The organism is Perspicuibacillus lycopersici (assembly GCF_025660475.1).
In the GTDB taxonomy this organism is placed as follows: Bacteria; Bacillota; Bacilli; order Bacillales; family Caldibacillaceae; genus Perspicuibacillus; species Perspicuibacillus lycopersici.
The window spans coordinates 230687-288357 of record NZ_JAOUSF010000004.1 but is presented as its reverse complement, the minus strand read 5'-3'; the positions used below and the strand labels follow the sequence as shown (position 1 = coordinate 288357).

Genomic DNA, 57671 nt, shown 5'->3' with positions numbered 1-57671 from the left:
CCCCTGCAATTTCATCGACTTTGATAGATGATGCGAGGATTTAGTCAATTGGGCGACGCTCGATTGTTTTAATCCATATTTCCTTTCCAATTCTCTTATTTGGGAGGTGAATTGTTCCAAATAAATATAATCTCGGACAAATTGCTCTTCTCCTTCCATATATTGCGGCATAAAATGATCATCTACTACTCCAGGGTAATCGCGTACATAAATCAAATATTGCTTAAAGGAAATACCCCTATTGCTAGCTTTATTGCCATAGAAAAATTCTCTAATTTTCTCCCATTCTTTTTCCCAATAGGGAATTCCTTTCGTCGAGGAAAGAATTAAAAACTGGCTAACAGCTCTTTTATAAGGATTGCGTACTAGTTTATAGGTGTCCTTTTGCCCCGATAGTAAACGATCGATCAATTCCTTTCGGTAACCAGGTCTGCTTTTATAAACTTCCTCTTCATAATAATGAATCCATGGATTATAGTTAGTAGCCTCATCAAGCAATCCGATTTGAAAAAAGAACCATTTCAATAATGTCGTACAGCCGCTTTTTTGACTCCAAAAGAGAATAATAGGAAAATCCTTATGGTAGTTTGGTACACGAAACCGGATCAGTTCCTGCAATAGCTTCTCTTTATCCAATCCTATCGACTCCATTCGTAATTGTTTTTATACTGGCTTTTCGATTTTACGATAATAATCCAGTATGTCCGCCAGTGATTCATCAAGAGCTATTTGCGGTCTCCAGCCAAGTGCGGATAATTTGTCAGGATTGCCAGTAAAAATATCTCCTGCTGTATTACTTTTAGTTAATACATTAAATTTCGCTTTTGTGTGTCGCTTCAAATAGTGAATGATGTCTCCTAATGATCTACTAGTTCCTGAGACAATTTCATATTCTTCACCACACTTCCCGCGTTCCAATAGCACACCATATCCTCTCACTGCATCACGTACGTCCAAGAAATCCCTTCTGACATGTACATTAGTCACTTCAAGAATCCCTTCTTCTTCACTTTTTTCGATTTCCACGAGTTGTTTTGCAAAAATAGCACATACCCCATTTGATTCTCCTGGACCAATCAAATTTGCTGGTTTTGCGATAATAATATTCAGTTGATAAAGTGCTAGCCATGCTTTAGCGATCATGATTTGAAGTGTTTTACTGAAGCTATAAGGGTGGGGTAATGTTTCAAAATTTTGTGGTTCAAACTGTAAGACGGATCCTGTGATAATCATTTTACAAGCTGGATTTACCTGACGGATTGCATCGACTAAGTATAATGTTGATAAAGCATTCGTTTCCACTGTTTGGACAGGCTGGACCCAAGAGTTTCCTACATGGTTTTGCGCAGCTAAATGCAAAACATAATCCGGACATACCGTTCGGATAACGTCATCGACCTCCTCTTTATTCACTAAATCACACTGGATTTGCTTCGAAGCTTTGAGGTCATTGGCCTTGTTTCTTGTGATGCCAATGACCTCGTAGCCATTTTTTTCGAAGTATTGACAAGCATGCCTTCCAGTAAATCCTGCTGCTCCTGTAATGACGAGCTTAGGACGACCACTCATCATGATCCATCCAATCCTTTAATTCCATAACCATCCTTTCGTAATTAGGCAGCCGGTAAACAAAATCTGTTCGTGTATTTTTAATCGTTCGATCAACAACTATTTGATCATCAGGAATTATTTCAATCTCTTCCTTTTGAAAAATTCTTTTTATTAGCAGTAGGAGGTCCAGCTTTGAAATTTTTTTCTCCATCCCTAAATGATATAGACCTGTCACCTTTTCTTTAATCATGCTATCGACTGCTTTTGCTAATTCCAGTGTCGTAACCCCGTTCCAAAGTGCTTTTTGGTAACCTTTAATTTGACCCTTCTGCTTCATAAACCATAAAAATAATCCAATACCATCTTCTTTTAGTTCCGGACCAATGATTGATGTTCGGATCGTTAAATGCTTATGATCGACTACCTCCCCCATTCGTTTCGTTTTCGCGTAAACAGAAGTGCCATCTGGAGGATCGCTTTCTGTGTAACTTCCTTTACTTCCGGAAAAAACACAATCGGTGCTGATGTGAATTAATTTCCCTTCATTTCTTTCTGCCAATTTTGCTAGCTGATGGGGTAAAACACTATTCATTTGAAAGGCTAATGGAGGATTATTCTCTGCTTTATCATTCAAAATTCCGATACAATTGATAATAATATCAGGCTTAAGTTCATCGACTGTATCCTCGACAATCTGTTGATCAGTCGCATCTAAATAAATTGCTTCTCGATCTTTTTCTTGTCGGTTCCTCGATGTATAGTAGACGATATACTCAGGCTTCCTTTTAAAATAGGAGACTAGCATATGTCCCGCCATCCCTTTGCCGCCTAAAATTAATAGTTTCATTAAATAAACCTACCCTTCTTTAACATCACTCGTATTTCTTCTTTACTCATTAATTCCTTGCTAGAATTATAGTTAAGGAGATTGGCAAGTTTATAGTTTGCGTATTTTTCCTTTAAGCCTTCAATATGAATTGGCGGCAAAATAACAAAGTACTCTTTATCGTAGGCAATCGTATTTTTGCTTTCATATTCGGAAAGTAGTAGCTCATGTATTTTTTCCCCTGGACGAACTCCGAGAATTTCCATCTCTACATCCGTCTTACCTGAATCTTCAATGAGTACCTGCGCTAAATCGATAATTTTACAGGCAGGCATTTTCATAACAAAAATTTCCCCGCCGATACTTTCACGCGTTGCTTTAAATACGAGTTTAATTGCTTCTTCTAACGTTAAAAAGAATCGCGTCATATTCAAATCGGTAATGCCGATTTTCCCCTTTTCCTGGATTTGTCTTTTAAATACGTGAATGACACTTCCATTAGTACCAAGGACATTACCACCGCGAATACATACAAATTTTGTTTTCGAATTTAATGTGTTCGCATGAATGATTAGACGCTCACCCATCGCCTTTGACAAACCATAAAAATTGGATGGGTTCGATGCCTTATCTGTTGAAATATAGACAACTGTACTTACATTGCAGGCAATTGCAGCATCAATTACATTTTGCGTTCCGTTAACATTCGTTTTTAACGCTTCGAGCGGTTGATTCTCACAAACGGGAACATGCTTTAATGCTGCTAAATGGAAAACATAATCTACTCCTTCACAGGCATCGATTAATTCCTCCTTTTCTCGAATATCACCAATTATAAAATGCAAAAGTGGATTATTATCAAATTCCTGTTTCATTGTAAATTGATTAGATTCATTACGCGAAAAGATTCTAATTTCTTTTGGATGATAATCTAGCAATTGTTTCACTAATTCATATCCCCAAGAACCTGTTCCACCTGTTACTAGTATCGTTTTATTTTTAAACATTCTTCATTCCTCCGAATAAGACTTTAATGACTCGATCTGAAACATTTTTATATTGATAGCCCTCTGGTATCTCCCAAGTATGTGGCATGTTAAGCATAGCGTTTAAACAATTTGCAATATTTTTCGCATCAATGCCTGATACTACATTGCTCCCGCATTCTACTGTTTCCGGGCGCTCCGTAGTCTTGCGAATCGTAACAGTAGGCACATGAAATAAACAACATTCCTCTTGAACGGTTCCGCTATCGGTTAAGACCGCTAATGCATTTTGCTCTAGCTTTACAAAATCAAAAAATCCAAATGGTTCATAGAATTCAACGTTTGGATGCATGTGAATGGAAGATGATTTATCGATACGCGATCTCGTCCGAGGATGAATACTGCAAATAATGCGTTTTTGATACATCTCCGCAATATTATTTATAGCGGTCAAAATTTCCTTTAATCTTCCTTCATTATCAACATTTTCTGCGCGGTGCGCCGTCAATAAAAAGTAGTCTCTTTTATTTAGGCTCAATTTTTCTAAAATTTGGCTACCTTCTATTTCTTCATTGTAATGCTGCAATACTTCATAAATTGGATTTCCGGAAACGATAATTCGAGTACTTGCGATACCCTCTCTTAGGAGATTTTCCTTGCTTTGTGGTGTATAGGGGAGATTCATGCTAGAAATTGCATCAATAACTTTCCGGTTCTTTTCTTCCGGAACCTCTAAATCAAAGCACCTGTTACCAGCCTCCATATGAACAACAGGAATGCCCATTCGTTCTACTAAAACAGCACTTAGCCCACTGTTTGTGTCTCCGAGTACTAGAACCTTATCGGGTTTTTCCTTCAGAAGAAGTTCCTCTAGTCCTTTATAAATGACTGATAACTGTTCCCCTAAACTATGCTGCTCATTAAGAAGAACTACATCCGGTTTTCTGATTTTCATTTCTTTGAAAAACATTTCACTTAAGCTGTCAGTGAAATTCTGTCCAGTATGAACCAGAATGTGTTTTTCAGCCAATTCATCTAATTTTTTTATAATGATGCTAAGCCTTATAATTTCTGGTCTAGTTCCAAGAATGGTCATTATTTTCATATACAAAGCTCCCAACGTTTATTATCATTCTCATATTTACATTATGCTCGTATCTGCTAAATGTTTTAGGCGTATCTTTTATTTTCGATACATGCTACTGAAAATAAGCACTAGTAAATACTGCAATACAAGGCAATTACAATATGCAAAGTGGAATATCCGGCATATAGTATAGTAATTTGACCGTAAGTAGATTACTTGTGCATCACAATATCCATTCTTCTACTGGTTAATTTTCTCATTCAAATGATAGAGCCTTCCCATAGCAAAAAGAGAGGATGATATATATGGAGAACAATAGGGAGCGTAATATTATTTCCCAGCCGTCGTCCATTTCAAAAGCGGACAGACAAATATTACACCGGCATAAAAGTGTGATGTTATGGTTTACAGGTCTATCAGGATCTGGAAAGTCTACGATTGCAAATAAACTGCAAAACGAATTATATAAAAGAGGAATCAGTGTTTATATTTTAGATGGCGATAATTTACGGCAAGGGATTAATAAAAATTTATCGTTTTCTGTTGAGGATCGAAAAGAAAATATAAGAGTAACAGCTGAAATCGGAAAGCTATTCGTCGATGCCGGAATAGTAGTGATTGCTGCATTAATTTCTCCCTTTAAAGAGGATCGCCAAAATGCTAGAGCAATATTTGATCCGGATGAATTTGTAGAAGTATACGTAAAGTGCACATTGGAGGAATGTGAAAATCGCGATCCAAAAGGGCTGTATAAAAAGGTGAGAAATGGAGAAATCCAAAAGTTTACAGGCTTTGATCAACCATATGAACAACCGAGTAATCCAGAGCTTACAATTGATACGAGTAAGCTATCCGTCGATCAGTCTGTCGAAAAGCTTCTCACTTATTTATTCAATTCGTATGGTTTGAAACAGCTTTAAGCACTCTTACTATTTTTTTACCTAGAGGTGAAATATTAATTAATAGAAGACTTCCCTCATATTTATTGGAAGGAGGTGAAAAAATGGCTTCTTTAATATCTGTAGGCTCCAGTGTGCCATCTAATGGCAATTCACCTTATCGAATTAATGTTAGTGACATTCCTGTTAGACTTGCTGCATTTGGCCTCATCGCACCAAGCGGTTCCAATCGTATTTTTCTTAACGCAACCGTTGGTATTCAGTCCACCTTGGTAAATCCCACTTTAGTCTTCCAAATTTTACGTGACAATTCCGAAGTAATCACAACGATTCGACAGCAAGTACTATTAACTGCAAATCAGTACCAAGTGATTTCATTTAATGCAGTAGATATCGATGTGCCAGCTGGAAACCATGGTTATGCGATTACAGCGACAGTAGAAGGCTTACTTGCAAATGCTGTCATTACAGGGCCAATTATTTTTTCAGGAGAATCTTATTCTTTTTAAAAGTTCAGTGGCTAGCAATGGGATTGATAATCCTTGCTAGCTACTACCATATATCCCCGAAACTTTTTATACTTTTTTCAAATTCCCCCACTTTGTTTAACTTGAAAATCCATGATTGTCAGCAGTCAAGTATCTATACCATTTAGTTGCTAGATTCATAGAATATGATGTACGAGTGGAAAGGAGGAATTTTTTTATGAAAAGTTTAACCGATCCTATTATTTCTAGCTTTCTTAAAAATAATGATCATAATGTTCAATTACCGGTAGTAATTGTTTTACACGATTCGTGCGGAGCAGATCATATTTCACAGTTATGCACAGTACAGGATTCCGATCAGCCGACACATCATTTACGAGAGGTAAAGCAATTTACTGGTAGGTTTTGTGCTGGCACGATACGCCAATTACTGGAGCATCCTGATGTGAAACATATACATCCAGATTATCAAGTAAGAGCAAATCTAAATGTGGCAACAACTACTATTGGCGCTAAGCAGGCAAACCAAAATCTTGGTCTCACTGGAAAAGGAATTACAGTTTCTGTAATTGATACAGGTATATATCCACATTATGATTTAATCTACCCTACTAACCGAATTGTAGGCTTTCGGGATTTTGTTAATGGACAAACCGTTCCATATGATGATAATGGTCATGGCACACATGTAGCAGGAGCTATCGCTGGAAATGGTGCAGCCTCCAGCCAATATTATAGTGGTGTTGCACCTGAAGCAAATATTGTAGGGGTGAAGGTTTTAGATAATCAAGGAAATGGTTTATTATCCAATGTAATCGCCGGTATTAACTGGTCAATTGAAAATCGATTACGATTAGGTATTCGAATTATTAATCTTTCACTTGGAGCCACCCCGACGACTTCTTATACGCAGGATCCCCTTGCCCTTGCTTGTGAGCGGGCATGGCGTGCAGGGATTGTTGTTGTTGCAGCAGCTGGAAATTCTGGACCGAGCGGAACAATCGATACTCCGGGATATGATCCGATTATCTTGACGGTCGGCGCTGCCAATGACCGGAACACCATTGGTTTACAGGATGATGTCCCCGCAGACTATACGAGCACAAAACCGACTGTCGATGGATTCATTAAGCCTGATATTGCCGTACCAGGAACAGACATTACATCATTGCTATCACCAAATTCCTTACTAGCGAATCAGCATCCTGAAAGTAGAGTCGGACCACATTATTTAACATTATCAGGAACATCGATGGCTACTGGTATTGCATCCGGAATAGTGGCCTTAATGCTACAAGCCTCTCCGCCATACACTCCAGATATCGTCAAAGTTCGGTTGATGGAATCTAGTAAATTTCTTACCCCTCCATTTGTCGGATATTCGCTTGTCACGTCTCTGTTTAATATGACGAGGAATTACAACAGTCTAAGCTAATCGAACTGTAGGTACACGTAGTTTCTAAAATGAAACGATGACTGGAAAAACAAAAGGAAAAATTTAATCATTGGCAATACGTAAAATTGCCAATGATTCTGAATCTTTCTAGCAGATTTAAAAAGGAGTGATAGTAATTAACAAACTTATTATATTAGCGATTATCGGGCTTGTAGCACAATTAATTGACGGTTCATTAGGAATGGCATACGGGGTTACTTCCACATCGTTATTGCTTATGTTTGGAATCTCCCCTGCGGTTGCTTCCGCATCCATTCATATGGCCGAGGTTATTACAACTGCTGCATCAGGGATATCACATATTCGCTTTGGAAACGTAGATAAAAAAATCGTCTATCGCTTAATTATCCCAGGATCCATTGGCGCATTTTTAGGTGCATGCTTCTTAAGCGCAATACCTGGGGAAGTAATCAAACCGTTCATTTCGATTTTCTTATTAATTTTAGGGATATTTGTTATTTACCGATTTCTCTTTAAATGGAACAAAAGTTTATCGAAAAAGAAATGGACGAAAAAAAGATTTATCCCTCTCGGCTTTATCGCAGGATTTTTCGATGCTACAGGAGGTGGAGGATGGGGTCCAATAACTACACCCATTCTATTAACAGATAATCAGATGGAACCAAGAAAAGTAATTAGTTCTGTTGACACAAGTGAATTTGCCATTGCCATTTCATCGACAGTAGGCTTCCTTCTTACATTAGGTTGGTCAACAATCCATCTTCCATGGGTTTTAGGGTTAATGATTGGTGGAATTATAGCAGCACCAATTGCAGCTTGGTTAGTTAAAGTAATGCCTACTAATCTATTAGGAACACTTGTCGGTGGTATCATCATTATGACAAATCTCCGTACACTTTTATTAGCAATAAATCTCCCATCCATCGTTAACCTTTATATCTATAGTATTCTTGGAATGTTATGGCTAACTGCCATTTGCTTTGTTTTATGGAAATTGAAAAAGGAGAAGGGGTTATCAGGAAAGTGAGCTTGGTAACACGGGGAAATCCGGTTGATGGAAGGGACCAAAGGGATTTGGCGCTGAAGATTTAGCTGAAATCCGATTGAAGGAGGGTAGCAAACGGAAAGTGCTAAAATTCAGGATGAAATACCCTTGATGGCTGGTAGCAAACGGAAAGTGGGCTAGAATCAGGATGAAATCTCCTTGATAGAGGGTATTAACGGGAAAGTAACTATAAAATCTTGCCAATTTCCGTTTGGCAGTTGTTATCTAACGGAAAGCTACCACAATTTCTTGCCAATTTCTTTTTGACAGTTGCCTTCTAACGGAAAGTTACCATTATTTCTTGCCAATTTCCTTTTGACAGTGGCCTTCTAACGGAAAGCTACCATTATTTCTTGCCAATTTCTTTTTGACAGTGGCCATCTAACGGAAAGCTACCATTATTTCTTGCCAATTTCCTTTTGACAGTGGCCTTCTAACGGAAAGCTACCATTATTTCTTGCTAAATTCCTTTTGACAGTGCCTTTCTAACGGAAAGTTACGATTATTTCTTGCCAATTTCCTTTTGACAGTTGCCTTCTAACGGAAAGTTACCATTATTTCTTGCTAAATTCCTTTTGACAGTTGCCTTCTAACGGAAAGCTACCATTATTTCTTGCCAATTTCCTTTTGACAGTTGCCTTCTAACGGAAAGTTACCATTATTTCTTGCTAAATTCCTTTTGACAGAGGCCTTCTAACGGAAAGCTACCATTATTTCTTGCTAAATTCCTTTTGACAGTTGCCTTCTAACGGAAAGCAAACGTTATTTCTTGCTAAATTCCTTTTGACAGTGCCTTTCTAACGGAAAGCTACCATTATTTCTTGCCAATTTCCTTTTGACAGTGGCCTTCTAACGGAAAGCTACCATTATTTCTTGCCAATTTCCTTTTGACAGTGCCTTTCTAACGGAAAGTTAACAAAAATTCATGACAAAATCCTTTTGACATTTGCCTTCTAACGGAAAGCTACCATTATTTCTTGCTAAATTCCTTTTGACAGTGCCTTTCTAACGGAAAGTTACCATTATTTCTTCCCAATTTCCTTTTGACAGTGCCTTTCTAACGGAAAGCTACCATTATTTCTTCCCAATTTCCTTTTGACAGTTGCCTTCTAACGGAAAGCTACCATTATTTCTTGCCAATTTCCTTTTGACAGTTGCCATCTAACGGAAAGCAAACATAAAATCCATCCCAAATTCCGTTTGATGAAACGGACCAAACAAAATACAAGCAAGAAATAATAAATGGGGCAGTCCAATTGGAACTGCCCCTTCGCATTTATTTTGTAAAATTCACGACTTCCGTTGCATCTGCTAATGTTATTGCTGACCGACTTGGTTTCGTTTCCGCTAATAGTTTCCCGTTACGGAAGGAATAGCGTACGGCTGCTTGTTTACGAATTACTTCATATTCATTTTCTCCATATAGTACGATAAAGTTTGCTGGCTTTCCATGTTCAATACCATATTTGTCTTCCATATGAAGAGTTTTTGCACTGTTAGCAGTAACCAAATCAATCGAATTTACGATTTGATCATAGCCCATTAATTGTGACACATGAATTCCCATATGAAGCACTTGCATCATATTGCCGGTACCTAATGGATACCAAGGATCAAAAATATCATCAGAGCCAAAGCATACATTTAATCCTGCTTCTAATAATTCCTTCACTCGTGTTAGTCCACGACGCTTCGGATACGTATCAAAACGACCTTGGAGATGGATATTTACAAGCGGATTGGAAACAAAGTTTATTCCAGATAGCTTCAACAAACGGAATAATTTGTAGGCATAGGCATCATTGTAGGAGCCCATTGCCGTTGTATGACTTGCCGTCGTCTTCTCTCCCCAGCCACGTTCATATGCCTCTTTCGCAACTACTTCAACGAACCTAGACTGTTCATCATCAATCTCATCACAATGAACATCGACCAGCTTATTATATTTTTCCGCTAAGTCAAATGCAATTTTTAACGATTCGACCCCATACTCACGAGTGAACTCGTAATGTGGAATCGCACCAACAGCATCCGCACCTAGCTTTAACGCTTCCTCTAGCAGTTCGGCACCATTTGGATAGGAAAGAATCCCTTCCTGAGGAAATGCAACAATTTGAATATCAATATAATCTGCCATCTCTTTTTTCAATTCAAGCAATGCCTTTAACGCTGTTAGCTTTGGATCTGTTACATCAACATGTGTACGGACAAAGCCGACGCCTTGAGCTATTTGCCATTTCAGTACTTTTTTCGCACGTGCTTTAACGTCCTCATGTGTTAACGACTCTTTACGCTGTGCCCAACGCTGAATGCCTTCAAACAAAGTACCACTAATGTTCCATTCTGGCTCTCCAGCAGTCAATGTTGTATCAAGATGGATATGTGGTTCAATGTATGGAGGTAACACAAGTGAGCCGTCCACATTTATTACTTGCTCATGAAGTTCAGCTTCCATAGGATTTTGGGTAATCGAAGCAAACACACCATCTGTTACTTTAATATTCCATAGCCCATCTTTTCCACGTAATTTTGCATTTTGTATTATCATTTAGGATCACCCTTACTTATTTTTGTTTTACTGCTACTTTTACAGCTCCAATATTAGGAACGAGCTTCATTAATACAGTGTAGACAATTCCAGTACCGATTAATGCGTTTAATGGTGTAATGCCAGGAGCTAGCTGTGCAACCGCAACACCAATTGCCCATGCAACAAGTGCAATCCAGTTAACTTGTTGGAACACCATGGTTTCATATTTTTCATAGTTTCTACGTTTAACAATAAAGTAGTCTGCTAAAATAATCGCACCGATCGATGGGATTGCTAACCCTAAAACGTTTAAGAAGCTTGTAAAATTGTTATACATCCACATAGCAAACACCGTACCAATTAGACCGTTTATAATAACAAACACTTTTTTCGGGATGTTGGTAATATTGGCAAATCCTAATCCAGAAGCATATAGTGCATTATCATTTGTTGTCCATATATTTAATCCTAACACGATAATTGCTGGAATCATTAATCCTTGTAAAAATAATACATCAGAAATATCGGATAATCCGTAAGACATCGCACCTACTGCTCCGAAAACAAACATTAAGGAGTTCCCGATGAAGAATGCAATAACTGTTGCGATAACTGCTGCGCGAGGCTTTGCAGAAAAACGGGTAAAGTCTGGCGTCAACGTTCCTGCACTTATAAACGAGCCGATACAGATGGCAAGTGCTGCCGCTGTTGTCATCGTTTGTTCAGGCTCATATGCAAACAATCCTTGGAGCCCACCGATAGAATTTGTTGCTTCTGTTACAGAATAGCCTCCTAAAATTGTAATTAATGGTATGGCGACATAGCTTAAAATTACGAGAGCTTTCATTCCAAAGATTGAAGTTATCGTCATTGCGATTCCGAAGATGAAAATTAGTGCATAAACATTCCAATCTAGCATATTAGCAACCGGAATGGCAAACATTGCAACCCCAACTCCAAACCAACCAACTTGCGTAAAGCCAAGTAAAAAGGATGGTAAGTACGATCCTTTTTCACCAAAAGAATATTTTGCTAATAAATGCGTGGATAATCCTGTCTTCGAAGCGATATAAGAAAGTGCGCCGGTATAAACGCCAAGTGCTAAGTTCCCTAATAATACGATCATAATAAACTCACGAAATGATAAGGCAACACCAAGTTGACCACCAGCTAGCATACTAGCAGAGAAAAAGGTTAGCCCTAGCATAACTGCGAGTGTTTTCCAAAAGCTTTGTCTACTACCTGTTGGCACTGCTTGCCAAGAAAATTCTGAATCTGTTTTTTTCATAGGTATCCCTCCAAGATTGTATTGATACCCGGCTTCAAGACAAAAAAAGAGACTAATCACCAGAATCCTGACAATTAGCCTCTTTCATTATGAACAAAGAATCGCGCACACAGCAAACCATTGCTCATAAAATCCCGTAGCCCTTGCCAGCCTCTCTGGACTGAATTAAAGGTACCATTTATTAAATTATTGTTATTCTAACATAATGATAGAATAGGTGCAATAGAATTTATGAATAAATATTTAATTTATTTTTTTTGTGAAAAAATTTGTTTAACATAATAGTAATTGTTTATGGATGAAAAAATGATAGTTTAGTTAATTGTCATTAATTAAATTAAAAACCAACTGAAGCAAAAGTAATTGTCCTTTGCCAATTGGTTCTTATGTTCCCCCCATATTTCAATAAAACTGCTCAATCATCCCATTGTATTCCTTAAACTCTAATCCTTATTTTGTCATTTTTTCAATTAAGTTATGTTCTATAATCAAATCGGAAACTTGGAGTGCCTGCATGCTTTCTTTAAACCCTTCCTGGCAATCAGTCACTTTCGTTAGTTCCTTCGTCTTCCTTCGATAACAAACTCCATCTGCAAAAACCCCTGTTCCAGCAGCTTCGTAATAATAATCATTGCTAATTGCAGATCCATTTCGGAGGACTACCCATTTATCTTTCATTGTGAATATATTATCTCCCATAACATAATAGCCATTATCCCCCATCCCTAGTAGGTGAAGTATTGTTGGTGTGATATCGATTTGTCCTGCAACACCTTCGATAACTAAAGGATTTATATTTGGTACATGAATATATAGCGGGACTTTTTTATGTAGCTCTGATTTTAATAAAGATTCTATACCTAGCCTTTCGTAAAACTCATCGCTAAATTTTATCCCCGCATCATGATCACCATAAAGTACAAGTACAGTGTTATCCCATAATTTTTCCACCTTTAGTTTGTTAATTAGTTCCCCAATTGCCGTATCGACATAGTGGATTGCCTGCAAATAATTGTTTTCGATTTCTATTCCTGCTTCTAGCTTTAATGTTTTATATGAATTTTGAATTGTATATGGATGATGACTTGATAACCCAACAATGAAGCTATAGAATGGCTGTGTTCCCTTGATTTTATCAATCCCTTGTAAAAATAATTCTTTGTCACTTAAAGCCCATCCAACCGTTTCATTTTCATTAAAGTCCTCCATACTATAAAACCTATCAAATGGATAGTGGTGATACATCAAATTGCGGTTCCAAAAACTTTTTTCATACGCATGTAGTGCAAAAGTATGATAACCTTTTGCCTTTAATATTTTTGGTAATGAATCAAATGCATTTTGATAATAAAGTTGATAGACAGAGCCATTCGCGATTGGAAATAAAGAAGCATTTGCTAAAAATTCCGCATCACTCGTTCTTCCTTGTGCTGTTTGCCAATAAAAATTTTCTACATATATCCCCTCTTTGATGAGGGAATTGAGGTTCGGTGTAATAGCCTGGCCATTTATTTGTTTATTAATAAAAAATGACTCGAATGCTTCTAGCTGAACGACCATCAAATTTTTCCCTTTTGCTACACCAAATGGGACAAGTGCCTCTTTTCTATTTTCTCCTTTGGCAAACCATGCTTTTACTTCTTCCAGCTCTTGATCTGTTATTTGTTTATGTAACCAGGAATTTTTTACACCTTTATACAGATCATAGCTGTGAAACCCGAGTAACCCAACGACATTATAGATAGACTCGTTCCACCAATTATTGAGAAATAAATTTGTTCCGGCTTTTTCAATATACCGATGAATCGGGGGCACTGTTAGGCATATACCGAGAAGCAATGTCAAGCTAGCTGCAATTATCCGCTTTTCCACCGCAATTTTTTTAGGCATTCGCATGAAAACGTTTAGCAACATAATCGGTTGGTCTACAAAAAATAATAGATCCATCCATTTTAAAAGACTAAAAATACTTCCAGTAAGAGAATCAACTTGAAAAGCCTGCCTCAAAACGGAGAATGTAATAAAATCATGAAAATAGCGAAAATACAATGCATCGCTCAGCAATAGCATACTAATAGTAAAGCTTAATATAAGCATGCATAGTTTCCATGCCTTTGTTCGTAAAAATACGAGCCAAAAGGAGAAAATAAGGATACTTCCTATCGTCACGGATAAAAACGGCAAACTGGTATATTTAATTTCCAAATCATAGCCGAAATATAGTAATTTTAGTCCAGTAATGACGATAAAAAAAATATAAAATAAATAATTGAAAAGCAAATTCTCACCTTCATTATTAAATAAATCTCACATTCCTAAAATTTCCGTTCCCTCTTTTAATCTCCCACTATTTCTCTAGTTTTACTCCTAGTAAAACCATTTTTTGCCGAAATAACCCATTTGTTTAACAGCGAGAAAACACTAACAAAAATTCTAGCGAATATAGGTTAATTTTTCATTTTATTGGAAAAATAACATAACGGTAGCATTTGAAAGAAACCGAGAAAAGGAGCATGAAAATCGATGGAAAAACGAGAAGAAAATATGCACGGCGAGCAAATACAAGGAAAAGATAGCAGCGATAATTTATCTAAAGAAGAAAAATTGAATTCCATGCTTTTATCTACTCCGGAGATAATTACTTGGATGGACTGGGAGCAATCAAGCTCCATAGATGAATAACCGGTTGATCATTATTTTATTTCATATGAAAGGGAGCATCGATTTTATGCTCCCTGCTGTTTTACTGATACTAACCCAATGAAGTTTTTCTAAATGTAACGATTTCAAATTCAGTTTCAGCGTCTAATTTATATCACGACGAATCTCGACAGGTATATAAATGAGCCATTTGAGCTAAGAACTATTTGATTTTCGTAGGTAGCATTATTCTTTTTCTTTATACAAATAATACCCGCTGCAATTGAAATAACTACCTCTCCTGTCCGGGGAGTAAATGGAATTTATTCGAATCTCAATAGGTATCGTAACAGTAAAACGTTTGTCATACGAATTATCGCATTCGTTTTTCCATTTTGATAAGGATTCCATATTTTATTGCTCCATTGTAGTATCTGCACATCTACTCCTATCTTCTATTCTACTTCGTACCACGTTTATTTCGTTTCACGGTGTAATGTACGTCTTTTTAAACGCGGACAGTACTTCATCAATTCGATCCGTTCCGGATTATTTCGCTTATTTTTCGTTGTAATATAGTTTCTATCGCCTGTCTCTGTACATGCTAACGTGATTTTTACTCTCATTTTTGACTCCTCCAAATTGTATTTATAATCCTATAAACGCTGGTAGTGGATCGCGAAAAGATGACCAATTCATTGTCATCTCCTCATCTGTTAATAAACATTGATCTAGTCCGCTTTCTATTTCCTGTTTATTCCAATCAATCCCAATAAAGACTAATTCCGTCATTCGATCGCCATATTCCATCTCCCATCTCTCTAATATTTCTGGTTCATTTTTCAGGATTTGATTTCTTTCCCTCTCCGGATAAGCAGCAAGCCACAGCCCTGCAGCTTGGAATATAATAGACGGACCTGCTTGTGACAGTAAACCCGCCATATTATTACGAGAGGCTAGCCAAAAGAAGCCCTTCGCTCGAACAATATTTTCCGGCATTTCTTCCAGCCATGCCATCCATCTTTCCGGATGAAACGGTCTTCTTCTTCGATATACAAAAGAAGAAATACCATATTCCTCTGTTTCTGGTACATGCTCTTCATTTAGTTCCTTTATCCATCCTGCACCTTGGCTTGCTTCCTCAAAATTAAATAAACCTGTGTTTAAAATCGATGTTAACGGAATCTCTCCATGATAGCTTTCGATTATTTTTCCTATTGGATTTAGTTTTCTTAATACTGCTTTTAATTTCAAAAGACTTTCTTCATCTATCAAATCAATTTTATTTAAAACAAGGACATTAGCGAATTCAATTTGGTCGATTAATAAGTCAACTACATCTCGAGAGTCAAATTCATTCGTTGCCTGCATTCGGTCGAGCAAGCTTTCCCCTGAAGCAAAGTCATGCCAGAAGCGATTTGCATCGACAACTGTCACCATCGTATCGAGCCTACAATATTTTGACAGGTTGATTCCAAGGTTGTCATCTACATATGTAAAGGTTTGAGCGACTGGAATCGGTTCTGATATACCTGAGGATTCTATTAAAATATAGTCAATATCCCCTGCCTGAACGAGTCTTTCTACTTCGATCATTAGATCCTCCCGTAACGTACAGCAAATACAGCCGTTTTGAAGCTCCACAAGCTTCTCATTTGTTCGGGAAAAACCTCCTTGCTTCACTAACGAAGCATCGATATTAACCTCACTCATATCATTTACAATAACGGCAATTTTTTTGTTTTCTCGATTTTTTAATACATGATTCAGTAATGTCGTCTTTCCCGCTCCTAAATAGCCACTAAGAACGGTTACTGGGATTTTTTTCATTGATTCACCTCTTGATAATAGTAATCATTCCGATTTAATAAGTAAAAAACTATTAGTTACGTTCTTCTTATGAACATAACAAATAGTCTTTCCACTTATCTTCTGTTATAAATCGTAATGATTCCGATTTATATTGTACAAATTATTCTCTTTAATTTCAAGTAAAAATTTTATTTTATTTATAGCATCAAAAAAATGGCAGGAGATCACATCCGTCTTAATATCAAGAAATCCAATAAAATCCTATAAAATACAGTAAGAAGCATCAAGAAAAATAAAAATATTACTAGCCCAGAACGCTACACTATTAATACGTACGAACAGGCGAAATAAGATGAACATAGGAAGAATTACCCAACGGCTCAATTAAAGCAGGTCTCATTGCGCCTCCAAAGCTTATCTTAATTTCTTCTTCCTTAATTTCTCTTAATGCCTCTATTAAGTACCTTCCGTCAAAGGATATTGTTAATTCTTTCTCCCCATTTATCGTTGTAATATTTTGTGTTTCCTCGATTTGACCCACTTCTGTTGCAGTAGATGAAATTCTTAGCTTTTCACCTTTCTTGATTGCTAATTTTACATTATTATTTTTCCATTCGCTCGAAAATATCGAGGCTCTATCAATCCCTTTTAATAAAAGGTTCGTGTTCATCGTAATTATTGTATTCCATACTTTTGGAAACAAGCTGGATACATTAGGATAAATCCCTTCAATTAATCTAGCATAAAGGGTAATAGTTTTCGTTTGAAACACAATATAGCTACCGGTTAGAAAAATCTGCAGTAAACGATCGTCAGATGATAGTAGTTTTGCTAGATGATTTAAACTTGTACTAGGAACAATATACGAACCATGTATATTCGATATAATCGGTAGCTCACGTAAAGCTAAACGTTGAGAATTTGTTGCAACACATTGGAGATGATTTTCTGCAAACGTCATATGTACCCCTGTTAAAACAGGCTTAGAATTACTTTTAGAAATAGCAAATGTCGTTTGTTTAACCATTTCGATTAAATCCGAACATTGAATTTCCGCATGCTTTGTTTCATATATTTCAGGAATACTTGGATATTGCGAGGGATCAAAGCCATTCACTTTTATTACTATTTCCTCAGACTGAATAGTAGCTACCTGTGCTTCATCTACTTTTATACAAATATCGTTTGGTAATTTCTTTGCTATTTCTAACAAATATTTTGCCGATATTACTACACTACCTGTCGCATAAACATTCAATACCTGTATTACCTTAATAGTAGAAGGAATAATTGTCTCAATGATAATATCTGAATCCCTGCCGATGAGCGTTAATCGATCAGTTGAAGCAACTAGTTTAATTCCAGAAAAAAAAGGGAAAGCTGTTTTATTCGATATCGCTTTACTAACATCTGTGATTGCTTTATTAAAATATTCCTTGCTTATGATAATTTCCATGAAGTGTCCTCCCGTAAATTCCTTTTGTTCACTATTTGGCAACTCATTGAATAAATAAAAAAAGGTAGATTCGATGGTTGGAGAGAAATTCCAATAACCAACATCCACCTCAACTCTCTTCCTATCTAGTAACCTATAAATTTAACAAAAATAGTATCCCCTATCCACCCTCACGAAAAGAAAATCAATACCTGGTAGTAATTTGTATGACTTATAAACGGTAATATTGTTACAGTAATGGGTATAAGCTGTAATGAGGACTCGAACCTCTTTAGGTTACCCCGAAACCTTTACCATTGGACAACGTGACAGGTTGTTTTTGATTTTTGGTATTCGCCTTTTCATATTCGCTACCTGCTAGCTTTCCTTCTTGCAGATTACTCCATTAAATCGGTTTTCCAATTAAGCTCTTGAATTTTCATATCTAGTAACCGGTATTGCTGTGATAAATCATCCACATGTTTTTGTGCTTCTTTGACATTAATGGTTGTAACATATTTAATTTCCGTTCTGGAATACCGATCAATTCTAACGTTCGCCTGTTCCAGTAGCTCACTATAAATTTTACGTTCCTGGCCAATTATTTCTCGACTAGTTAATGCATCCGCTAAAGATTGCCTTTCGTCAAAACTAGTCAATAAATTAGTTCTATTAATATGTCGAATTAAACTTTTTAGTTTTTTTAATAGATCTGTTAACTCTTCCATAATTACTTTTGGATCCTCACTCGGTTGATCCCCATCTTGTACTCTTACATTTTGGAAGAGTCGATTTCTTAATTGTTCTACCTTTTTTTGATAATCTGTTCGGATAATTAATGCCTCTGCCAATTTCATTGCTTCTCCCCCTCACACGTACATTACTAACCCTTTCCGTTTATATTCTTCCAATCCTACAAAGAATCCTTCTCCAACTTCTCTATACTTTGGGAAACAAATATTTTATTATATTTATGTTTTACTTGAAGAAGGAAATGATAGTAGCAATCCAAATCAGCGTGAGAACTATTATACAGACAAGCGAGCTATATTTTGTTATGCGAAGAAGCTCATCCGATAGCTCCGGCTCTTCCTTAAACTTCCAACGGTTTCCCCACATAATCAACTCTCTTGGATCAACAATACCAAGAAATAATAAAAAATAAATGGGAATACATAGAACTGCACAAATAAAAACCATATCCGGATCCTCCTCCAACGGTTTGGATGGAAAATAATATACTTATCCATACGTTTCAATCGCTCCTATAGTTTCAGATTATTCCCTCCTTTCAAAATTTAACTTGTATGTAAAAGAAAATAACCAAATGTTTTACTGTTCATGAAGTAGTTCTACATTTTTTGAAAAATAAAAAAGGACAGGAGCATGATTCCTGTCCTCTGAGTCCATTTACTAGCGACGGCCGCAAATTTCGTCTAAAATGTCATCAATAATGTCTTGTACATTTCCGTTATTACCATTATTTCTATTATCTTCTGCACCAGCCACTTGGCCATTTGCTCTGTCTCCAACGATAACTATGTTTTCCGCTTGGACAAATAAATCATCAACTACTAGTAGGGCTCTTGTTCTATTTCTATTATGATTTCTACTCATACTTTTCCCTCCTTTCTACCTGCTTGTTTACTATATGTACAATAAGAGAGCTTTGCGTGTTCAAGTACACTACATAAAATGCCTTTTTTTGCTGGTTTTTCATCTAAAAAAACGACCTAGGCAAAGCACCATTTGCGCCCAATTCTAATATGCTATGAAGTAAAGCTGTTCAGTAGAAAGGAAGGAACGGTATGCAGAAAGATCAGCACCAGAACCACTCGATGGAGCCAACTCCTAAAGGAAATCATAAAGATCAAATGACGAAGCCATCAATGCCATATTTTCCTGGTATGCGGGTACAAAGAAATACCGTTATTCCGGAGGTTGCAAGTACGCCTATACAACCACAACAACAAGCTATTTCTACAGCCTATGTGAATGCACCGGTCGTAATTGGAGAAACGACGATTCAGCTTAACCTTGATGGAAATACGGAATTCCCTGAGCCAGTTCTTGAGATAAAAGAAATAAAGCGTAATTTAAAACTAACGCAATGCCGCTTGCTTCTACCAACAAATAAGTTATTTTTAAAAGGGGTTGTACGTAAAAATATTACTTATGCTACGCCAAAGCAATCCACAGCTCGGTATATTGTCTCGCGAATTCATTCCTTGACAACGGATATCCCGTTTGAAGCAGTCACCGAAATTGAATTTATTAACCAACCAATTTTCCATCCTACCCCTGAACAAGAAAATTTCTTTTTCTTCGCTAAAGAGAAACTAATACCTGATTTTTCACACAAAAGAAGGCTGCTTTCTCGAGACTTCGCCCTACATGAACAAGTAACAAAAGAGGTTTTTAACGAGGAGCCTTACTGTGAATTGATTTCTAGTAAATTTATCGAGTTTGATGAAGCGATTGATCGTAAAACAGGCAGGGTTATTGGAATTTTAGGAGAACGTATGGAGGTACCGTTTGACGAAGGAACCTTTTACCAAATGGAAGAAAAAATGATCGTAGAAATCACGCTCAGAGTTTTACAGAAGCAGCAAGTAATAATGGACTAATAGTCTATCCCCTTTATATTACTTCATATAAAACAGGCAGGTAAGTACTCTCTAACCTGCCATTGTTTTTTACGAATTATATCCATATTTTCCCCAAATTAAAAATCAATTCGATTTGGACCATAATAGTGAATTTCCTCCGAAATTCCTAGAACACCATCTTGGTAGTAATTATGTCTTTTAACTTCCACATTTTCCATATCATCGTCATCTTGAATACCAGCAACTCGACCATTTCGAACAGGACTGTTTCGATCACCAACAACCACAATATTGTCTGCTCGAATAATGAGATCGTCTATATCAACGACTGCTCTTGTCCTTCTATTATTTCTACCCATCCATTTCACCCCTTACATATTTTTGTATATCGTATGTCCGGTTTTCTCTTTTTGACATGTACAACTTCACTAGAGAAAACGATATTTGCTACAGTTTCCTCTCCAATTATTCAAAATGGAAAAAAGGGCGATATTGGGAGTGGCAAACGCTTATACATTCTGACTTGCTTGAAAATATAGTAATACTGTAACAAAAATCAAATGAAAAGGAGAGAAACAGATGTCAGAAAATCACAACAATAAAGGAACAGAATCTAAAGATTCGAAAGCGTCCACACCATATTATCCAAAAAAGAAATCGAAACAAAAAAATACTGTCGTTCCAGCTGTACACAATAAACCAGTTCAACCACATGCAATTCAAAAAGCTTATGTAAAAGTTCCAGTAGTACTTGGAGAAACTACTATTCAAATCGATATGGACGCAAAAATCGAGTTCCCAGAGCCTGTTCTGGAAATCAAAAAGATCAAGAAGCATTTGAAATTAACACAATGCCGTCTATTACTTCCTACGAACAAACTATTCATTAAAGGTTTTGTTCGCAAAAATATCCAATATGCTACACCGAAAAAAGCAGATGGTCATCAAGTGCTTTCTAGTATCCACTCCTTAACAGTAGATATTCCTTTCGAAGCAGTTACAGAAATTGATTTCTTAAATAAACCACATTTCCATTCCAACCCAGATACAAACGACTTTACATTCTTTAGTTCTAGTAAATTGCCAAAAGGATTTTCACAAAAAGAACATCTACTTTCTGGAGATTTCTCCCAATACGATCAAATCAGTGGAGAAGTTTTCAACGAACTTCCATACTGTGAGCTATTGTACAGTAAATTTATTGAATACGATGAAGCACTTGACCGTGAAATGGGAGTTGTATATGGTCCAGACGGTGAACTTATTAATGCCCCATTCGAAGAAGGAACCTTCACAAAAATCGAAGAAAAAATGGTCGTTGAACTTACTCTTAAAGTACTTCAAAAACAACAAGTTCACATTGATAAGGACTTTCCACACCATCCTCATCCAAAATACTAATAGAAAGCAAAAAGCAGCCAGAAATAAAAATTTTTGGCTGCTCTATTCTTTCCATCTTATTATCGGGGAGGAAGAGATAGAAAATTCAAAAGTATTGATATTTAAAAATCGTGAGCATATTCCTTCATATATCGTAATAGAAAGAGGCATAATAATACAGTAGTAATTTTACAATAAATGGTATTAATCGAAAGAAGGAAAATAACGATGAATTTCAAGAATATTACTATTGCTGGTAGCGGCGTTTTAGGAAGTCAAATTGCCTACCAAACAGCATTTCACGGATTTAATGTCACTGTATATGATATTACTGATGAGGCACTTGAAAAAGCCAAGGAAAAAATTAAGAAACTAAAAAAACGATATCAGGAAGATCTTGATGCAAGTCAGCAAGACGTCGATAATGCCTTTGATCGAATTACATTCTATTCTGATTTATCCAAAGCAGTTTCAAATGCTGATCTTGTTATTGAGGCAATACCTGAAGTAGTTAAGATTAAAACAGAGTTTTACAAAGAGTTGGGGCAAGTAGCACCTGAAAAAACAGTATTTGCAACAAACTCTTCTACGTTGCTACCTAGCCAATTTGCTGAAGCTACTGGTCGTCCAGAGAAATTTTTAGCTTTACACTTTGCCAATGAAATTTGGTTAAATAACACAGCGGAAATTATGAAACATCCAGGCACAGATAGTACTATCTTTGATGCGGTAGTAGAATTCGCAAAGAGTATAGGTATGGTTGCCTTACCGTTACATAAAGAACAGCCTGGCTACATTTTAAATTCCTTACTAGTTCCATTATTAGATGCAGCGGAATTACTTTTGTCAAAAGGAGTTGCCGATGTAGAAACCATCGATAAAACATGGATGATTGCAACAGGTGCCCCTAAAGGTCCATTTGCTATTTTAGACGTTGTAGGTATCACCACTTCTTATAACATAGTAAATGCTAAAGCTGAGGCAACAGGAGATCCAGAGTTTAAAAAATTAGCGGAGTTATTAAAGACGGAGTATATTGATAAAGGAAAACTAGGCGTAGCAACAGGAGAAGGATTTTACAAATATCCAAATCCAAAATTTTTAGAACCAGATTTTCTAAAAAATTAATTTTTTACAAGGCAGAAGCTGGGACAAAAGCAAGAAGACGCATTATTTTAGCGAAGGAAATATTGGTAGACTTCTGTGGGATAAAGTGGCAATGGCTGGACCCAACAGTGTGGAACAAGAGAGAGATGACCACCATCCCATGGAAAACGAAGAATATTTCCGGAACGGTTTATAGTCGCTAATCAATGCATTGTATATCTTTTCTTTGATGAACAAGCATTTGTCCCTGCTACCCTCTATATACAAAGGACAGAATCTCTATCCTTTGTATTTTAATATCACCCTATTAAATAGTCTGTCTCTCAATTAATTTTACCATTATTTCCTCATGAGAAGGATTTCTACTGCCAATTGATTGGCGAAATAGTTTTCTTCCTATTTCAACTAAAGGAATTTCGAGTGTTGTTATATGCATCATTTGGGCAATTGGTTGGTTATCAAATCCCATGATAGAAAGATCACCAGGTATTGCTATATCTTTTTCCTTACAACAAGTGATAATTCCTGCAGCTACAATATCACTAGTTACTAACAGCACGGTTGGTGGGTCTTGTAATCTAGTTAATTGTTCGATTACCTTTACCCCATCTTCAAATTTATTACAATCATAAAAAATATAATGAGGATCAAAAGATAGATTTTCCTTTTTCAAAAAGTCTTTGTACGCCTTCTCCCTTTGTTTACTGTTGGCACCTGATTTTCTTCCTACACAGTAGCCAATTTTTTGATGTCCTTTGTTATGAAGATACTCTAATGCATTAAAAAAACATTTATAGTGATCAATAAATGTGGAAGACACATTTTTTCCCCTTGCATCTTCACATAACACAATGGGTCCGTATTGAACATATTCGTCAATGACCTCCCATTCACAGCTTCTTGAACAAATAATTAGTGCATCGATTTGTTTATGTTGTAGCATCTTTAATGCTTCAAGCTCCCTAGTTTCTTCATAATTTGTTTGAAATAAAACGAGCTTGTAATTATTTTTTACCGCTTCATTGGCAATCCCTTCTAACATCAGACCAAAATAAGGAACATCGGTATATGGAATCGCTACCCCAACAAGAAAGGTTTCCCCTTTGCTTAAATGCACTGCATTTATATTTCGTTGGTAATTAAATTCCTCAATTGCCCGCAGTACTGCTTCCCTTTTTTCCTTCCTTACATATGGATGATCATTTAACACACGAGAAACGGTTGTAACGGAAACGCCTGCGCTCTTTGCGATGTCTTTTATATTTGCCACGGTTATATCCCCTTTACATACTCTCTTGAATAAGCAAACATATTATCAAATCAACTTACTTCGTTTTTCATTTTACTATAGAAAATCTAGTAATTTTATTTATCGTTTCCATCTTCTTATGTTTTGCTAATCTGATATTACCACCATTTGCATTTTAAAAGAACTATCATTTCTTCTAAATAAATGGAAGTTGATTATGAAATGGTACACCTTTTCAAATGCACTTTTACGTACCTCTAATATTTAGGGATAAAAAGAAAAGAAATGTTCCTCTTAAATAGAAGAACACTTCACAAAGGTGTAACGCCGCACACTTGCGTAACGCCACCGATACAAGAGTAATTTATGAAACGCGTTTCAGTGCAAGAAAAAATTTTTCAAGCGAAACACGCTACAAACATACAACCAGTATTATTTTAGAAAAACATAATACTTATTAGTATTCCTACCCTATTTTTCCCCTTTTCAAACTTTCTAAGACCATAACTTTTAATATATTTCCATTAATTAACATATTAGTTAACTCCTTCAAATACGAAAAAAAGACTTATCCATTAGAAGGATAAGCCCAAATATTCTCTTGAATTCATTATATTTATTTTCGAAAAACGGTAATAACAATTGCTGGATTGTATTTTAATTTTCACTTCTTATTTCCTTTAAAAGCCCTTCAAACCATTGAACATTTACTAAATGATGGGAAAGTGAATTTTCTAGCATTTTTTTAAAAGGTATCGAAATTGTTTCGGAATGCTGGATCGAATGTTCTAGCAAAGATATTTTCTCTTTTGTTTGTTCGATTTGAATTTCCATTAGCTTGATTAGCTCTTTTTTGTCATATTCATCCGCAAACAGCATCGCAGCATAAAAAGATAAATTGATATAATCAGTCTTAGAGCCATATTGGAACATTAATTTTTCAAACTCTTTATTTCCTAGTTCCGTAATAATATAATTACGTGTCTCTCTCGTGTTGTCTAATTGCTCAACCTTTTGAATATATTGTTTTTCCTCTAACTGTTGAAGATTATAATAAAAGGATCCTTTCGTAAAATTTACGATATATTTATAATGTCTCTCCTCCATTAAAGCTAACAACTCATATCCATAAGAGCCAGGATTTTGCTTCAATAAACCTAAAATAAGTAATGGTATCAAATAATCACCCTCTTTATGCTAAAAGCTATTCTATTCCTTGTTGATTTGCACGAGTTGTAATTGAAATTCTTCATAGGATATTTTTCCTAATGACAGGTCCATTATTTTCATATAGATCATTTCTGCTTTGCTATATGTTCTAGAAGAAATAAGATTTAACAGCTCATCTTCATTTGTTAATGGTTCCATTACATGTTGCTTATTAGAGAAAGCTTCAAAATAGCGGAAACCAAATTTTCTTTGTGAAATGGCATCCATATGAATACCATCTGGATTAGATGTTAGCCCTGCTGCTGTAACAAAAAAACAATTATCTTGTTCCAAAGCAAATTTTTGTAGCTGTTGATTAATGAAGGTATATTCCGTACAACCTTTTCCAAATCCATCTTTTCCTAAAAAATCACCTAAACCACCAATAATAAGCGGAATATCTGGTGCATTCAATTCCTTTCTAAAGGCATCCATAATGGAGAGTAATTTGTTGTAATAAACTTTGTAGTTCCCATTCATACTATCACTTTCCCCTTGATGCCAAAGAATCCCGGTTAATTTACTAGTTTGCATAGCAAATTTCGCTTCCATGATTGCATGTTGAAATAGTGTTTGATCTGGAGCCCATTCATCGAGCGTGCTTCCACCTTCTGCACAAGGGATAAATCCTATCATATCCTCTTGATTTTTCCGACACCATGCATCTGCAAATGAACCAGCCAAACTTATTCCTGCAACCGGTCGATCATAATGGATCGGCTCTGTCATCATTTGCCATCGACCATTCCGCAGCATTTGAATTCTTTCATTAATAATCGGTGGTACGTCATGGATAAATCCCCGTCCCGCCATATTTGATTGACCTATTAGTAAAAATGATTGAATCATTTTTTTCATCCTCTCTTTTTGTATTATTTACAAAAGAATATTGCGTGTTCCTTTTTCTATTGAATACTTACGTAGTTTCCAACTTACAAATATTATTTTCGTCTAATTAGACTATGAACACGTAAATATTATAGTCTAATTAGACTATAAGTCAATGATTTTTCCATTAATTTAAGTGCAAATAAAAAAGCCCATTGTCTCAGGCTTTTCCATTCTCTCTCTCCTATTTTATTAAGTAAAAGGTATATGGTCTGATAAAACCAGATGGACTCTCCTTACCAAAAAATTCCCAAAATAGCACCTAGTACAGATGTGGATAAAATTACCGTAATGATTTGCGTTTCCATACTATTCATCTCCTTTAATCTATAAATTTCTTATTTAATTTTCCGTCAAGGATATGAATTTTTTAGAAAAACTCATATAATCCATCATTAAAATAGTGAAACTCTTCCGAAGAAACTCGATAGCGTATATACCCGTCATAAAAAGTATTTAAAAGTTCCGGATCATCTACAAAATCACTTATTGCTAATGATATATCATAGCGAGGGTCTCCCACCGTCATTCCAGCTATATCAATGAAAAGTTTCACTTCTCCATTTTTCACTAACACATTATCTGTTGTGCAGTCCCCATGTATCATCGTTTGTTTCACTGAAAAAGGTTTTCTAGCTATTAGCTGATTTAGCAATTCTTTACTGCCCTCTGTTTGCCCATTTTCAACATAATATTGAGCTTTAACAAGCTGTCTTTCTAGCCAATCATTTTTCTGCTCAAGTACCTTAATAGGTTCCTTTTCATGGAATTGATGAAGAAATAACCCGAAGCTTTTAATTAGAGATTTTCGTTCAGTAAGTGATTTTGCTTCCCGTAAAGCAGTGGTTAATGTCGTTCCATTCTCAAACGACACAATCAGATTACTGCTATTATCATCCTCTATAAATCCATAATAATCAGGAACTGGTATCTGTTTTTCTATATTTATGTTCTCTAATATCCTTGCCTCTTCCTTTAGCCACATTCGATATTTTTCCTTGAATGCACTTTTTAGTAGATATAAACCTTTAATTGTCTCAATTTTACGGACTTCAGAAGTGCATCCTTGTTCAACAAGTAAATCCACCGTATTTATTTTACCGATTATTTCTTCAATCTTTCCCCTCAAACTATCATTCATCTACTCACCACTCACTTTCTTTTCAATATCCATCAAATTATGAATATTTTATCAAAAATATCCCCTTTATTCTAAATATCTCTATTATTCTTTTTTTCCAGCTAATCTCCCACATAGCACAAATAGCTAGTTTGGAAAGGGAGGCGAAAACATCTAGAACTTATGCCAGTCCGAATAACAACTTTATCCGGCCACAAAAAAGGACTATCCCTTAAGGGAAAGCCCTGTTCTTCTCACGCTTTTTTACGAAATCTATTTTTTCTCACTTAAAAGAGAAATTGGAGATGTTTTTTATGGTATTGGTAAGAATTATTGGTTCGTTACAATTTTGTATAACAAAAATAGAAATCACTCAAAACCCGCTCCTCAAACCCGCATTCTTCCGTTCGAGTTAAAATAAAGATTTCCGACGGAACCCCCATTTTGGACCTTTTTTGATTCAAAAATGACCGTTTTTCCACCTGTTTTTCCGCATTTTTTTCACGTTTTTTCGGGAGTTAAAATAAAGTCTTCCGATTTTGGAATGAAAAATAGGCGGAGAAATGAATAAGGGAAATAAGAAAAAACATGGAGAAAAGATTGAATGAGACCTTCGGTCTCTTATTGAATAAACACCTTAGTGAAATATTGAAAAAAGCCTGAATTGGTGAGGGTTCAAACATGATTAGCTAGGATAAAACTATTTAGTTATTATTGATTTTCTATTGAATTATACCAGAAAAAATCCCGGGTTCCTAATGAGGAAAACCCGGGATTGTATTGAATCAGAATCGAAAATCGGAAATATTTATTTTAACTGAGATCGAGCCTGAATCGGAAATGTTTATTTTAGTTCGGAAGAGTTTATTATTTTGTTACAATTTAAGGTTTAACGATGTTACTACTTCCACATGCGCCGTATGCGGAAACATGTCCACTGGCTGAATATACTCTACATCATATTTTTTCATTAAGCGATTCAAGTCTTTTGCTAATGTTGATGGGTTACAGGAAACGTACACTACTTGCTTGGCGTTCGTTTGTAAAATCGTATTTAGCAATGCGTCGTCACAGCCGGATCGTGGTGGATCGACGACGACGACATCTGGCTGCCAGCCGGATTTCACCCATTTTGGCATGACTTGCTCTGCCTTGCCAACTTCGTAATGAGCATTTTTGATTCCGTGGCGTTTCGCGTTTTTCTTCGCGTCATCTATCGCTTCTTTAATTACATCCATACCCCGAATTTCCCCTGCTTTACTTGCTAGCCATAAACCAATTGTCCCAACACCACAATAAGCATCTACCACTTTTTCGCTGCCAGAAAGCTGGGCAGCTTTTTTCACTTCATCATATAGCTTCACTGTTTGTAGTGGATTCAATTGGAAAAAGGCACGTGCAGATAATTCAAAGCTTAAATCACCTAATGATTCTTGAATCACCTGTTCGCCACTTAGATGAATCGTTTCCTCGCCAAAAATTAACGATGTTTTTCTTCCATTAATGTTTTGAATGATCGATTTTACTTCTGGTAGCCGTTTTTGAATTTCTGCGATAATCATGTCCTTTTTCGGTAGCTCTTTTTGCGCTGTAATTAAGACAACTTGAACCTCGCCAGTCGTTATCCCGGCACGTGAGACAACGGTACGAACAACCCCTTTGCGCTTCCGTTCATCATAGATCGGAATATTTAAGTCCGCTAAAATTCGTTTTACTACTGTCACCGTTTTATTCGTGGAAGGATGCTGTACCATACAGTTTGGAATATCGATTAGCTGATGGGTATTCATACTATATAGACCTGCGATTACTTTGCCTTTTTTCAGCCCTACCTGGAATTGACTTTTGTTACGGTAGCCCCATGGATTTTCCATACCGATTGTTGGTCGAATATCTAGTTTTCCAATATTCAACTTTGTATGACGCTCTAACGATTGAATGACAATATCGCGTTTTTCCTTTAGCTGTTGCTCATATTGTAAATGCTGTAATTGGCAGCCACCACATTCCTTATAAATTGGACATGGTGCTTTCACACGAAACGGTGATTTTTTGCGAATTTCTTTAATTCGTCCTTCTGCAAATTTATGTTGAATATTGGTAGCCTCGACTACTACTTCTTCATTAGGAAGTGCACCTGGCACGAACACTACCTGCTTTTTGAAATAACCGACACCTTCACCATTAATGCCTAGTCGTTTTATAGTTAACGGGAATACTTGTCCTTTTTGTATTTGCACGTTCGTTTGTTTATCCATTTAATGTGCTCCTTATTTTCTAAAAATCGGATGCTTACAATCAGTTATTTTCCTTACATACGATAAATCCATTTATTTATATACAAACTATTATTTTATACTAAAACGAATGCCATGAAAAGTTTCGCAACCCCTTCTTCTAATTGTAATTTTTCCCTGTCAAACAAAAACAAACCTAGATTTCTGGAAATTTACCAAAATCTAGGTTTTTCATGCGCAACACCATACATTATTTGAAAGAAAAAGCTAGTTCGATTAAACTGCTTTTCGCTGAAAATAAATATAGCCACAAAGAAAAAATAACAAAAAGCCCCCACCTACTACTGTAATTAATTGTTCCCATGGGATAAAAAAGACATCCTTTGTATCGCCACCAATATACATCATGGAGAATGGCTGTGCCCATGGATAATATGGTCCTACCTTTTCGGAGTTCACAGCTAAAATGGCAGGAAGGGTAAAAATCACATTGACTGCTAACGGTGCAGCAAAGCTCTTAAACATTAAGGACATCCATAGCTGTAATGCTGCCAACGGGAAGGTGGCAACCCAACCACCAAGAATACTTTTCCAAACAATTTCCATTGGGAATGGATCGGTATATTGATGAATAAAGCCAATGGTAACAACTGCTCCAAGATAAAGAACTTGCATAGCAAAAATAAGAACGATTAGTAATAAATATTTCGCTATAAACACTTTCCCTCTTGTCACCGGCAATGCTAATAGCTGCTTCCAGCCGCCAGCCTGATGCTCATAACGACAAATGGTACTTGCTAAAACACCGGTGATTAATGGCAAAAATAATAAAGCATAGGTCAAATTCATTACCATCAAAGTACTAAACCAATGATTAATTTCATCCGGAAACATATCCGTGCTGACAGTTAATCCAAGGATCATTCCGACGATCGGTCCAACAAACATAATAAACGTTATTTTGGACTTTCGAAGCTTCAACCATTCGGCATCCAGTAAATGATACACTTATTTCACGTCCCTTCTATGAAAATCTAGCATTCCAATGAAATATAAGATAAACCCTACGGCAAGCCCTAGCCATACATTGATTAAAGGTTCATCCCATTGGTTCATTAATGATGGCCATTTCCAAATCAACCAATCCGGTATCACATAGGCAGAGTAACTAAGAATAACACCTATCACACCGATGGAAACCGGGATTCCTTGATTCGTACTGACAAAAGAAACCCACAACTGCAAGCCTAAAACAGGAAATGCTGCAAATAATGGATAGAAGGAATACATAAATAACTCCCGATAGGGAACTACTTCACCTAAATCTAGAAATAATCCGTATATAAATGTAAATACAGTAAGTAGACTAGCGGAAAGCAGCAGTAAAAACAGTAGCACTGTATATTTTGATAAATAAATACTGTATTTAGAGACAGGCATGGCAACAAGCTGTTTCCAAGCATTTGTTTCATTTTCAATACTTGCCATAAACGATGTTAAAATGACAATTCCTAAAATAATCGCAAACGGTGTAATGGATGAGGTATTTAACAAATAGAAAAGCCAATCATCCTCACTTTGCTGCAATAAATAATCTTTACGCACACTGTAGTTGACGATTTGTAGAGCAACCACTCCAATGGGACCTAATACTGTTAAAAACCAAATTCCTTTACGTTTGATTTTCATTAATTCTATTCCGATTAGTTTTCCAATCATCAGACACGCTCCTCCTCCGCCGTCATTTGTAGGAAGATATCCTCCAATGATCGTTTGTCCTCCTCCACTCGATAAATATCGTGTCCATTTTGGACGAGATTGCGAATAATTGCTGCTATCTCTTGATCTGTTTTATCAACCAATAAAATTTTCCCATCATGCAGTTCCCCTTGAATGCCCTTTGCCATTAACGAACGCCAAGCCTTTTCGCTTTCATTTACCTTTACAACAACACTTTGCTTCGAAAATGTTCGCATAACATCAATAGAATCTTGAAAAATCATTTTTCCTTTACTTACGATACCTACCGTTGTCGCAATTTGATCAATTTCCGACAAAAGATGACTAGAAATTACGATCGTCATTCCATAAATAGAAGGTAATCGTTTAATTAGATTCCGAATCTCGATAATCCCCGAAGGATCTAATCCGTTCGTCGGTTCATCTAATATTAATAATTCTGGACGGTTTAACAGAGCTGCCGCAATACCTAGCCTCTGCTTCATTCCAAGGGAAAAGCCCTTCACCTTTTTATTTGCAACATCCGATAAACGGACAATCTCTAAAACCTCGTTTACTCGATTTTTTTCTGTTCCATAAATTTTTCTTAGTACTTCTAAATTCTCTGCTGCAGTCAAATGTGGATAGTAGGATGGATTCTCTACGAGGGAGCCCACTTTTTTTAAAATATTTATTCTATCCTTTTTCAGATCACTTCCAAAAATTCGTACAGAACCGGCTGTAGGTTGCATTAGTCCTAATAGCATCCGAATCGTAGTCGTCTTTCCTGCACCATTCGGTCCTAAAAAACCGTATATTTCTCCCTTTGGTATTTTCATCGCTAAATCAGATACTGCAAATTCTTTTCCGAATCGCTTTGTTAATTTCCTTGTCTCTACGATATATTCCAAAATTATCACCTCACTACTAGATTAGCTAATGAAGGTTAAATCGAAGGTATGATAATGTTTAAAATTTGTTTAAAAAAAGGATGTAGCTGGAGTAAAAAATTCTCCAGCCACACCCTATTTCAGCCGTTTTATCCGAATAATTGTCCCTTTGCCACTTGACTCAATGTCCAAATGTAGCTGCATCCCCTTTACCATCATATCGACAATGGATAAGCCAATACCAGCACCTTTTTCTTCGGATTTGTTGTTTATTCCTGGGCCATTATCAATGATAAGTATCGTATCATATTCCTGGTGTTTCTCTGTTTTTACCGCAATATACTTCCCGCTTTTGGCATGACGAAGGACGTTTTGCAAGAGATTATCTAACACCCTTCCCATCCATATCGGATCTAGCTTCCATTCGCCTAACGCTTCTATTTCTACCTCTATTTCAAAACCTTCCTTTTCAAAAACAGGATACCAATTAGCAATAGTTTCACGAACAAATCTAGCAATATCGATATTCACCGGTTCTTTTTTATATTTACTTGCGACAAGTAGCGTATAAGACATTAAATTCTCTATTAAACGGTCGATATGTTCTACCGATGCCTCAATCGCTTTCACTGCCTGTTTTGCTTCCGTTGATAAATCCTCTTGCAAAATAGAGTAAGCTTGAGCACGCACTTTCGTTAATGGTGTCCGCAAATCATGGGATAAATTCGCAATCAGCTCGCGCCGTAGCTGTTCCTCCTTTAGTTCGCGCTTGCGGCTTTCCCTAATTTCATTCACCATTTGATTGAACGAATTTTCTAGCTGGCCAATTTCATCCCGCTTCGTAATCTCGACCTCGATTGGTAGCCCATCAACATCTCGTAATTCCATTGAGTCCTGTAATTGGACTAGTCGTTTTTGGATGCTCCTAAAAAATAAGAAAGAAACAATGACAAACAATAATATAATCGATACGATACCTAATAGAATTAGCGAACCGTATTTCTCAGATATTTTCATTATTGGCGGATCAAAAAAGCTTCTTGGGATCTCTAATACAACAAGCTCATCCTCGTTATCCCCAACAAAAGCAATAACCGTAAAGGGATCTCCATTATATCTTGATTTTATAAATTTGGCAGTGTAGCTAGCATTCCATTGCGATGGAAGTTTCTCGGAAACATCTCGTTCCAATCGTAAATTTCCGTTTCCATCCACCCAAAACATGCCAGCTTCTGGATACTGCCTTTTCCATTCGTCAAAAAAAGCTTCTACACTAGCTTCGGTTGCACTATGTACGTATTTTGCGTCTTTATGCCACTCTTCTTCAATATCATTCTCACTTTTCCTATCATCCTGTTGGTGCATATTCGATCCAACAATTGTAAATGTTCCAATAATGAGATATGAAACCTGTAGAATGATAATGGCAAGGAAGATAATTAGCATATATTTCGCTAATAAGGATCGGACAAATTTCTTCATCGTTTCACCCGATATCCAATACCCCGAATCGTTTCAATAATCGTTGGCTTTGCTGGATCCTTTTCAATCTTTTCCCGTAAATAACGAATATGGACCATCAACGTTTTATCTCCTTCTATATAGGGCTCCCCCCATACTCCTTCATAAAGCTGTTCCTTCGTAAGGATTTGATTGAGATGCCGAATGAAAAAGTTAAATAGATGATATTGCTTTCCCGTTAATGGAATTTCTTCCTGATTTTCTTTATGTATTACACGCATATCTTTTGTATATATGATTAAGTGTTGCAAATCAAGTATGTCATTTTGTCTTTGAAATCTTCTTAACAATACCTCAATCCGAGCAGCAAGTTCATCCGGATGAAATGGCTTTGTCATATAGTCATCTGCAAATTCTAACCCTTCAATTTTATCCTCTATCGCCGTCCGAGCAGATAACATTAAGATAGGTAGACCTTCTGTTTGTTTTTTTATTCGTCTTCCAAGTGAAAAACCATCTAACCCTGGAAGCATAACATCCAACAGGACAATATCTATTGTAGCTAAATAGGAATCTATCTCGTTTCCAGACGTTAGCCAAATCACTTCATATCCCCTATCCGACAGATTCTGCATCACCCACTCTCCTATGTCCTTTTCATCTTCCACATAAAGAATAGTTGCCACAATCCACTCCCCCTCTACCTTCTGCATAAGTTACCTTGTCTACCATAACTATAACATATTGAATGGAACTAATAAGGGAAACCACAAAGGGTTTCCCTTCTTTTAAGTTTCCACCTTCTTGTTAAGGAAATTTTATACATCTGTGGAATTTAATTTAATAACTTCTAGACCAAACTCTAAGCATCCCTTGCAAATAGCAGCTCCTGGTCCTATAGCTAATTCTCCAACTTCTTCTTTACTTTTATGGCAAAAAGAACAAGTTGCACCATGCGCTGTATTGTTCATACTATTTGGATTTGAAGTTTTCTCTAAAGCATTGTACAGTTCATCAATTACTTCCGGCTCAATATAATCGAAATCTCCTTTTAATTTTACTGCAATAGTTGTATACGCAATAGCCATCCCCTCATAAAAACGTTGTCTTTCTAAATGGTCACTACCTTTAGATTTTTCCTCACATAATTCGCTTAGTTTTTCTAATTCCAAAATAATGTCTTCAATTTTTGCACCTCGAAATGTTTTTTTACGAAATTCCTGCTCCATTATTTACACCTCCCAATTTTATATGTACACATTTGTATACATATAGAGAGATATATTCTTCAAACTATAAATAGTTCCTTTCCTTTTGAAGTATTTTTGGAATAAACTTTCAAGCTATAAAAAAAGATCTAAAAGCATCAATAACTTTTAGATCTTTCTTAACCTTTATATCGTTTCAATATTAATAAATATACTTATTTTGACCAATTTCTCGTTGTAATAATAAATCATTTAAGCTCGCGAATTGGTAGCCACGTTTTTTCAAATCTTGAATGGCTTTTTCTAATGCATCCGCATTATCCTTCGATACCGTATGTAGCAGGATTACCGCCCCTGGATGCACTTGGCGCATTATTTCATTGTAGGAATATTCCCAGCCCTTTTGTCGCTTTACATCCCAATCCACAAAAGCAAGCGACCAAAATACATGAATATAGCCTGCATCTTTCGCAACCTTTAATGTCCGTTCGCTAAAGACGCCACGTGGTGGACGAAGAAATATCATTTCCTTTTGTCCCGTCAGTTCCGCTGTTTTTTGTTTTACTTTCGCCAGCTCTTCCTTTAGCTTTTCATCACTTATACGAGTGAAATCAGGATGTCCCCATGAATGATTACCAACGATATGCCCTTCCTTTACCATTCGCTTCACAAGATCCGGTGCGGATTCTAAATAATGACCGGTCACAAAAAAAGTCGCGGGAACCTGTTCCTTTTTTAATACATCTAAAATTTTTCCTGTATAGCCATTTTCGTAGCCATTATCGAATGTAAAATACACTACCTTTTTATTTGGGTCAGCTTTATAAAACGCATCATATTTCTTTAATAAATTATCATACTCGGCACCTGCTTCCGGTGGCACCTCATCCTTTGCTTTTTTAAATCCCCAATTGATTGGCGTATTGGACACTGCAAGTACGTTGCTTGTGCCAAAAAAACACAAACAGGTAATGGTTAATAAAATAAAAGCAATTTTTTTCAAAACCATTCTTCCTTTCCTTTTTCCTTAGTTTTTCAAAAGAAAAGGAAATCATGCCTGCAATAAATATTTTTTCCTGATTTTTTGCTTATATGGATAATAATTTGCTAATAAATTTTGCCAATGTTTCTTTATCTAAAAGTGAAGTCAGTCCGAAGGGATTGATGTCAACTTCGTATCCTATTCGGACTAAAAGCCCCAAAGCTTCAACCTTATTACCGCAGAGTTAAAATTATGAGTTTGCCACAATTTTCGCTAATAAATGAATCTACCACTAGAAGACTAATCAGAAAGAATATTAGTATAAAAGGTTGTACATTATTGGTACTCTCTTTTTTTACATATTAAAGAAACGGTAACTAGTATTAAATAGAACGAACCAACGAATCGGTGTTATTAAAACAGAAATGGCATTATTAAATAGAAAATGAAATATTTTGCATAACATTATCCGCAATTTGAATAATAACAATAGAAATTTAAAATTACATACTAATTTTATAAATTCTTAGGAGGTTATTTAGTGGAAAAAATAAGTCATAATGTTGAACTAACAACAGCAGAAATAGCAAACCTTTGGACTCAATATATGAACGATTCCTTATCAATTTGTATTCTTACCCATTCAATTAAACATGCCAAAGACCAAGATATTAAAAAAATTCTTGAATTTTCCCTTAGTCTTGCAGAATCCCATATCGTAAAAATCAGGGAAATTTTTAATCAAAATAATTTCCCTATACCAAAGGGTTTCTCAATAGAAGAAGACGTTAATTTAAGTGCCCCTGCATTATTTACGGATTCATTTATGATAAATTACCTACACATTATGACATTACTTGGATTAACAGGGTATGCAGGTGCTGTTGCAACTTCAAGTAGAAAAGACCAATTGGATTACTTTATACAATGTAATATGGAAACGATGGAATTGCATAAAAGAACCATAAATGTAATGCTAAATAAAGGGCTATATAGTAAAACCGCTAGGATTAATCCACCAAGTAAAGTTGATTTTGTACATAATCAAAGTTATTTAAATGGTTGGTTTGGAAAGAAAAGACCTCTAAATATTATAGAAATTAGTGGTATGAGTTTTAATATGAAAAAAGACGTTTCTAAAGCAGTATTAGAATTGGCGTTCGGACAAGTATGTCAAACAAAAGAAATTCAAAAGTACTTCGAAAGAGGAAAAAATATTTGTAAAAGCCATTTTACCACTTTTAATAGTATTTTAACAAAGGAAGAATTATCATCCCCAAAAACATGGGTTTCGGAAGTAACTAATTCAACCGTATCCCCTTATTCAGAAAAATTGATGTTATATCATGTTGTCACATTAGTTTCAGCGGCGATTGGGTATTATGGGGCTGGTTTATCAGTTTCTCAAAGAAGAGACTTATCTCTAGAGTACACAAAATTTATTACTGAGGTTAGTTTGTTTGTAGAGGATGGGGCACAACTATTGATAAAGTATGGTTGGCTAGAACAACCACCATTGTCTGATAACCGAAAGGATTTAGCAAAGGAGGGAAACAATGAGACCATCTAAGCTTATCTTATACGCAATGATGATTCTACCGTGGTTAACCGTTCCTTTTTTGGGAAAAAAGACAATAAAACGCTTTTTACCAGCTTCCTTGTTTATGTCCAGTGTAGTATGGGTTGAAGGGCATATAGCTAGAAATAAAAGATGGTGGTTCTTTTATGAAAAGATAGTTCCAAAGGCTATAGGAGAATTCCCCTTAATAGTTGGTGTGTTTTTAATAGGAACACTTTGGATATTGAGATTCACCTATGGTAAATTTATTCGATTTATTATTTTAAATTTGATTGTTGATTCGTTTTTCACCTTTGTTGTGGTGGAGTGGTTTCAAAAACTAAAAGTGGCAACACTTGTCCGTATTAATAAAATTCAATTATCCTTACTATTTTTATTAAAATCCATGCTTTTATATGGATTCCAATTCATTATAGAAAAAACAAAGTTCATTAAGGAATAGTGTAAGGATAGTTGAACGATCAAAAGAAAAATTACTATGGAGGATTGCCCTTCCGGGTTTTGGACACATTATTAAATGGAAAAGTGTATGCTTGTTTTTTTAGAATTCCTCATTATTGTACAAACGAATGTCCATGGGGAGATTGATATGGCCATTGCAAAAGTTGACTATCGATGGTTGATTTTTCCCCCTGTTTATATTTCTTTTAATGTGGGAGGCGAATAGGGAGGCAGGGGGAGGCAAAAAAAATGCTTTTTTACCCTTTTGTATTTTCTACTTATTTTGTAACGGTTGGTTGAATTTATTCACCCAATTAGGTTTATTTAGGATATTATTCGAACCTATATGGTTATCTATTCTCTATGAAATTCCTGGAATTGAAGTTGGTCTAGTAATTCAAAAATTAACCAATTAATATGAGATTAATTAAAGGGTTATGTCTTAAATATGTTAAAAATCATTGATTTACTTTATTCTGTAAAAAACCCAAATGGATTACTGAATTTATCAACTAACGAGAAATGAAGATGCAATTAATCAGTTTCAAATAAAAATATAAGCTAATTATTAATATTTGTTTAATTAAATAAAGCCACGGGAAGTTTACCCAAGGCTTTTTTATATTGTCGTTTTAAATTTTGTCAGTCTCAACTTCTAATACCATTCGGTTTAAATTTTCTTTACTTAAAAATGGCGCTAAACCAATTAATTGCTCGGAATTTATATTTCCTTTCACCATCTCATTCACTAACCGATCTAATGTAGACTGATGAATAAATGGTGCTAGTGATAACACAATATTCCAGCTTATATTTCCTTTTTCCGCATGCTGGACAAGTTTATCGATCGCATCTGAATCAAGGAAAGGCGCTAAACCTGTAATTTTCCGAATATCAATCGTTCCATCCACCATCTTATCTACCATATTTGTTAATGTCCTTTGCGATAAAAACGGGGCAAGTCCGCTAATGGTTTCCCAGGAGATTTCCTCGTCCATTGCCCGATTTGCGAGTTCATTCAAGGCTGTCTCGCTTAAAAATGGCGCAAGTCCCGAAATCGTCGTCCAAGAAGCCTGTATTTTGGTAGATTTCAAGACTAATGAATCTAATTGGTCATAGCCAAGGAATGGGGCAAGTTGTAACAATACTTTCTCGGTCAATGTTTCTTCCTTCAATTGCTCGGAAATTTCATTTAATGTACTTGCCTTTAAAATCGGAGCTACATCTACTAACTCCTCTACTGGCACCTCATCGGAATTAATTAAGCCTGCCGCTGCTTCCTTGTTATTATTCGAAATTGCCTCTACTAAGCGACCAATATTTCGAGATTTTGTATTGGTCTCGCCAGCATTCATTACATCATCCACAGTTAACTGAAACAAACCGGCTATTACCGGAATCGTTCCGATATCGGGTAAGGATTCTCCCCGCTCCCACTTAGAAACTGCCTGATGACTAACATTTAATTCATTCGCTAATTCTACCTGTGTCATGTCTTGTTCTTTTCGTAATTTGGAAATATATGCTCCTATTTTTCGGGCATCTAGCATCCTTATTCCCTCCAGTATTTAAATTAGCAGTGCGCACCACTTATACAATTATCGTAGCATAATAGTAGTTTCCCGCCTATCAACCATTGGTTGAATTGTGGATTTTATTAGGTGCAACTTGTAGTAGAATTGGTAATTATGCTTATGAATCATGTGATAAGAAGGATTTTTCCTATATAAATCGAATAAAGTAACGGAGTCAAAAAGAGTTTGGAGGTTAACAATTTGTTACTTTATTTTTGATTGATCCCCACTACCTATAATTCAAAAAATAATGGGGTGAATATAGATGCAGTATAAAAATTCTCTTCATGGTATTTCGTCCGATATGTTGAATGGCTTTTTTGTAGGTTGGCCAAATCCACCGAGCCCAGAAACACATCTAAAATTGCTACAAAAAAGTAGTAAAGTAGTCATTTCAATAGATGTTCAAGTTCATCAAGTCGTTGGATTTATCACTGCTATTAGTGACGGAGTACTTTCTGCCTACATTCCGTTGCTGGAAGTGTTACCACAATATAAAAATAAAGGGATTGGCAAGGAATTAGTAATGCGAATGGTTAAAACAGCTTGATGATATTTATATGGTGGATTTATGCTGTGATAATGACCTAGTTCCTTATTACGAGAAATTTGGAATGAGAAAGTCTAACGGCATGTTCATTAGAAATTATGAGAGGCAGTCAAGGATAAAATAGCAATATAATTTTCTAGGATAACTAAAAAAGACTAAATTCCTTGAACTTAGTCTTTTTTATCGATTTATTGATTATCCGTTTTTACTTGCTCACATTTCTCCTCTAATTCATCAATTAGCTGAATCAAGCGATCAATATCCTCCACGTCCACCTTTTCTGGTTCCATGGATTCTAACGTATCTAAAAATTGATCAAATCGTTGCTGTAGCACAGACAGCTGATTTTCTGAGGCTTCTACCAAAAAAATTACTCCCTTCAACAATAGCTTTTATTATTATACACCCTCTTTCGTAATAGAAAACAGGATAGCTTTTATTTTTTACTAACAATCGTTTTCGTCGGATTATCTAGGTACTTCCACTGCAGTAAAGCGGAATGATATATGGTCTTGAATTGGAATCCATGCACCAATTCCTTGGGAGGTAACATTTTTCACCACAATCGATTTTTTTCCACCCTTCAGTACTAAATATACTTCTCCATACGTAACCGTTCCTTTTTCATTAATTGCTGGTGCATAGCCATCTAAATAGCCTAATTTTTTATTTGGAATATTATACACCTGATCCTTTTTTGAACCTGCACCTATAATTGTTTCAAAGGACAATGGTAGCTTTGTTTTTTCTGTCGCTTTTAAAAGCATCATTTTTTTCACATGATTGGAATCCGGAATTTTTGCCGTCAATCCACCTCGAACAATTTTTTGTGCCTCTTGAACATAATGAATTTTAAACGGGGCATTGCCGCCACGGTTATCATAGTAATTGGTGTTTACCTTTTGATATTCCCAATTTGGTGATGTTTCCTTTGACTCGTAATTTAATGGCCATTTTCCTAAATAAATTGTCGCCTTGTAACCCATTGCTAAAATTGGTTTATTTATCGATGTTTCATTCAGCATTAAAATTAAATCCGGATTTTCTACTTTCACATCTGCAGTTTGCAGCAATTCCTTAGTTAATTCACTTGGTTGTAGCTGTGGTAAATCCTGGGATGGATTTGGGTAAGTATTTTCCTTTGCAATATTAAGTACGTAATCTGGAATTTGATACTTTGCAACCTCTGGTGGAGTCTTCGGTGGGGTTTTCGCTGCAAGAACCTCCGAACTAAATAGCATCGCAAATAGTAGCGTAAATATGAAGAAAAAACGAATACGAGCGCGTTTCGTCATGTTGATACTCCTTCCGTTTATTTTGATGGTTTATGAATAGTTTTTTCTTGGTTGTATATTCTTATCCAATTTTTTTCAAAAAATTATTTTAACAAAATCAGAATATTGACAAAATGTATTTCGTAATAATAGTAATAACCTTAAAAGCAAAGGAGGGAAAAGGAAAGTTAAGTCCTGTTAAAAGAGGTGTGTGCACGATCCCTTCATGGTAAGGCCAGCTATTCGCCAGTAGAAGTTTGATTCGGAACCATTCTTGAAAGCGGGTGAGACTGTAATTCCTGTCAAAAATGAATAATGGAAATTAAAAACCGGGTATACAATCATATGGTGATACTCGGTTTTTTCCGTTTTCATGACTATTCTGAATCGTTTTATATTCACACTTCTCTCTATTATTTCCAATTCCTTTGGGAATATTTCCCGATTGTAAAAGTTGTACATTTATATTTTGGTATGAATGTACGGTTCAGTTATGAAGGATACATAATACTGAGGGGGATGAGCTTTCCTAACGCGTTAAATCATCCCCCTTACCTTTTTCACAACCCCCAAAAACATTCCCCTTGCCAATCCTCTTAATTGCCTATATCATCAAAAAGGGAACTATACAAACATTAATTAGAAGAATCATTATCCAAAAAAGACAAAATAATCCAATTTTATGGAAGTGACAATTAGGAGATACGGAATGAACAGCTTACGAATTCGGTTTTGGGTGTTAATTACGATTGTTAGTATTTCTGGCTTTTCACAAGGGATGTTGCTGCCATTACTTGCTGTTCTTTTAGAAAGTGATGGCGTTTCCTCTACGATAAACGGCCTTCATGCGACAGGACTTTATATAGGGGTGCTTATCGCTTCTCCGTTTATGGAGGCACCTTTACGGAGATTTGGTTATAAGCCTTTGATTGTAGTCGGTGGGCTTATGGTGTTAGTATCACTATTTTTCTTTACTTTATGGGATTCGTTATGGTTTTGGTTTATATTGCGATTAATTATTGGCGTTGGGGATCATGCACTTCATTTTTCCACGCAAACATGGATTACATCGTTTTCGCCAGAAAATGTACGCGGACGTAATATTTCCTTTTATGGTTTGTTCTTTGGGATCGGCTTTGCAGCAGGTCCATTAATGACCCGATTAATCACGATAAATGAAGCATTACCGTTTATGATTGCTTCGATCTTCAGCCTTCTAGCATGGCTAACTATTTTCCTTCTAAAAAATGAATTGCCTGAACGGGAAGAAAATGATAACGAAGCATTTACATTACGATCCACCTTTTCTCGGTTTGGGAATGTATTTAAATATGCATGGGCCCCTTTATTACCGGCATTTTGTTATGGAATATTAGAAGCATCCTTGAATAGTAATTTTCCTGTGTTTGGATTACGAAATGGACTAGATGTGGAAATTATTCCAATTATCGTTTCAGCCTTTTCCATCGGTGGCATCCTTTTTCAAATACCTTTAGGCATGCTGAGTGATAAATTGGGAAGGCGAAATATTCTCTTATTCGTTATGCTTACCGGTAGTATTTCCTTTGTCGGAGCAGGTTTATTTGATAATCAACCATTAATGTTAATCGGCTTTTTCTTTCTTTCCGGTATGCTATTAGGATCAACTTTTTCCTTAAGCATCGCATATATGACGGATAATATTCCGCGGAAGCTTCTCCCCGCTGGGAATTTGATGACGGGGATGTGCTTTAGTATCGGAAGTGTGTCTGGTCCGTTTTTTGGAGGACTAGCAATTGACTATTTGCCGCAGATAAGCTTTTTTTATTTAATCAGTGGGGCACTGTTGCTAATCTTTATCGCACTAATGCTGTATAAAGGAAATACATTAGCAGCTCACACTCCGCAAAACAAACAAATCGAGCAGCTATAAAAATACGGCTTGCCATGAATCGGATCAACAATCGATTTACGGCGAGCCTTTTTTCGTTTCCCCACCTCACGCTTCCTGCCTACCATCATAAAATAAACGATATATTTACAGTGTTTATATTTATTATTATTCCTTTTTAATAATTATTTTAATTTATAAGCTTAAATCCATTGCTTTTTAAAGCTCCTATGCTAAAATAAAAGAAACCATAATAACATTGTAATTAAAGGAATACTGTCATTTCACTTGACAGTTTTCATCTATTTACAAAGCTAACTGAGTATGATTTTTATTCTCAATTAGGTTCGATTGGAGGAATAACGTTGGAGGCTAAATTAAAATTACTCAAAATAACAAAGCATCGGATACTCACAACGAGAGAAACATTTTCAAATATAAATTCCTATATTGAATTAATCTTTGCAATCGGTAGCGGTATTTTTATTGTTGCTGGTTGGCTCCTTTCTAAAGCAGATTTACAATTAGCATCGATTGTGAGCTTCCTGCTTGCTTATGGAATCGGTGGCTATTTTAAAGCAAAAGAAGGTCTTTCTGATACGCTTTTGCATAAGCAATTAAATGTGGAATTATTAATGGTATTAGCCGCCATCGGCTCTGCAATCATCGGGTATTGGACAGAAGGTGCACTCTTAATATTTATTTTTGCACTAAGTGGAGCGCTTGAAACGTATACGATGGATAAAAGCAGGAAGGAATTGTCTTCCTTAATGCGTTTACAGCCAGAAGAAGCGTGGTTACTAGAGAATAATAAAGAGTATCGTGTTTCAGTAGCAGATTTGGTAGTCGGCAATCATATATTAGTGAAGCCTGGGGAACGGATTCCTGCGGACGGGATCATTAAAAAAGGCAGCACAAGCATCGATGAATCCGCGATTACTGGGGAATCAATTCCAGTTTCAAAAGAAGTCGGTCAAGAAATATTTGCCGGCACTGTGAATGGGCAAGGATCGATTATTGTGGAGATTACAAAACCAAATAGTGAAACATTATTTCAAAAAATTATTACACTCGTACAAAATGCTCAAAGCGAAAAATCACCATCCCAGCAATTTATCGAAAGATTTGAAGGAACCTATGTTAAAATTGTACTCTCTGTTGTTGCGTTAATGATGGTTCTCCCCCATTATTTACTCGACTGGAGTTGGAATGAAGCCTTTTACCGAGCAATGGTGCTTTTAGTAGTTGCATCCCCTTGTGCAGTTGTTGCTTCCATAATGCCTGCTACGTTATCGGCAATTTCCAACGGCGCAAGAAATGGAATGCTCTTCAAAGGTGGCGTCCATTTAGAAACATTAGGAAATATTCGCGCGATTGCCTTTGATAAAACAGGTACTTTAACTATCGGACATCCAGAAGTAACCAATTATGTTGTTGTGGAGGAACATTCTCCGGCCGATGTTTTACAAATCGTTGCCTCTATTGAACACCATTCTAATCATCCATTGGCAGAAGCGATTGGAAAATTTGCAGCTTCTCAAATGGTTGATTTACTGACACCTGATTCCATTGAAGATGTAAGTGGTTGGGGTATTCAAGCAATAATCCAGGGGCAAACATGGAAAATTGGTAAAAAAGACTTTATGAACAAAGAAAAAATTGATCAGTTTAGAAGGCAATATGTGACCAAACATGCAGATAGCGGAAAAACGATTGTCTATATTCAAAAGGAAGCAGATATTATTGGATTTATCGCACTAAAAGATTGCATTCGAACAGAAGCAAAGGCAGCCATCGATGAGCTTCAGCAGTTAGGTATTCAGCCAATCATGCTAACTGGAGATTCTCAAACAACTGCCGCAGCAATTGCAAACGAGGTAGGAATGACGACATTTGTCGCAGAATGCCTTCCTGAGCAAAAAGTTACCGAGCTAAAAAAAATTCAAGCAACCTATGGTGTTACAGCTATGGTTGGGGATGGAATTAATGATGCTCCTGCGCTTGCGAGTGCGAATGTTGGGATTGCTATGGGGCAAGGAACCGATGTCGCCTTAGAAACGGCGGATATAGTATTAATGAAAAATGAATTGGCCAAAATTTCCGAAGCTGTTCAGCTATCGAAACGAATGAACCGAATCATCAAACAAAATTTGTTCTTTTCTATTGGTGTCCTTTTCATACTAGTGCTCTCTAATTTTTTCCAGGCTATTGACTTACCATTCGGAGTTATTGGTCATGAAGGTAGTACTATTTTAGTTATTTTAAATGGGTTACGATTATTAAAGCAGCATCAAAAGAAAATGGCTTAAAACAGAAAGCGATGTTCTGCATTTATGTAAGGTTTTTAAACAGCATGACGATGGTTTTACCGCTCTTAAAATTTTTTTCCTAATATTACTGCAAATAACAGATGATTTATAAAAGATTATGAAAATAATTAGAGGTGTTTAATGGATTTAGTCGAAAAGCTTAAACGTAAAAACATTAAGGTAATAGAAATACCAAAATGGGGAACTTATTTAAGAAAGGAATGGGAAAACAATTTCGCCAATCATCTAACCGATAAGGAAAAAAAAGCAATTCATTTATTGGACGAAGGCGGTTTTTCTGGCTTTTTATGGCATGTATTCAGTTATGAAAAGAAGGATTGTCTCGTAAGTGAAAAAGCAGAAGATGCTTTTAACAATGAAAGAAAAAATAAGTGCTATGTGTTCTTCCAACATTCTGATTACGCACTAATGCTTGAAAATGCTTCAATGCTTAACGCCGACGACTTTAAGGATGAAACGAATATAGATTTATACATTGTAGACAAACAATTTCGTTGGACTTTTGTGTTAACACACGAAACGGATTGGTGTGGCCCATATTTTAGTCACAATGGAAACATGTAGAAAAAGAGCTGGGACAAAAAGAAAAAACGGTAGTTTCTTGATAGAAAAATGATGTTTTTATGATTAAAACATCATTAATTTCCGTTTTGAGGACGCTTTTCACTTGCCTGAAACGGAAATCTATTTTCAAGTTTTCAATTCTTACGTATAGGTATAAGAAATTTTTCCAAAAAATAACTTATGTCCCAGCCTCTTTCTTGACATTTAGGAACTTTTAAAAATTTCGCCACACTTGTTTCTTTTTACGGACATGGCTTATTTTTCAAATCCTCCCGTATCGCATTAATCTCCCCACCAAGTAATAAAATGACACCCGTCAAATAAAACCATATCATTAAAATAATGATTACTCCAAGACTCCCATAGGTAACGGTATAATTCCCAAAATTATCTACATAAAAGGAAAAACCAAATGATGAGACCATCCAACCAATTGTGGAAAAAATGGCACCCGGGATTATTGCTAAGCATTTCAACTTTTTATTTGGCGTTACCAAATAAAGTGCACTAAACATAAAAAAGAGAATGATGGCACTTACAATCCAGCGCAACACATTCCAAACATGTAAAAAATCCTCGGATAACCCAATCATCGACGACAAAACAATACCAATATGTTTACCAAATACCGGCAGTAAGAGCGCCAGTAAAAAGACAAAAATCATCACGATTGTCAGTAGTACTGATAATGCGCGTACGAATAAAAAATGGCGATTTTCCTTTACATCATAGGCACGATTTATTGCTCGGATGATTGCGTTCATTCCATTGGAGGCAGCCCAAATTGTGGCGATAATACCGAAAGACAAAAGTCCTCCATCATGGCTATCCAATATCGGTGTTATGTTTTGTTCAATATATTGTAATGTTTCCCCAGGAGCAAAATCATCCAAAAACCCTAAAATCATTTCCTCTGTTATTGGCAGAAATGGTAGAATCGAAAATAGAGTAATCAATAAAGGAAAAAGGGATAGTAAAAAAAAGTAAGCAAGCTGTGCCGCCAGTCCAAACAAATCATGTTTTCCAATCCGAAGGTACAGTGTTTTTAACCAACCAAAAATCGATAACGGTTTGTCCATTTACTATCTCCTTTCCTACGAAAGAAAATTTGTCACAAATGCCTCTAGTACTACATTAGTATATAGACGCAAATGAATATCTATTCTATTTTTTCGAGAGTTTCCTTTTCCAATTCTTTATCATTGACCAATACTTGCTTTGTTTCTAGCAATGTTTTCGTTGCCTCTGAACCAAGCTCTTTTAGCTCAGCTGCTTTATGGACTACGAATTGAAGATCTTGATTCATCGTTTGATAAGTATTTTTTACATCCTGTAGTTTTACTTGCATATTATGTATTGTTTCCTTCGGATCTTGAATATACGTTTTCAACTTACCTCCTACAGCTTTGCCTTTTTCTAATATATTTTTTCGTGTATCTTTATCCAATAAAGACAATGTACCACCAATTACTGCACCTATTAGGACACCTTTTACGAATTTACTTTCACCCATCGCTTAATACCTCCATTAACTTCTTTAAGTTAGGATACTCCTAACAAATTTAGAAAAACATAATTCATTGACGGATGTTATGCTCTGCCTTGATTTTTTCCAGCAGTAGTTCACAGCCCTTTGTCACAAGTTCATAAACAACTTCAAAATTCCCTGTATAATATGGGTCTGGAACATTTTTCTCCACTTCCTCGTCAACAAAATCTAATAGCTTCCCAACAAAGGAAGTTGGCTCTGCTTTTTGTAATTTCCGAATCCCTTCGATATTATCATCATCCATCGCAATAATATAGTCAAAATTCGTAAGGTCCGTTGCTGTTATTTGTCTTGCAACAATTCCCTCACTTGAAATCTGATTTTTCCTAAGGATATTACGTGTTCCTTGATGCGGACTATCTCCTGCATGCCAATTTCCGAGTCCAGCAGAATCGATTCGAAATTTGGATTCCATTCCTTCCTTTTTCACTAGTTCGCGGAATATTGCCTCTGCCATCGGAGAACGACAAATATTCCCAAGACAAACGAATAATACAGTAATCATTCCTATCCCTCCAAAATAAACATTCCTTCTTTAACAATAGCGAATACCCTATCCTTTTTTCAACCTTTATTCACTCGCATTCCTTCACTTTTATTCTGCTTTTTGCAAAATATTTATTCATACTTTCACGTGGGGTATGATATTCTTGAATGAGTAAATAATTTCGGAGGGTGAATGCCAATGGATCTTTCATTGAAAACGAAGGAAAATATCGAATATATGATTGCTAAAATATTAGAGAAATTAAAGATAATTAACGTAGATGCCGTGAATCCAAAGCATTTTAATGATGAACAGTACGATGAAATTTTTGACATTTATCAATTAGTCATGAAGCGCCCAAGCTTTTCTCCTCGGGAAATGCAGGCAATTGTAGAGGAATTAGGAACCCTCAGAAAGCAATAACCATTTACTTATCGTAAGATTTGATGACTGCCTAGGAAAAAATAAAGGGCTGTTTATTTAACAATTATCGTCATAAGAAAAAAATATTAATTTAACAACTGAGCAACTACAAGAACTCCACGAAAGCGGAAGCGACTGTTAAGCGACGAACAAACCGGAGCAAATCCGCAAGAGATAAAGGAAACACGGTTAGTTTACGAACCAATGTTGACTTATATTACGGAGTATTGGTGAAATTTGCTAGTAGCGAGACAGCCGCAGCTGGCTACGTTACACGCTCAAATAGATGACGCGGAGTTATTCATTCAGCGGGCTTTTTACAACCACTATCATGATAAAACAACCAAACAAACACACCCTTACCGATAAAAAAAGCAAGAATCTTTAAAGAATCCCTGCTTTCTTCTTCCGATAAGGGTGTGTTTTTATTCTATCGTGTCTTGATCTGTTAAAAGGATTGGACCATCCTTTGTAATGGCAATCGTATGCTCATATTGAGCAGAATTTTTCCCATCAATTGTTCTAGCTGTCCAACCGTTCGCATCCATTTTTGAAAGATATTTCCCTACGTTCACCATTGGCTCAATCGTAATGACCATACCTTCTTTAAGACGAGGACCTTTTCCTGGTAAACCAAAATGCGGAACATCTGGTTTTTCATGAATGGAAGGACCGATGCCATGCCCGATAAATTCGCGTACAACAGAAAATCCTTCTTTTTCTACGTAGGTTTGAATCGTATGACCAATATCACCAATACGATTACCTACTACCGCTTTTTCAATCCCTTTATAAAGTGCTGTCTTTGCTACTTCTAGCAAGTGTTTATTTTGATCAGATATTTCCCCAACCGCATATGTCCAAGCAGAGTCAGCAAGAGCGCCATTTAAATTAACGACCATATCAACGGTAACAATATCGCCTTCTTTTAAAGGTTCTTTACGAGGAAACCCGTGGCAAATTTCATCATTAACACTTGCACACGTTGCATATTTATAACCTTTATAACCCTTTTGCTCAGCCGTTGCGCCATGCTTAGTTAAATACTCATCTACAAAAACTTCGATATCCCAAGTAGTAATACCTGGTTTAATTAACTTCGCAATTTCTTTATGAACAGATGCAAGTAATTGACCTGCTTCTTTCATCATTTCAATTTCACGTTTTGATTTTAAAACGATCATGATTTACACCGCCTTATAATACTACAATAAATTTAAACCCATTTCCCTATTGTACTATTAAATACTGGATTGTTCTAGTATGAACCATTTTAATGTAATTATCCGAAATTTAGGTAGTGACCATAAGAAATGGAGGCTCTTACTATCATATGAAAAGTCTGAAAGAAATTGATTCCTGTAATTGTTCTCTTTATGGAACACTTCAAATAATTATGATATAATTTTTTTACATCATTTTTTTGCAAGGTGAGTGAAAAGTCATGATAGGTGACCGTGTAAAAAATCTACGACTAGAACGGAAAATGTCTCTTTCTGAATTAGCTGAAAAGGCAGGAGTAGCAAAATCCTATATAAGCTCCATTGAAAGAAATTTACAAAGCAATCCTTCTATTCAATTTTTAGAAAAAATATCTAACGTACTTCATGTACCGATTGATTATTTTTTAAACGAAGATCCAACAAACAGTGAAACATTGGATTCCGAATGGGTAAAGATTGTTCAAGAAGCCATGAATTCTGGTGTTTCAAAAGAACAATTTCGAGAGTTTTTAGAATTTAATAAATGGAGACGCAGTCAAAATTAAAGCAGCGTCCAAAGAAAAAATCGCCAATCTATTCCTATTATTAATAGAAATAAATTGGCGATTTTTTATCATCACGCACAGTTCTCAGGGATTAGATTGTTTAGTCTAGTTTGGGTGTTTTTAAAAATGCACGAATCTCTTCTACCGTTATCCCCATTTCAAAAGCTTCCTTTATTAAAAGCATCCACTCCATGTCAACCTCACAATTCGTTTTTATATCTGCATTTTGCAAATAATATCCCCCCAAAATCCCCCTGTATTTCAGGTAGCCCAGCTATCATGGTACCGCAATTGGTACTTTAGATCTGTGACTTTGCGCCCTCCTCTTTCAAAGAGTTAGCCTTTTTCTGTTTTTTCTTTCTATTATAAGTTACTTTTCTCGAAATGTATGCAAAAAAACACGTTATTTCGTATACCAATTACTTTCAAATATTGACAAGATAAGACAAAATTCTCTCCTCCTTCTTGAAAAAATACACGATTAGGCAAGAAACATGTAATATTTCCAATCTGCTCATGCCCGATATACCGTTAGGCATATAGAACTAATCGTGATACCTTACAAAAATCTTTTTTTTGAATCACCAAAAAGTACTATTTAAAGAACGATTCGTTCGTTATAATATATTTATTGATAAGAAAAGGGGGCGTTTACACCGGATGATTGGAGAAAGAATTAAACTATTGCGGATTCAACAAGGGTTATCGCTAAATGAATTATCCCATTTAGCCAATGTCTCAAAATCCTACATTAGCTACATTGAACGCGGTATTCAAAAAGATCCATCACCACACATCATATCCCGCATTGCAAAAGTATTAAATACTAACATAGAGGAGCTTTTTGCTGACGCAATTAACGATTCTTACTTTTTAGATAAAGAATGGATTGATTTATTGCAGGATGGTGTTCACTCTGGATTAAATAAAACGGATTTTAAACTGTATATTGATTTTATTAAATATCGGAAAAAACATTCATCCTACTAATTAGCCTGTTTATTCATATTCAAGCAATCTATCTTTTGCTAAAATGAAGGTATACCATTGGAAAGAGGGGAAAACAATGAATGACTTCGAAACAAAATTAGATAAATATGCGGAGCTAGCAGTAAAGGTGGGCGTTAATATCCAACAAGGGCAAATACTTTCGATTAGTGCCTACATACATAGTGCACCACTTGTCCGGAGAATAGTTAAAAAAGCATATGAGGCTGGTGCCAAAGATGTTTTTATTGAATGGGCGGACGAGGAAATTACCCGAACAAAATATGAATTAGCACCAGATGATACCTTCGAGGAATATCCAAAATGGCGTGCAAGCGAAAAAAATGAATTAGCAGAAAATGGGGCTGCATTTATGTCCATTGTATCCTCTAGCCCTGATTTATTAAGTGGCATTGAGCCAAGTAGGATTACGGCATTTAGTAAAGCTGCTGGTAGTGCATTAACTACTTTTCGTCAATATACGCAATCCGATAAAGTCAGTTGGACGGTAATCGGAGCCGCTTCACAATCATGGGCAGATAAAGTTTTTCCAGAAGTTGCGGAGGAAGAACGTGTTACTAAGCTTTGGGATGCCATTTTTAGCGCATGTCGAATTGATACAGCTGACCCTGTTGCTGCATGGAAATCCCATGATACAAAATTACATAAAATTGTCGATTACTTAAATAATAAACGGTATGTGAAGCTTGCTTACACAGCTCCTGGAACTGACTTAACGGTTGGCCTACCAGAAAGGCATGTTTGGGTTGGTGCTGGCAGCGTGAATGTCCAAGGGAATGCTTTCATGGCCAATATGCCAACGGAAGAAGTATTTAGTGTACCACAACGTGATGCGGTCAATGGCTATGTAACTAGTACGAAACCATTAAGCTATAGCGGAAACCTAATCGAAAACTTTACCATTACTTTTGAAAACGGAAAAATTGTCAATGTAAAGGCAGAAAAAGGCGAAGCTATCCTTAAACAGCTAGTGGAAACGGATGAGGGTTCCCATTATTTAGGCGAGGTAGCATTGGTTCCACATAATTCACCAATATCCGAGTCCAATGTGCTATTCTATAATACATTGTTCGATGAAAATGCCTCCAATCATTTTGCCATCGGGGCAGGTTATGCATTTTGCGTAGAAGGTGGTAAAGAAATGAGCCAGGAGGAGCTACTAGCAAATGGTGTAAACACCAGCCTTACCCATGTAGACTTTATGGTTGGTTCTAGCGAAATGAATATTGATGGCATAAAAGCAGATGGAAGTAAAGAAGCGATTTTCCGAAATGGGAACTGGGCATTTGAATTTTAGCTTTCCAATAAATAAATGAAACTTTATGTCCTGTTTTCTCGTAATACTATGACAAACCATTTTTTGGAGGGAAATCAACAATGATCGTATCAACAACTAGTACGTTACAAGGAAAAGAAGTTGAAAAATACATAGGCATCGTATCTGGAGAGGCAATTATGGGGGCAAATGTCGTTCGTGACTTTTTAGCGAGCGTAACTGATATTATTGGTGGCCGTTCGAGTGCCTATGAAGGAAAACTTGCAGAAGGAAGAGAAATCGCAATCCGCGAAATGACAAGTAAAGCTTCCCAAATGGGAGCAAATGCTGTCATCGGTGTAGACCTCGACTTTGAAACATTACGTGACGGCATGATGATGTGCATCGCAACTGGAACTGCCGTATATGTAAAAGAATAACCAAAACAAAAACACGACCAATGCTCTATCGACAATACAGCATGGTCGTGTTTTAATTATGTTCACGGAGTCATTTTCTTGCTCTTATACATGACAGAGAGTATACTAGTCGGCAGAATGAATACACTCCGATTTTTTGGAGACTTTGTGTATTCCGCTACTTAGCTTTTCATATTTATTAACAGCTTTACATATTAAAAAGTGTATATGAAGGAGGAATTCCAATGCCAATACTACATGAAATACTTGACTACAACAAAAAATTCGTTGAGGAAGCAAAATACGAAAAATACGAAACCGATAAATATCCAAATAAACGAATTGTCATCCTTACCTGTATGGATACGCGGCTTCAAGAACTACTACCAGAAGCGATGAACTTAAAAAATGGCGACGCCAAAATCCTACGCAATGCTGGCGCCATGATTACTTCCCCATTCGGAAGTATTATGCGCAGTATATTGGTTGCAATCTATTCATTAAAAGCTGAAGAAGTATTTGTAATCGGTCATCATGATTGCGGAATGTCTGCCATGAATAATGAAGAAATGACAGCAGAAATGAAAAAGCATGGTATATCTGAAGAAACATTACAGACTTTAACAACAGCAGGGATTCCATTGGATCAATGGTTCACTGGCTTTACTAATGTGGAGGACAGTGTCAAGCAAAGTGTTGATATCATAAAAAATCATCCACTACTTGCAAAAGACATTCCAGTCCATGGACTCGTTATTGATCCAGCCACTGGTAAGCTTGATGTAGTTGTTGAAGGGTACGAAAACTAAACAAAAAAATAAGACTACACCAGCTTATGATGAACACATTTATAAGCTGGTGTAGTCTTTTCTTTTTATCGGTTGACTGTATACACGAAGATTCCCGCTCGTATACAGTCTACATACTTTTATAAATAGCAACAAACCTTTACATTAATGAGAAGTTGAGCCTGCTGCTTCCATTTTTTTATTTTTTAAATAGCCGAAAATTAATACAAGTGCAGTGACAATAATTGCAAACACATACGTAATTGGCCCTTTTTCAATGTTCAGCCAGCCTGCAATTTCTTTGTCCTCAATAATCATTGTACCTGCTGTCCATGCTAATATACCTGAACCAACATAAGCAATCCAAGCATATTTTTCCATAGCTCGAACAATCAGCTTCGAGCAGAAAATCATAATCGGAATACTAATTAATACCCCAATTGCAATTAGCGTAACATGTCCACCAGATGCACCTGCAATTGCCACAACATTATCAAGACTCATAACAGCATCCGCCATTATAATCGTCCCAATTGCCTGTAATAAATTATCTTTTGCCTTAATATCAGCTTCTTCCTCATGATTTACAAGTACTTTATATGCAATCCAAAGTAGTAATAACCCACCAATAAAGTGAACAAATGGAATTTTTAACAAAATGGCAATTACACCAGCAAATAGGATACGTAATACTACAGCTCCTCCTGTTCCCCAAAGAATCGCCATATTTCGTTTATTATCAGGCAATTTTCTAGTTGCCATTGCAATAACAATCGCGTTATCACCGGATAAAATAATATCAATCGCAATGATTTGTAGTATAGATAATAGTGTTTCGGATGACCAGATTAATGCTAAGTCCAATGAAGAACCTTCTTTCCTAATTTTTTGGTAAAAAATGGTGATATTTTAATAGATTCCAATTAATGGAATTTCACTAAATTTGTATAATACTATAGCCTTTTTAAGAAAAAACTATAACGTCATAATTTTACTCCCATTTTTCGACAGATTCAATTATTTTATCTGTTCGCATCTTACCACTATTTATTCCATTTGCAATTTCATTTAGCATTATTTTTATAAAAAAACAATTGCCTTATGCTCGGGTTTCCTTGGAAAACCGTCGAACTATTTCCACCTTTGTACGTAGTGGTTATTTTTACATAAAAATATCCCCATAGGAAATACCTATGAGGATTGATTTTTTTAATCAATTAACGGTTCCTTGCGATGCATCGATAAGGAAATGCCAATCTTTTTACATACGGTAAAATAATGAAGCAACATTAATACACATGCTCCTGCATTCATCCCAATAATAATTCCATCCATTTGAAATTCGTGATTTGATCCTAGTAGGAACATAATACAAAACGCGACAATTGTAGCCCATACATTGTGAAGTAAGGCATCCTTGACAAGTCCCATGCCAATTAAAAATGCCTGCAACGGAATCGTGAAATAATGCAGCAAAAAATATGGCCATAATAGCTTCAAATAATATGGTGCTGATAAAGATTCCACGAATAATTTCGATAACGGCTCTGCAAAAAAAGTTATCGCAATACACACCGGAATTCCGTATAGCAGCGTCAGCCGTATTACTTGCTTAAGTAATGTTATTAATCGACCTTGATCTTTCACTGCATAGGATTGCGATACTGCTGGGATTAATGCAGTCATTAACGAATGTGCCATAAATGCCGGGAAGAAACCAATTGTAACCGCCACACCAGCAATCATCCCGAAATGTTCGGTTGCAGCTTCTAACGAAAAACCTGAAATTACTAATGCTTGTTTAATTAAAAAGGGCTCAATTGCATTAGTAACCGAATGAAAAATTCGCATGCCTGTCGTCGGTAACGCGACTTCCATCAAATTTTTCATTATATGTCTTGTTGGCATTTTCTCTGAGTACGGGTAATTTTTTAACTGCTTTAGCTGTAAAAAATAGGCACTAATAAGGTAAATAAATACAAGCACTTCCCCACCAATAAAGGAACAAATCGCAACAAGTATCGCAACTTCTATTTGAAAATCAAACATTTGATAAATAAACACTAATAAAAATAACTGCATCCCTCGTCGAAATAAATTGGCAATCGCAATCTTCCCCATTTTTTGGACTCCCATAAAATATCCGCGCGCAATGGAGGAAATCGAAATAATGGGAACTAATATTAAGATCATCCAGCGAATTAGCGGATGAACATCACTAAAAAATGGGATCATCGTAAATATAAGTGCTGCGACCGCTAACAGAACAACCATAAAAATAAGTGCTAGCTTCATCGCGGACTTTAGCATCGATAAATGGTACTTCTTGTCCCTTTCGGCAACAAATTTCGAAATGGATATCGGCAATTCCAGGCTTGCAATAATCATCACTAAACCAATCACTGGTGCAATCGACATATATTGGCCAATCCCATACTCTCCCAGTTCTTTAGCAAGCACTAAATTTATTAAGAATTCAATACATTCGCCGAAAAAGGCGGCACCTGCTAAAATTATCGTTCCTTTTAAAAATGAACTCATTCTGTCTCTCCTTCTTCACGATTTCCAATAATAATGTGTATGAGACAAGTTATTAAAATATTATTCTATTCATTAATACAATTTTGGAAATACCTAACTATCTTACTGATACAAACATATTTTCTCCCTATTATTTGCGAGATTGTGCAAATGTGAACATTGTTTGAAAATGACAGAAAAATCGTTATAAAGTCTCTATTTGACTGCAATATTCACTTTACATTAGCCACCAAAGTGGTATTCTGTAAGTGTAATAAGATTGTGTAACAATGAACAAATGTTTTTTTCCTGTACTAGTTTCACTAATTATTTTTTGTATCTGTTGTATAAAAATTATTTTTTTACGTAAGTTTGCTCACTAATTCACAAATAATTTTATAGGAGGATTTCTATATGATTCATTGGGAAGGCTTTAAAAAAGGTGTTTGGCAAGATGAAGTAAATGTTCGTGATTTTATTTTGAAAAACTTCACTCCTTATACTGGAGATGAAAGCTTTTTAACAGGACCAACAGAAGCTACAGCAAAGCTTTGGGAACAAGTGATGGATTTATCGAAGCAAGAACGGGAAGCAGGCGGTGTCCTTGATGCTGATACAAAAACTGTTTCTACTATTACCTCTCACGGCCCTGGGTATTTAAACAAAGAGCTGGAAACAATCGTTGGTTTTCAAACAGACAAACCATTCAAGCGTGCATTAATGCCATTTGGTGGTATTCGGATGGCTAAAACAGCATTAGAATCCTATGGATTCGAGCTAGATTCTGAAGTAGAAGACATTTTCACACAATATCGGAAAACACATAACCAAGGTGTTTTCGATGCTTATACTCCAGAAATGCGAGCAGCACGTCATGCTGGTGTGATCACTGGACTTCCAGATGCATATGGCCGTGGCCGTATCATCGGAGACTATCGTCGCGTAGCACTTTACGGTGTCGATTTCTTAATGAAAGAAAAACAAAGAGAATTTAACTATATTGGCTCTCGCACGATGAGTGACGATGTCATCCGTGATCGTGAAGAATACAGTGAACAATATCGTGCATTAAAAGAATTAAAACAAATGGCACAAAGCTACGGATACGATATTTCTCAGCCTGCTAAAAACGCGCAAGAAGCGATTCAATGGGTATACTTCGGTTACTTAGCAGCTATTAAAGAACAAAATGGTGCTGCGATGAGTCTC

The 57671-nt window shown here is 36.1% G+C and carries 57 protein-coding genes, 1 pseudogene and 1 riboswitch (2 of these 59 running past the window's edge); of the genes and pseudogenes, 21 read left to right on the top strand and 37 right to left on the bottom strand.

Features of this window, described 5'->3' with window-relative positions:
• The 5 genes in view from OEV98_RS13510 to wecB are tightly spaced (at most 27 nt apart) and all read right to left on the bottom strand, a layout consistent with a single transcriptional unit that may run on beyond the window.
• Positions 1-636, bottom strand: the 5' portion of a protein-coding gene (locus tag OEV98_RS13510) for a sulfotransferase family 2 domain-containing protein (protein ID WP_407676513.1). The gene continues 156 nt to the left of window position 1, outside the view; only the first 636 of its 792 coding nucleotides appear in the window; the start codon lies at positions 634-636; its stop codon lies beyond the left edge, outside the window.
• A 27-nt stretch (positions 637-663) separates the two neighbouring features.
• Positions 664-1569, bottom strand: a complete 906-nt coding sequence (locus tag OEV98_RS13505; protein WP_263073852.1) for an NAD-dependent epimerase/dehydratase family protein — start codon at positions 1567-1569, stop codon at positions 664-666.
• Positions 1553-2398, bottom strand: coding sequence for a dTDP-4-dehydrorhamnose reductase family protein (locus tag OEV98_RS13500; RefSeq protein ID WP_263073850.1), 846 nt, complete (start codon positions 2396-2398; stop codon positions 1553-1555). The genes OEV98_RS13505 and OEV98_RS13500 overlap by 17 nt, the downstream gene beginning before the upstream one ends.
• Complete coding sequence (locus OEV98_RS13495) at positions 2398-3384, bottom strand: polysaccharide biosynthesis protein (RefSeq protein ID WP_263073849.1); 987 nt, start codon at positions 3382-3384, stop codon at positions 2398-2400. The genes OEV98_RS13500 and OEV98_RS13495 overlap by 1 nt, the downstream gene beginning before the upstream one ends.
• Positions 3377-4468, bottom strand: coding sequence for a non-hydrolyzing UDP-N-acetylglucosamine 2-epimerase (gene wecB / locus OEV98_RS13490; protein WP_263073848.1), 1092 nt, complete (start codon positions 4466-4468; stop codon positions 3377-3379). Before wecB ends, OEV98_RS13495 begins: the two co-directional genes overlap by 8 nt.
• A gap of 287 nt (positions 4469-4755) precedes the next feature.
• Here wecB and cysC point away from each other — a divergent pair, with 287 nt between their 5' ends.
• The 4 genes from cysC to OEV98_RS13470 all read left to right on the top strand — a co-directional run bounded on the left by cysC (position 4756) and on the right by OEV98_RS13470 (position 8281).
• Entirely contained in the window at positions 4756-5370 is a 615-nt protein-coding gene (gene cysC / locus OEV98_RS13485) for an adenylyl-sulfate kinase (RefSeq protein WP_263073846.1), read from the top strand.
• An 83-nt stretch (positions 5371-5453) separates the two neighbouring features.
• A complete protein-coding gene (locus tag OEV98_RS13480) occupies positions 5454-5858 on the top strand; it encodes a hypothetical protein (protein ID WP_263073844.1) in 405 nt (134 codons plus the stop codon).
• 196 nt (positions 5859-6054) lie between these two features.
• A complete protein-coding gene (locus OEV98_RS13475) occupies positions 6055-7272 on the top strand; it encodes a S8 family peptidase (protein ID WP_263073843.1) in 1218 nt (405 codons plus the stop codon).
• Positions 7273-7408: 136 nt separating this feature from the next.
• A complete protein-coding gene (locus OEV98_RS13470) occupies positions 7409-8281 on the top strand; it encodes a sulfite exporter TauE/SafE family protein (RefSeq protein ID WP_263073977.1) in 873 nt (290 codons plus the stop codon).
• A 1294-nt stretch (positions 8282-9575) separates the two neighbouring features.
• Here OEV98_RS13470 and codA read toward each other — a convergent pair.
• The 3 genes from codA to OEV98_RS13455 form a co-directional block, all read right to left on the bottom strand.
• Complete coding sequence (codA, locus tag OEV98_RS13465; protein WP_263073842.1) at positions 9576-10847, bottom strand: cytosine deaminase; 1272 nt, start codon at positions 10845-10847, stop codon at positions 9576-9578.
• A gap of 16 nt (positions 10848-10863) precedes the next feature.
• Positions 10864-12117, bottom strand: a complete 1254-nt coding sequence (gene codB, locus OEV98_RS13460; protein WP_263073841.1) for a cytosine permease — start codon at positions 12115-12117, stop codon at positions 10864-10866.
• A gap of 450 nt (positions 12118-12567) precedes the next feature.
• Positions 12568-14397: an LTA synthase family protein gene (locus OEV98_RS13455; RefSeq protein ID WP_263073840.1), complete on the bottom strand. Its 1830-nt coding sequence runs from the start codon at positions 14395-14397 to the stop codon at positions 12568-12570.
• Positions 14398-14640: 243 nt separating this feature from the next.
• On the opposite strand from OEV98_RS13455, the gene OEV98_RS13450 reads away from it, so the two are divergent.
• Positions 14641-14799 carry a hypothetical protein gene (locus OEV98_RS13450; protein ID WP_263073839.1) on the top strand — a complete coding sequence of 53 codons (159 nt, stop codon included), beginning with the start codon at positions 14641-14643 and terminating at the stop codon, positions 14797-14799.
• Between the two features lie 434 nt (positions 14800-15233).
• On the opposite strand, the gene rpmG is transcribed toward OEV98_RS13450, so the two are convergent.
• From rpmG to OEV98_RS13420, 6 genes are all read right to left on the bottom strand, one after another.
• Positions 15234-15383, bottom strand: coding sequence for a 50S ribosomal protein L33 (gene rpmG / locus OEV98_RS13445; RefSeq protein WP_263073838.1), 150 nt, complete (start codon positions 15381-15383; stop codon positions 15234-15236).
• A gap of 22 nt (positions 15384-15405) precedes the next feature.
• Positions 15406-16587, bottom strand: a complete 1182-nt coding sequence (locus tag OEV98_RS13440; RefSeq protein ID WP_263073837.1) for a GTP-binding protein — start codon at positions 16585-16587, stop codon at positions 15406-15408.
• A 307-nt stretch (positions 16588-16894) separates the two neighbouring features.
• Complete coding sequence (gene dnaN / locus OEV98_RS13435) at positions 16895-18025, bottom strand: DNA polymerase III subunit beta (protein ID WP_263073836.1); 1131 nt, start codon at positions 18023-18025, stop codon at positions 16895-16897.
• A 377-nt stretch (positions 18026-18402) separates the two neighbouring features.
• On the bottom strand, positions 18403-18861 hold the full coding sequence (locus OEV98_RS13430) for a DIP1984 family protein (RefSeq protein WP_263073835.1): 459 nt from the start codon (positions 18859-18861) through the stop codon (positions 18403-18405).
• 121 nt (positions 18862-18982) lie between these two features.
• On the bottom strand, positions 18983-19204 hold the full coding sequence (locus tag OEV98_RS13425) for a hypothetical protein (RefSeq protein WP_263073834.1): 222 nt from the start codon (positions 19202-19204) through the stop codon (positions 18983-18985).
• A 213-nt stretch (positions 19205-19417) separates the two neighbouring features.
• Complete coding sequence (locus OEV98_RS13420) at positions 19418-19621, bottom strand: hypothetical protein (protein ID WP_263073833.1); 204 nt, start codon at positions 19619-19621, stop codon at positions 19418-19420.
• A 191-nt stretch (positions 19622-19812) separates the two neighbouring features.
• Here OEV98_RS13420 and OEV98_RS13415 point away from each other — a divergent pair, with 191 nt between their 5' ends.
• Positions 19813-20631: a DUF3794 domain-containing protein gene (locus OEV98_RS13415; RefSeq protein ID WP_263073832.1), complete on the top strand. Its 819-nt coding sequence runs from the start codon at positions 19813-19815 to the stop codon at positions 20629-20631.
• A gap of 98 nt (positions 20632-20729) precedes the next feature.
• Here OEV98_RS13415 and OEV98_RS13410 read toward each other — a convergent pair whose 3' ends face one another.
• Positions 20730-20972: a hypothetical protein gene (locus OEV98_RS13410; protein WP_263073831.1), complete on the bottom strand. Its 243-nt coding sequence runs from the start codon at positions 20970-20972 to the stop codon at positions 20730-20732.
• A 220-nt stretch (positions 20973-21192) separates the two neighbouring features.
• On the opposite strand from OEV98_RS13410, the gene OEV98_RS13405 reads away from it, so the two are divergent.
• Positions 21193-22014, top strand: a complete 822-nt coding sequence (locus tag OEV98_RS13405; protein WP_263073830.1) for a CsxC family protein — start codon at positions 21193-21195, stop codon at positions 22012-22014.
• A 207-nt stretch (positions 22015-22221) separates the two neighbouring features.
• Positions 22222-23121, top strand: coding sequence for a 3-hydroxyacyl-CoA dehydrogenase (locus tag OEV98_RS13400; protein ID WP_263073829.1), 900 nt, complete (start codon positions 22222-22224; stop codon positions 23119-23121).
• Positions 23122-23407: 286 nt separating this feature from the next.
• On the opposite strand, the gene OEV98_RS13395 is transcribed toward OEV98_RS13400, so the two are convergent.
• The 12 genes from OEV98_RS13395 to pdaA all read right to left on the bottom strand — a co-directional run bounded on the left by OEV98_RS13395 (position 23408) and on the right by pdaA (position 36075).
• Positions 23408-24370: a LacI family DNA-binding transcriptional regulator gene (locus tag OEV98_RS13395; protein WP_263073828.1), complete on the bottom strand. Its 963-nt coding sequence runs from the start codon at positions 24368-24370 to the stop codon at positions 23408-23410.
• 636 nt (positions 24371-25006) lie between these two features.
• Complete coding sequence (locus OEV98_RS13390; RefSeq protein WP_263073827.1) at positions 25007-25528, bottom strand: PadR family transcriptional regulator; 522 nt, start codon at positions 25526-25528, stop codon at positions 25007-25009.
• A 30-nt stretch (positions 25529-25558) separates the two neighbouring features.
• On the bottom strand, positions 25559-26407 hold the full coding sequence (locus tag OEV98_RS13385; protein WP_263073826.1) for a sialate O-acetylesterase: 849 nt from the start codon (positions 26405-26407) through the stop codon (positions 25559-25561).
• 409 nt (positions 26408-26816) lie between these two features.
• The gene (locus tag OEV98_RS13380) at positions 26817-27587 is read right to left on the bottom strand and encodes an aminoglycoside phosphotransferase family protein (RefSeq protein ID WP_263073825.1); all 771 of its coding nucleotides are present in this window, start codon (positions 27585-27587) and stop codon (positions 26817-26819) included.
• Between the two features lie 854 nt (positions 27588-28441).
• Complete coding sequence (gene rlmD, locus OEV98_RS13375) at positions 28442-29824, bottom strand: 23S rRNA (uracil(1939)-C(5))-methyltransferase RlmD (protein WP_263073824.1); 1383 nt, start codon at positions 29822-29824, stop codon at positions 28442-28444.
• A 255-nt stretch (positions 29825-30079) separates the two neighbouring features.
• The gene (locus tag OEV98_RS13370) at positions 30080-30811 is read right to left on the bottom strand and encodes an ABC transporter permease (RefSeq protein ID WP_263073823.1); all 732 of its coding nucleotides are present in this window, start codon (positions 30809-30811) and stop codon (positions 30080-30082) included.
• Positions 30812-31522, bottom strand: coding sequence for an ABC transporter permease (locus OEV98_RS13365; RefSeq protein WP_263073822.1), 711 nt, complete (start codon positions 31520-31522; stop codon positions 30812-30814).
• Entirely contained in the window at positions 31522-32433 is a 912-nt protein-coding gene (locus OEV98_RS13360) for an ABC transporter ATP-binding protein (RefSeq protein WP_263073820.1), read from the bottom strand. The genes OEV98_RS13365 and OEV98_RS13360 overlap by 1 nt, the downstream gene beginning before the upstream one ends.
• Before the next feature lie 114 nt (positions 32434-32547).
• Positions 32548-33894, bottom strand: coding sequence for a sensor histidine kinase (locus OEV98_RS13355; RefSeq protein ID WP_263073818.1), 1347 nt, complete (start codon positions 33892-33894; stop codon positions 32548-32550).
• Positions 33891-34559, bottom strand: coding sequence for a response regulator transcription factor (locus OEV98_RS13350; RefSeq protein WP_263073817.1), 669 nt, complete (start codon positions 34557-34559; stop codon positions 33891-33893). The genes OEV98_RS13355 and OEV98_RS13350 overlap by 4 nt, the downstream gene beginning before the upstream one ends.
• A 132-nt stretch (positions 34560-34691) precedes the next feature.
• Entirely contained in the window at positions 34692-35102 is a 411-nt protein-coding gene (locus OEV98_RS13345; protein ID WP_263073816.1) for a ClpX C4-type zinc finger protein, read from the bottom strand.
• A gap of 181 nt (positions 35103-35283) precedes the next feature.
• Entirely contained in the window at positions 35284-36075 is a 792-nt protein-coding gene (pdaA, locus tag OEV98_RS13340) for a delta-lactam-biosynthetic de-N-acetylase (protein ID WP_407676519.1), read from the bottom strand.
• A gap of 529 nt (positions 36076-36604) precedes the next feature.
• Between pdaA and OEV98_RS13335 the strand changes: the two genes are divergently transcribed.
• Both OEV98_RS13335 and OEV98_RS13330 read left to right on the top strand, forming a co-directional pair.
• The gene (locus tag OEV98_RS13335; protein ID WP_263073814.1) at positions 36605-37633 is read left to right on the top strand and encodes a DUF3231 family protein; all 1029 of its coding nucleotides are present in this window, start codon (positions 36605-36607) and stop codon (positions 37631-37633) included.
• Complete coding sequence (locus tag OEV98_RS13330) at positions 37620-38084, top strand: hypothetical protein (protein WP_263073813.1); 465 nt, start codon at positions 37620-37622, stop codon at positions 38082-38084. The genes OEV98_RS13335 and OEV98_RS13330 overlap by 14 nt, the downstream gene beginning before the upstream one ends.
• A 631-nt stretch (positions 38085-38715) precedes the next feature.
• On the opposite strand, the gene OEV98_RS13320 is transcribed toward OEV98_RS13330, so the two are convergent.
• Positions 38716-39633 (bottom strand): helix-turn-helix domain-containing protein, encoded by a 918-nt coding sequence (locus OEV98_RS13320; protein WP_263073811.1) that lies wholly within the window; start codon positions 39631-39633, stop codon positions 38716-38718.
• 289 nt (positions 39634-39922) lie between these two features.
• On the opposite strand from OEV98_RS13320, the pseudogene OEV98_RS13315 reads away from it, so the two are divergent.
• A pseudogene (locus OEV98_RS13315) lies at positions 39923-40331 on the top strand (GNAT family N-acetyltransferase).
• A gap of 64 nt (positions 40332-40395) precedes the next feature.
• Here the strand turns inward: OEV98_RS13315 and OEV98_RS13310 are convergent.
• Both OEV98_RS13310 and OEV98_RS13305 read right to left on the bottom strand, forming a co-directional pair.
• Complete coding sequence (locus OEV98_RS13310) at positions 40396-40572, bottom strand: SE1561 family protein (RefSeq protein WP_263073810.1); 177 nt, start codon at positions 40570-40572, stop codon at positions 40396-40398.
• A 102-nt stretch (positions 40573-40674) separates the two neighbouring features.
• Entirely contained in the window at positions 40675-41502 is an 828-nt protein-coding gene (locus OEV98_RS13305) for a YfkD famly protein (protein WP_263073809.1), read from the bottom strand.
• 688 nt (positions 41503-42190) lie between these two features.
• Here OEV98_RS13305 and OEV98_RS13300 point away from each other — a divergent pair.
• The 3 genes from OEV98_RS13300 (at position 42191) to OEV98_RS13290 (ending at position 46245) form a co-directional block, all read left to right on the top strand.
• Entirely contained in the window at positions 42191-43393 is a 1203-nt protein-coding gene (locus OEV98_RS13300) for an MFS transporter (protein ID WP_263073808.1), read from the top strand.
• Positions 43394-43716: 323 nt separating this feature from the next.
• The gene (locus tag OEV98_RS13295) at positions 43717-45660 is read left to right on the top strand and encodes a heavy metal translocating P-type ATPase (protein ID WP_407676512.1); all 1944 of its coding nucleotides are present in this window, start codon (positions 43717-43719) and stop codon (positions 45658-45660) included.
• 141 nt (positions 45661-45801) lie between these two features.
• Entirely contained in the window at positions 45802-46245 is a 444-nt protein-coding gene (locus tag OEV98_RS13290; protein ID WP_263073807.1) for a DUF4275 family protein, read from the top strand.
• 242 nt (positions 46246-46487) lie between these two features.
• On the opposite strand, the gene OEV98_RS13285 is transcribed toward OEV98_RS13290, so the two are convergent.
• From OEV98_RS13285 to OEV98_RS13275, 3 genes are all read right to left on the bottom strand, one after another.
• A complete protein-coding gene (locus OEV98_RS13285; RefSeq protein ID WP_263073806.1) occupies positions 46488-47324 on the bottom strand; it encodes a YihY/virulence factor BrkB family protein in 837 nt (278 codons plus the stop codon).
• A gap of 80 nt (positions 47325-47404) precedes the next feature.
• The gene (locus tag OEV98_RS13280; RefSeq protein WP_263073805.1) at positions 47405-47758 is read right to left on the bottom strand and encodes a YtxH domain-containing protein; all 354 of its coding nucleotides are present in this window, start codon (positions 47756-47758) and stop codon (positions 47405-47407) included.
• Positions 47759-47822: 64 nt separating this feature from the next.
• Positions 47823-48299 (bottom strand): low molecular weight protein-tyrosine-phosphatase, encoded by a 477-nt coding sequence (locus OEV98_RS13275; RefSeq protein WP_263073804.1) that lies wholly within the window; start codon positions 48297-48299, stop codon positions 47823-47825.
• 180 nt (positions 48300-48479) lie between these two features.
• Here OEV98_RS13275 and OEV98_RS13270 point away from each other — a divergent pair, with 180 nt between their 5' ends.
• A complete protein-coding gene (locus tag OEV98_RS13270; protein WP_263073803.1) occupies positions 48480-48704 on the top strand; it encodes a DUF1128 domain-containing protein in 225 nt (74 codons plus the stop codon).
• A gap of 425 nt (positions 48705-49129) precedes the next feature.
• On the opposite strand, the gene map is transcribed toward OEV98_RS13270, so the two are convergent.
• On the bottom strand, positions 49130-49888 hold the full coding sequence (gene map / locus OEV98_RS13265) for a type I methionyl aminopeptidase (protein ID WP_263073801.1): 759 nt from the start codon (positions 49886-49888) through the stop codon (positions 49130-49132).
• Between the two features lie 260 nt (positions 49889-50148).
• Between map and OEV98_RS13260 the strand changes: the two genes are divergently transcribed.
• The gene (locus OEV98_RS13260; protein ID WP_263073800.1) at positions 50149-50472 is read left to right on the top strand and encodes a helix-turn-helix domain-containing protein; all 324 of its coding nucleotides are present in this window, start codon (positions 50149-50151) and stop codon (positions 50470-50472) included.
• A gap of 100 nt (positions 50473-50572) precedes the next feature.
• On the opposite strand, the gene OEV98_RS13255 is transcribed toward OEV98_RS13260, so the two are convergent.
• Complete coding sequence (locus OEV98_RS13255) at positions 50573-50704, bottom strand: anti-repressor SinI family protein (protein WP_263073799.1); 132 nt, start codon at positions 50702-50704, stop codon at positions 50573-50575.
• A gap of 29 nt (positions 50705-50733) precedes the next feature.
• A riboswitch (cyclic di-GMP riboswitch) is annotated at positions 50734-50824 on the bottom strand.
• Between the two features lie 308 nt (positions 50825-51132).
• On the opposite strand from OEV98_RS13255, the gene OEV98_RS13250 reads away from it, so the two are divergent.
• The 4 genes from OEV98_RS13250 (at position 51133) to OEV98_RS13235 (ending at position 53963) form a co-directional block, all read left to right on the top strand.
• Complete coding sequence (locus tag OEV98_RS13250; RefSeq protein ID WP_263073797.1) at positions 51133-51462, top strand: helix-turn-helix domain-containing protein; 330 nt, start codon at positions 51133-51135, stop codon at positions 51460-51462.
• 76 nt (positions 51463-51538) lie between these two features.
• Positions 51539-52777 (top strand): aminopeptidase, encoded by a 1239-nt coding sequence (locus OEV98_RS13245; RefSeq protein ID WP_263073796.1) that lies wholly within the window; start codon positions 51539-51541, stop codon positions 52775-52777.
• Positions 52778-52857: 80 nt separating this feature from the next.
• Positions 52858-53175: a YbjQ family protein gene (locus OEV98_RS13240; protein WP_263073795.1), complete on the top strand. Its 318-nt coding sequence runs from the start codon at positions 52858-52860 to the stop codon at positions 53173-53175.
• A gap of 224 nt (positions 53176-53399) precedes the next feature.
• A complete protein-coding gene (locus OEV98_RS13235; RefSeq protein WP_263073794.1) occupies positions 53400-53963 on the top strand; it encodes a beta-class carbonic anhydrase in 564 nt (187 codons plus the stop codon).
• 144 nt (positions 53964-54107) lie between these two features.
• Here the strand turns inward: OEV98_RS13235 and OEV98_RS13230 are convergent, their stop codons facing one another.
• Positions 54108-54806 (bottom strand): TerC family protein, encoded by a 699-nt coding sequence (locus OEV98_RS13230; protein WP_263073793.1) that lies wholly within the window; start codon positions 54804-54806, stop codon positions 54108-54110.
• A gap of 345 nt (positions 54807-55151) precedes the next feature.
• Entirely contained in the window at positions 55152-56483 is a 1332-nt protein-coding gene (locus tag OEV98_RS13225) for a polysaccharide biosynthesis protein (RefSeq protein WP_263073792.1), read from the bottom strand.
• Between the two features lie 393 nt (positions 56484-56876).
• Between OEV98_RS13225 and pflB the strand changes: the two genes are divergently transcribed.
• Positions 56877-57671, top strand: partial view of a formate C-acetyltransferase gene (gene pflB, locus OEV98_RS13220; RefSeq protein ID WP_263073791.1) — the beginning only. 1434 nt of this gene lie beyond the right edge of the window; 795 of the gene's 2229 nt are visible here — the first part of the coding sequence; its start codon is at positions 56877-56879; its stop codon lies beyond the right edge, outside the window.

What these genes read in the sequence shown, in the direction of transcription:
- OEV98_RS13505 (WP_263073852.1), bottom strand. Translation starts at nt 1,569, where the DNA reads ATGAGTGGTCGTCCTAAGCTCGTCATTACAGGAGCAGCAGGATTTACT.
- OEV98_RS13500 (WP_263073850.1), bottom strand. Translation starts at nt 2,398, where the DNA reads ATGAAACTATTAATTTTAGGCGGCAAAGGGATGGCGGGACATATGCTA.
- OEV98_RS13495 (WP_263073849.1), bottom strand. Translation starts at nt 3,384, where the DNA reads ATGTTTAAAAATAAAACGATACTAGTAACAGGTGGAACAGGTTCTTGG.
- wecB (WP_263073848.1), bottom strand. Translation starts at nt 4,468, where the DNA reads ATGAAAATAATGACCATTCTTGGAACTAGACCAGAAATTATAAGGCTT.
- cysC (WP_263073846.1), top strand. Translation starts at nt 4,756, where the DNA reads ATGGAGAACAATAGGGAGCGTAATATTATTTCCCAGCCGTCGTCCATT.
- OEV98_RS13480 (WP_263073844.1), top strand. Translation starts at nt 5,454, where the DNA reads ATGGCTTCTTTAATATCTGTAGGCTCCAGTGTGCCATCTAATGGCAAT.
- OEV98_RS13475 (WP_263073843.1), top strand. Translation starts at nt 6,055, where the DNA reads ATGAAAAGTTTAACCGATCCTATTATTTCTAGCTTTCTTAAAAATAAT.
- codA (WP_263073842.1), bottom strand. Translation starts at nt 10,847, where the DNA reads ATGATAATACAAAATGCAAAATTACGTGGAAAAGATGGGCTATGGAAT.
- codB (WP_263073841.1), bottom strand. Translation starts at nt 12,117, where the DNA reads ATGAAAAAAACAGATTCAGAATTTTCTTGGCAAGCAGTGCCAACAGGT.
- OEV98_RS13450 (WP_263073839.1), top strand. Translation starts at nt 14,641, where the DNA reads ATGGAAAAACGAGAAGAAAATATGCACGGCGAGCAAATACAAGGAAAA.
- rpmG (WP_263073838.1), bottom strand. Translation starts at nt 15,383, where the DNA reads ATGAGAGTAAAAATCACGTTAGCATGTACAGAGACAGGCGATAGAAAC.
- OEV98_RS13440 (WP_263073837.1), bottom strand. Translation starts at nt 16,587, where the DNA reads ATGAAAAAAATCCCAGTAACCGTTCTTAGTGGCTATTTAGGAGCGGGA.
- dnaN (WP_263073836.1), bottom strand. Translation starts at nt 18,025, where the DNA reads ATGGAAATTATCATAAGCAAGGAATATTTTAATAAAGCAATCACAGAT.
- OEV98_RS13430 (WP_263073835.1), bottom strand. Translation starts at nt 18,861, where the DNA reads ATGAAATTGGCAGAGGCATTAATTATCCGAACAGATTATCAAAAAAAG.
- OEV98_RS13425 (WP_263073834.1), bottom strand. Translation starts at nt 19,204, where the DNA reads ATGGTTTTTATTTGTGCAGTTCTATGTATTCCCATTTATTTTTTATTA.
- OEV98_RS13420 (WP_263073833.1), bottom strand. Translation starts at nt 19,621, where the DNA reads ATGAGTAGAAATCATAATAGAAATAGAACAAGAGCCCTACTAGTAGTT.
- OEV98_RS13415 (WP_263073832.1), top strand. Translation starts at nt 19,813, where the DNA reads ATGCAGAAAGATCAGCACCAGAACCACTCGATGGAGCCAACTCCTAAA.
- OEV98_RS13410 (WP_263073831.1), bottom strand. Translation starts at nt 20,972, where the DNA reads ATGGGTAGAAATAATAGAAGGACAAGAGCAGTCGTTGATATAGACGAT.
- OEV98_RS13405 (WP_263073830.1), top strand. Translation starts at nt 21,193, where the DNA reads ATGTCAGAAAATCACAACAATAAAGGAACAGAATCTAAAGATTCGAAA.
- OEV98_RS13400 (WP_263073829.1), top strand. Translation starts at nt 22,222, where the DNA reads ATGAATTTCAAGAATATTACTATTGCTGGTAGCGGCGTTTTAGGAAGT.
- OEV98_RS13385 (WP_263073826.1), bottom strand. Translation starts at nt 26,407, where the DNA reads ATGATTCAATCATTTTTACTAATAGGTCAATCAAATATGGCGGGACGG.
- OEV98_RS13380 (WP_263073825.1), bottom strand. Translation starts at nt 27,587, where the DNA reads ATGAATGATAGTTTGAGGGGAAAGATTGAAGAAATAATCGGTAAAATA.
- rlmD (WP_263073824.1), bottom strand. Translation starts at nt 29,824, where the DNA reads ATGGATAAACAAACGAACGTGCAAATACAAAAAGGACAAGTATTCCCG.
- OEV98_RS13365 (WP_263073822.1), bottom strand. Translation starts at nt 31,522, where the DNA reads ATGATTGGAAAACTAATCGGAATAGAATTAATGAAAATCAAACGTAAA.
- OEV98_RS13355 (WP_263073818.1), bottom strand. Translation starts at nt 33,894, where the DNA reads ATGAAGAAATTTGTCCGATCCTTATTAGCGAAATATATGCTAATTATC.
- OEV98_RS13345 (WP_263073816.1), bottom strand. Translation starts at nt 35,102, where the DNA reads ATGGAGCAGGAATTTCGTAAAAAAACATTTCGAGGTGCAAAAATTGAA.
- OEV98_RS13330 (WP_263073813.1), top strand. Translation starts at nt 37,620, where the DNA reads ATGAGACCATCTAAGCTTATCTTATACGCAATGATGATTCTACCGTGG.
- OEV98_RS13320 (WP_263073811.1), bottom strand. Translation starts at nt 39,633, where the DNA reads ATGCTAGATGCCCGAAAAATAGGAGCATATATTTCCAAATTACGAAAA.
- OEV98_RS13305 (WP_263073809.1), bottom strand. Translation starts at nt 41,502, where the DNA reads ATGACGAAACGCGCTCGTATTCGTTTTTTCTTCATATTTACGCTACTA.
- OEV98_RS13300 (WP_263073808.1), top strand. Translation starts at nt 42,191, where the DNA reads ATGAACAGCTTACGAATTCGGTTTTGGGTGTTAATTACGATTGTTAGT.
- OEV98_RS13290 (WP_263073807.1), top strand. Translation starts at nt 45,802, where the DNA reads ATGGATTTAGTCGAAAAGCTTAAACGTAAAAACATTAAGGTAATAGAA.
- OEV98_RS13285 (WP_263073806.1), bottom strand. Translation starts at nt 47,324, where the DNA reads ATGGACAAACCGTTATCGATTTTTGGTTGGTTAAAAACACTGTACCTT.
- OEV98_RS13280 (WP_263073805.1), bottom strand. Translation starts at nt 47,758, where the DNA reads ATGGGTGAAAGTAAATTCGTAAAAGGTGTCCTAATAGGTGCAGTAATT.
- OEV98_RS13275 (WP_263073804.1), bottom strand. Translation starts at nt 48,299, where the DNA reads ATGATTACTGTATTATTCGTTTGTCTTGGGAATATTTGTCGTTCTCCG.
- OEV98_RS13270 (WP_263073803.1), top strand. Translation starts at nt 48,480, where the DNA reads ATGGATCTTTCATTGAAAACGAAGGAAAATATCGAATATATGATTGCT.
- map (WP_263073801.1), bottom strand. Translation starts at nt 49,888, where the DNA reads ATGATCGTTTTAAAATCAAAACGTGAAATTGAAATGATGAAAGAAGCA.
- OEV98_RS13260 (WP_263073800.1), top strand. Translation starts at nt 50,149, where the DNA reads ATGATAGGTGACCGTGTAAAAAATCTACGACTAGAACGGAAAATGTCT.
- OEV98_RS13250 (WP_263073797.1), top strand. Translation starts at nt 51,133, where the DNA reads ATGATTGGAGAAAGAATTAAACTATTGCGGATTCAACAAGGGTTATCG.
- OEV98_RS13245 (WP_263073796.1), top strand. Translation starts at nt 51,539, where the DNA reads ATGAATGACTTCGAAACAAAATTAGATAAATATGCGGAGCTAGCAGTA.
- OEV98_RS13240 (WP_263073795.1), top strand. Translation starts at nt 52,858, where the DNA reads ATGATCGTATCAACAACTAGTACGTTACAAGGAAAAGAAGTTGAAAAA.
- OEV98_RS13235 (WP_263073794.1), top strand. Translation starts at nt 53,400, where the DNA reads ATGCCAATACTACATGAAATACTTGACTACAACAAAAAATTCGTTGAG.
- OEV98_RS13225 (WP_263073792.1), bottom strand. Translation starts at nt 56,483, where the DNA reads ATGAGTTCATTTTTAAAAGGAACGATAATTTTAGCAGGTGCCGCCTTT.